Origin of the sequence: Mucilaginibacter sp. (assembly GCF_041663085.1) — a bacterium.
Taxonomy (GTDB): domain Bacteria; phylum Bacteroidota; class Bacteroidia; order Sphingobacteriales; family Sphingobacteriaceae; genus Mucilaginibacter.
Genome location: NZ_JBAZRC010000018.1, coordinates 1 through 43,600 on the forward strand (window position 1 = coordinate 1; position 43,600 = coordinate 43,600).

Genomic DNA, 43,600 nt, shown 5'->3' on the forward strand with positions numbered 1-43,600 from the left:
TTCAATACTAACCCTGTTGCCATAGCCAAACTGTAAAACAACAGACTGATTTGGGTTGCGCGTAATACCGGCTATTGAAAAAGCGCCATTAACGGTAACTGGCAGTGATGGATAACTTTCTTCAATATCTCCGCCATTTTTGATGCCTAAAAAATGCAGGGGCTGCATCATTACTTTTTGTAGCGCCTGCTCAGGGGTAATGGTATTAAGGTCTATCAGTTCTCCGCCCGATTTTAAGGCGATCAGCTTTAAGTTATTATAATCGGCGGTGGCTGATGAATTGATGCAGTAAATGGGTTTATTGGTGATTTTTAAAGTTTTATCGCCAAAGGTCTGGTGGCCGTCGCTCATTAATAAAAATTCGTCGGCATTATATTTCGATAGATCGATTTTGCCAAGATCGGTAGCGCCATCATAAACTATGCTTTTCAAATCGGCCTTTAAAGAGGCCCAGCCGGTTTTTAAGAAATACACCCTGGTTTTTAAAACTTTGTTGCTAAAGGTTATTAGTGTAAGCTCGGCATCGCTATTTTGTTCGGTGTAGTTTGCTAAAAATGAAAGCTCTTTGTTAATATCCCGGTTTGCGCCGCTTAGCGATGCATCCCACAATAAAGCAATACGTTTTGGCAGGGCCTTTTCAATTTGTTTGGCAGTAATACTTGTGTTTACAAAATAGTAGTATTTGTTGCCAAGCTGCTGCAGCATTACCTCGTTTGCATCGGCAGGTTTGGGGATGGAGAATGACAAGGCGTGGTTGGGAACATAGTTTGTTTTTTCTACCGATGCTGTATAGGTGTTTTGATGCGCGTTAAACTTAAGGTCATCCGCATTTTCGGTAAGAGGCACAGCCGCGCTTTGTATTACAGATGCATTCAGTGAAAACTTTTGCACCGTATCTTTTAAATTAAGCGGCAAATTAAATTTAAGCGCCCCGTTATCTGCCATCGGGATATCTTCTTCGTATCCAATAATAATGGTGCGGGTACTATTAGGGTTAAGCGGATAGATGCGGGTGCGGAAGGTATTACCCGCTACTTTCTCCAGCAATCCCGGGTCAACCCGGCGGCGTTCTATCGATTCAAAAACTACGGTGCCCTTGCCCCTGTCTACCGGTACAGCCTCGCGCATTTTGCCGTTAATATCAAGGGCGTACCGGCTAACATTAACCCCATCCTTTAGCGGGAAGGAAAGCGTGCCTTCCAAAACACGCGATGTGGAGTTGTAAAACGTCATTTGCCAGGTTGTGCGGCTTATATTGCCGTACACGGCTACGTCAATTTTTAACTGCTGCAGTTTTACACCGGTATTGCTCTGGCCATCAACCGTAAGTTGCGGCGATTGTGCTTTTGCAATTGGCGAGCTGATAATTAATAATAGCAGGAAACATAATAGTGATCGGGTCTGTGCTTTCATCGTATTGCTGGTTTCCTGTGGGATGCAATACCAAAGCATATTCCATAAATTATTTGTAAAAATAATCCCCGCGTAAGACGGCTTACATTTACACCACTTGCTTAGACTGTTTCTAAATAGTCAATATCATTCCTTTAAGCCGAAACCATTTCTATCTTTTGGTACTTTTGCGTAAATAAATCTGATCAATAATGAGCGAATTTAAACAAACCTTTAACTCATCACTGGGAAAGAAGCTGATCATGGCTTTAACTGGCTTGTTTTTGTGTACTTTCTTAATTGTGCACCTGGGCGGTAACCTTTTGTTATTTAAAGACGACCAAGGCTTTGCATTTAACAGCTACGCAAATTTCTTAACGCATTTTCCTCCTATAGAAGTTATAGCCTACTTGCTGTACCTATCTATAATTGTACATGCTGTTTATGCCCTGGTGTTAACTATTAAAAACCGCAGGGCAAGGCCGGTGGGTTATGCCGTACAGCCAAAGTCTGATGCTTCATGGTCGTCAAAAAACATGGGCTTACTGGGTTCTATCCTACTATTGTTCATCGTGATACACATGGGCGATTTTTGGTTCACCTACAAGTACAACAATATTTTGGGCTTTAAAGAGTACCGCACCAATCTTGCTACAAACGAGACCTCGGTATCTGATTACACCCCCCAGGTTGCCGATTTTGAAAGATCGATCTCTACCGAGAACAATGTAGAGATAGTACGTGTAAAGGACCTGCATGCACGCATTCAAAGCAGCTTTAGCCATTTATGGTATGTTGCATTCTATGTAATAGCAATGGGCGCGGTATCATTCCACCTGCTGCATGGCTTTCAAAGCGCCTTCCGTACACTGGGCTGGGTACATAAAAAGTACACACCTATTGTTTATTTCTTTGGCACCTGGCTGTTTGCGGTTATTATACCGATAGGCTTTGCCTTAATGCCGATTATATATTATATAAAGAGTCTGTAAGTAGAATTAAGATATAAGAGTCAAGACATAAGACAAACGTATCTTAATAAGAGTAAAAGTTAAATAAACGCAAAAGGAAAGAATAGAGTAAACAAACACCCGGATCAATCTTGGTTCTTGTCTCTTGATTCTTGCCTCTTAAAATAAAAGAAATGAGTTTAGATGCTAAAATTCCGCAAGGCCCATTAGCCGAAAAATGGAGCAAGCATAAATTTAATTTAAAGCTGGTTAACCCTTCCAATAAGCGTAAGTACGATGTTATTGTTGTAGGTACAGGTTTAGCCGGCGCATCAGCGGCGGCATCACTGGCCGAGCTTGGTTATAACGTTAAATCATTCTGCTTTCAGGATAGCCCGCGCCGTGCGCACTCTATTGCTGCACAGGGGGGTATTAATGCTGCAAAAAATTATCAAAACGATGGCGATAGCGTTTATCGCCTTTTTTACGATACTATTAAAGGTGGTGATTACCGCGCCCGCGAAGGCAACGTTTACCGCCTTGCAGAGGTATCGGTAAACATCATTGACCAGTGCGTTGCACAAGGCGTTCCGTTTGCCCGCGAATATGGCGGCTTGCTGGATAACCGTTCATTCGGTGGTTCGCAGGTGTCACGTACGTTTTATGCCCGTGGCCAAACAGGGCAGCAATTATTGTTAGGTGCGTATTCGGCATTGAACCGCCAGATCCACCTGGGTAAAGTAAAAATGTACACCCGTACCGAGATGCTTGATGTGGTTGTTATTGACGGCCATGCCAAAGGTATTATTACCCGGAACTTAAAAACAGGGGAGATTGAAACACATACCGGCCACGCTGTGCTATTGGCAACAGGAGGTTATGGTAACGTTTTTTACCTGTCAACAAACGCAATTGGCAGTAATGTAACGGCAGCATGGCGCGCACACAAACGCGGAGCTTACTTTGCTAACCCTTGCTATACGCAAATTCACCCAACCTGTATCCCTGTTACCGGCGACCACCAGAGCAAGCTTACGCTGATGTCTGAATCGTTACGTAACGATGGGCGTGTTTGGGCGCCAAAAACGGTTGAGATAGCACAAAAACTTCAAAAGAAAGAAATAAGTGCTTCTGATGTAAAAGAAGAAGACAGGGATTACTTCCTGGAAAGAAAATATCCATCATTCGGTAACCTTGTTCCGCGCGATGTGGCTTCACGTAACGCCAAAGAAATGTCTGACGAGGGCAAGGGTGTAGGTACAACGGGTTTAGCCGTTTACCTTGATTTTGCTGAGGCCATACAACGTTTAGGCGAAGATACCGTACGTGCCAAATATGGCAACTTATTTGACATGTACCTGCAAATTACGGATGAGAACCCGTACAAGCAGCCAATGCGTATTTACCCTGCCGTACACTATACTATGGGCGGCCTTTGGGTTGATTATAACTTAAGCACAAACGTACCAGGCTTATACGCTATGGGCGAATGTAACTTTAGCGACCACGGTGCAAACCGCCTTGGCGCATCAGCACTGATGCAGGGCTTATCTGACGGTTACTTTGTAATCCCTTACACACTGGGCGATTACCTGGCAACCATAGGGCCAAAACCGGTTGATAAGAACCACCCCGCTTTTGAGAAAACCAAACAGGATGTAATTGCATACAACAACAAGCTGCTTGCCCTTAAAGGCACAAAAACAGTTGTTGAATACCACCGCGAACTTGGCCACATTATGTGGGAGTACTGCGGAATGGCTCGTACCGAAGAGGGTTTGACCAAAGCTAAGGCGATGATAAAAGAGCTGAAAGCCGATTTTTGGAAGAACGCTATTGTAACCGGCGAAAACGAAGAAGTGAATGCTGCCCTTGAAAGAGCAGGCCGCGTTGCTGATTTTATTGAGCTTGGCGAACTGATGGTTACAGACGCGTTAAACCGTCGCGAATCATGCGGTGGACACTTCCGCCTGGAGTCGCAAACTGAAGAAGGCGAAGCCTTGCGTGATGATGACAACTTTGCTTTTGTATCGGCATGGGAATTCACCGGTGAAAACCAGGAAGAAGTGCTGCACAAGGAAGAGCTGATTTTTGAAAATGTTAAGTTAACACAACGTAGTTATAAATAGTACTTAGTAGTTAGTATCAAGTAGCAAGACAAACAGTCTCGATACTTGATACTAACTACTTGATACTCCAATCTCAAACAAAATGAGTGGACACATGAACCTGACGCTGAAAGTATGGCGCCAAAAAAACACACAAACACCGGGCAAGTTTGTGACCTATAAGGCCGAAAACATTTCGCCGGATATGTCGTTTCTGGAAATGCTTGACGTGGTGAACGAGAGCCTTACCCGCAAAAACGAGGAGCCTATCTATTTTGATCATGACTGCCGTGAAGGTATTTGCGGGTCTTGCTCATTATATATTAACGGCCATCCGCACGGGCCTAAAAAAGCTATTACAACCTGTCAGTTACACATGCGTACCTTTAGCGATGGCGAAACCATCACTATTGAGCCATGGCGTTCGGCAGCGTTCCCGATAGTGAAGGATCTGGCGACAGACCGTTCAGCTTTCGACCGCATCCAGCAGGCTGGTGGTTATGTATCGGTAAATACCGGTGGTGTGCCTGATGCTAATATCATCCCAATCCCTAAGGTTATTGCCGATGAGGCTTTTAACTCGGCTACCTGTATTGGTTGCGGTGCCTGTGTTGCTGCGTGTAAAAATGCATCGGCAATGTTGTTCACATCTGCAAAAATTACCCAGTTAGGTTTACTGCCACAAGGCCAAACAGAGCGTTACAGCCGCGTACAAGCCATGGTTGCCCAAATGGACGAAGAAGGTTTTGGTAACTGTACCAATACCGGTGCCTGTGAAGCAGAGTGCCCTAAAGAGATCAGCCTGAACAATATTGCGTTCATGAATAACGATTTCTTCAGTGCCAAACTATTCCGCGAAGAGCACGCGCACGACCATGCCGGCGGCGAGTAATTGATAATACTATTGTACAAAATAAAAGCCCGGCTGCATTTGCAACCGGGCTTTGTTATGAAAGGTAGTTAACCTTATATTTTTTTAATCGCCGTTCCGCACTCGCTCGGCTCCAGCCGAGTGAGCGTTATTACGCGGCCTCCGGCCGCAGTAAGCTAACTGATATTTGACGTTCAGTGAAAATGAAATGGGGGGATGCGGCCGGAGGCCTTATAATGTTAATCACTCGGCTGGAGCCGAGCGATGGCGGTATTTTACAAAATAAAAGCCCGGTTGTTAATACAACCAGGCTTTGTTATAAAAGGCAACTCAGCCTTAAACTTTCTTGATCGCCGTTAACAGGTCGCTCGCTTCAGGTTGTTTTTCAAATGACTGCACCAATTGGCCGTTTTTACCATAAATGGCAACAAACGGTGTATGTTTAAGCTGATAAAAACGCTGTACGGTATAAGTGTAGCCCTCGGTACCTAAAATAAAGTTCGGATAGGCTTTTAAGCCGTAATCGTTCTCAAAGGTCTTCACCATACGGATATCGGTAAAGGTTATCATTATCACCTGTATGTTTTTGAATTTAGCCATTGACGGCTTCATGTCATTGATCAGCTTTTGGCAGTGAGGGCAGTCCGGCGCAAAATAAATGATCATTACCGGTTTGTTCTTTACCAGGTCTGCCGGGGTAAGGTTTTGGTCTTTAGTTGTTAATATTTTATACGGGGGGATAGTAAGCGGTATAGTTTGTGCCTGTGTGCATGCAAAGCCGGCTATTACCGCAAATAGTAGAAATATAAGTCTTTTCATTTGTTTTATCGTCATTTAGAAAGTTAATTAAGCCTCCAGCAGTTCCAGCTGCCAGGCAATATGTTCTTCTGTTACAGGGAATAACGCATTATCGCGAATTGTATGATAAACCGCATTAAATATTTCGTTGTAATCGCCCTTTTGCGAAGGTACAGCTTCGGTACTTTTTTGGTTGTCTACGCCTACTGTTATTAATTGGCCCTCGTTACCGGCAGGCTCAACTCCATAAGCCGGGTCGGTAGGCATCATGCCTTTATCAAGTTGCGCTTCCTGTACGTCGCTGCGGTTTTTGATAAAACTGCCTAAAGTGCCGTTTATCCAGAAACCCGGCGTATCACCGGCAATTTGTAGTCCCGATGTTAAATACACGTTGAGCTGGTTTGGGTATATTAAATGGTAATGGAAGTAATCGGGTACTTCAGAGCCCTCACGGTAGATGCCCGTTGTTTTATGGAACGAAATAGGTTTGCCAAATAACGCGATGGTGTTATCAATTAAATGCGCACCAAGGTCATACACCAAACCACCGGCCGGAACCCCTTTGGTTTCTTTAAATGATTTTACGCCAATGGCGGCTTTATACCTGTCCATCCTAAAAATAACCTCTATTAAACTGCCCAGGCGGCCGCTTTCTATTATTCCTTTAGTTGATAAAAAGCCGCTATCGTACCTGCGGTTTTGGTAAACCATCAGGTGTTTATTTAGCTTGCGGGCGGTATCAAACAGCTCTTTAACCTGTGCCGATGTTGCCGCCGCTGGTTTTTCAAGCAGTACGTGTTTGCCGGCTTTCATGGCCATCATGGCGTGCTCAAAATGCAGGTTGCTTGGGGTGTTTACAATAACAAGTTCTATCTCATCATCATTTAACAACTCATCAATGCTGTTATAGCTAATAACGTCAGGATAAATATCGGCCGCCTTTTTTTGGCTGCGTTCAACTATCGCTTTAAGCTTAAAGCCCGGGTTGGTGCTGATAAATGGGGCATGAAAAATCCTGCCCGACATGCCGTAGGCCATTAAGCCTGTAACTATTGGTGCTGCCATGGTGGTAAATTTATCATATTAACGGGTATCAACATAAATTATATAAAATAAAAAAAGGGGTAGGCTTTACACCTACCCCTTTCTTCTTTATAAATGACCAGCTTATTTCATGCTTTTTTGTATTGCTTCAATTTTAGCCAAGTGCTCTTTAACTGTAGGCAATGTTTTGGTGGCAAAAGCCATCAGGTCGGTATCTTTGCAATTTTTAGAAGCATCTTCTAACATCGATGCTACTTTTTTATGCCCGTCAACCATGGCATCAACATACGCCTTGTCAAAATCTTTACCTGTTTTTGCCGACATATCGGTCAGCATTTTTTGATGGTCAGCATCGGGCGCTACCGGTAAAGTGATATTCTTTTTCTTGGCAATTTCCATCAATTCATCATTTGCCTTGGTATGGTCAGTAACCATCATAGCAGCAAATTCTTTAACCTGTGGGTTCGTCGCTTTTTCTGAAGCCACTTTACCAGCCGCTACTTCGGCCATGCCTGCGTTGGCAGCATCTGTAGCAAATTTTGCATCGTTAGCGTCCACGGCAATACCGGTAGATCCGTTTGTTGTGGTGTCTTTAACAGCGTTTACACTGTCAGCAGTTTCTTTACTGTCTTTTGCGGCATTGTTACATGCCTGGAATGATAAGGCTGCAACAGCCATCATTGCCACTAAACTTAATTTTTTCATTTTAGATAGGTGTTTTTAGTTTTTATATTATTAGTTAACAAAATTTACGCCAATTGGTTTGTTGCCACTACATTAATTATGCAGGTGTTAAAATTGTGCTTGTTGTTGATATCCCTTAAAGTTTTATTATTTTTGAAGACATAAATCAATCAATATGAATTTTCCTGCAGAGTTAAAATACACAAGCGATCACGAGTGGATAAGAGTTGAAGGCGATGAGGCGTACATTGGCATAACCGAGTTTGCCCAGGGCGAATTAGGTGATATTGTTTACATCGATATAAATACTGTTGGCCAGGACGTTACAAAAGAATCTGTTTTTGGAACTGTTGAAGCTGTTAAAACAGTATCAGACCTGTTTATGCCGGTTGACGGAACCATCCTTGAGGTGAACAAAAAACTGGATAGCCAGCCCGAACTGGTTAACTCTGACCCATATGGCGATGGCTGGATGGTAAAGATAAAATTGACTAACCCGGCCGATACAGAAAAACTTTTAGATGCAGATGCTTATAAAGGCGTTATTGGCCAATAAATGAAACAAACGCTAAAATATTACGGGCCTGCAATTTTGTGGGCCCTGTTTATTTTAATTATATGTGCTGTGCCGTTTAGCGCGCCCGGCCCTCCTGATTTGTTTTTCCCCGGGTTTGATAAGCTGGTGCACTGCGGGTTGTTTTTTGTGCTCTCTGTATTATACTGCTATGGCAGCATCCGCAAATGGCAAACACGAAGCATCCGCATAGCAATTGCGATGAAAAACACAGTGGTGTTGATAAGCTATGGTGCTTTGATAGAATATTTGCAAATGCGCGTTTTTACCTGGCGCAGCGGCGATTGGAACGACCTGTTGGCAGATACCATTGGCAGTTGTATGGGTATTTTTGGCGTATTGTTAACCAGTAATGCTATCAATCATGAGAACAATTAAATACCTATGCGCGGCTTTAGTTATCACTATCGCGCTATCATCATGCGGTATCTTTAAAAAAGACTGCAATTGTCCGCACTTTAGTAACACAAAGGCGGTTAAAACTCATACGCACTTGGCGTAGAGATTTTCGCGCAAAGACGCTAAAGCGCTTTTGCGGAAATTATGATCCTTTCTTTGCGTTTCTGTATCTTTGCGAGATTAAAAACCGTCTAAAGAATTATATCGCCATATCCTTATTTGGATTTGTTATAAATAAGCTTACATTTGTAATCTAATTTTACGCAAATGACGCTTGAACAGCTTGGAGTAGGAGAAACAGGGATAGTAAAAGAATTTACTGATCTTGAAATGTCTGTAAAGCTGATGGAAATGGGTTGCCTTCCCGGCGAGTCTATCAGAGTTTCCCGTATTGCACCGCTTGGCGATCCTATCGCTATTCATGTGTCGGGCTATCAGCTAAGTTTGCGCAGGTTTGAAGCATCCACCATAATTTTGCAATAGCACATCTATAACACTTGAAAGCCGATATCAGAGTAGCGCTTGTAGGAAATCCAAATACCGGTAAATCGACACTCTTTAATGCACTAACCGGGTTAAATCAAAAGATAGGAAACTTTCCGGGTGTTACCGTTGATAAAAAAATAGGTTACAGCCAACTTCCTGATGGCCGCCAGGCCGAGATCATCGACCTTCCGGGTACTTACAGCCTTTACCCAAAGAGTAAAGACGAATCTATAGTGTTTTCTGTACTGGCCGAAAAAAATACAGAGCTTACGCCCGACCTGGTTGTTGTGATTATTGATGCCACCAATTTAAAACGAAACCTGTTACTTTATACACAGGTTGCCGATTTAAAGATCCCGGTTATCATCGCCCTTAACATGATGGACCAGGCGAAAAAAGCGAAAATAGAAATTGATGTAGAGCTATTGTCGCAACGCCTGGGGGTACCTATTGTGCCGGTATCAGCCCGTAAGCTGGAAGGGATAGAACAACTAAAAAACATCATATCATACGCCAATAAATTTGCGCTGCAGCAGGATAGTATTGATGTAAAAGCCATAGCACCCCAAATTATAGCCAGCATTAGTAGCGAGTTTAAAACCGATAACCCATACTTTGCCCTGCAGCTGGCGCATCAGCACGAAACCTTAAAATTTTTAACACCCGCCCAAAGCGACCGTATTGAGGAACTTGAAAAGGAACACTCTTTCCACTCGCAAAAAGCACAGGCCAGTGAAACCATAGCGCGCTACAACTACATTAACGATGTATTGTATGATACGGTGCACACGCCCGTAACCGCGCACGATGAATCGGTAAGTAATAAGATTGATAAGGTATTAACTCATAGGGTATTCGGCTTTATTATTTTCATGAGCGTATTGCTGTTCATGTTCCAGTCGATATTTGCCTGGTCGGCGTACCCCATGTCACTGATAGAAGACCTTTTTGTTTGGATAGAAGGCGGCCTGCGCCACGTATTACCCGGCGGCCCGCTTGCCGACCTGCTGATAGACGGCGTTGTTGCCGGCCTGAGCGGCGTAATGGTATTTATCCCACAGATAGCCATCCTGTTTGCTTTTATATCCATACTGGAAGATACGGGCTACATGTCGCGTGTTACGTTTATGATGGATAAGATCATGCGGAAGGTTGGCTTGAACGGCAAATCGGTAGTGCCGCTTATTGGTGGATTTGCCTGCGCGGTGCCGTCCATCATGAGTACCCGCACCATTGAAAACTGGAAGGACAGGATGATCACCATTATGGTAACCCCATTGGTGGCCTGCTCTGCGCGTTTACCGGTTTATACCTTGCTTATATCGCTTGTAGTGCCCCACAAAAACGTTTGGTGGATCTTTAACCTGCAAGGCCTGGCCTTAACAGGCATGTATGTATTAAGCCTGCTATCGGCTGTTATTGTAGCCTATGTAATGAAATTTGTGCTGAAAGCCCGCGAACGTGGTTACTTCATTATGGAGCTACCCGTTTACCGCATGCCAAGGTGGAACAACGTGCTTTTCTCGATGTATGAGCGCTCAAAAACATTTGTTTTACAGGCCGGTAAAGTTATTATTGCCGTATCGGTAATACTGTGGGTGCTGTCATCATATGGCCCGGGCGACAGGTTTAAAAAGATAGAGCAAACCTACAGTCAGCCGCAATACACCAAAACCATGACGCCTGATAGCCTGGCCAGGGTAATTTCCACCGAAAAACTGGAAAACTCATATGCCGGTGTTTTAGGCCATACTATCGAGCCGGTCATCAAACCCTTAGGCTTCGACTGGAAGATAGGGATAGCCCTTATTACCTCCTTTGCCGCGCGCGAGGTATTTGTGGGCACCATGGCGACCATTTACAGTGTTGAGGGCGATGCCGACAAGATAGACTCGGTACAGGATAAAATGCGTAACGCTAAAAACCCCAATACGGGCGGCCCTGTGTTTACCCTTGGGGTAGCTTTTTCTTTGATGATGTTTTACGCTTTTGCCATGCAATGTGCCAGCACCGTAGCCGTAGTATACCGTGAAACAAAAGACTGGCGCTGGCCCGCGGCGCAATTCGCTTACATGACTGTGCTGGCATACGGGGCTGCGTTTTTAGCGTATCATTTGCTTAAGTAGATAAATGCGTAAAGCTAAAGGCTTTTGTCAGCGGAGCTTAAGCTTTCCGCTTTGGCCTTTCACGTTTCCGCCTAAACCGTTATCTTTGATACAGAGGTAGCAATTGGATAAAGTAAAAGTATTAGAAAAGTATCTTCCGCCTGATGCAGCACCACTTATTGGCCGCTGGATAGATTACTTTAAGTGTGAGTTTAAAATATCGCGTAACCGCGGTACCAAGTTTGGCGATTACCGCGCCCCCTATGCCGGCAAAGGGCACCGCATATCTGTAAATTTTGATTTGAACCCTTACGCCTTCCTGGTAACCACCGTACACGAGTTTGCGCACCTGCACACCTGGAACGAGCATAAGCAAAAAGCAAAGCCCCACGGCACCGAGTGGAAGAACAATTTTAAAAAAATGATGCAGCCTTTTTTTGAGAAGGATGTATTTCCGCCGGATGTGAAGCAGGCCATTACCGGCTACCTTAATAACCCCGCGGCATCCAGCTGCTCCGACCTTACCCTGTACCGCTCCCTGCGCAAATACGATGCGCCAAAGGAATCTGTGCACACAGTAGAGAAACTGCCGCTAAAGGCCTTATTTAAGCTAAAGGACGGCCGTATATTCCGCAAGGAAGAGAAATTGCGTAAACGCTATAAATGTATTGAGATAAGCACCCGTAGGATATATTTATTAAGCCCTGTTGCTGAGGTAGAGGTGATAGAGGTAGGGTAATTAAAAACTTAACCTGATGGATTCCAGTTCCAGCTTAATGAAAATAGCGCAAGCCTTGTTTAGGTCGGTGTAGGTTCTTACGGGGATATCATCCGTTTCGGGATAAAAGCCTACCTGGTATTTGCCGTCGTCGGTATCTAAAATGTACCAGCCGGAATCACTTCTTTTATCTGACGAATAAATCAGCCAGCTATCTGCTAATACCGGGTTTGCATTAAGCCCGGATAAAATAGCTTTTACAGTTACCTCATTATAATGATCATTATAGCCGGTTTGGTCAAGCAGGGTTTGTATAGAAACATCACCATATACATTATGGTTTACCGGTAAATGGATGATGTTATTAATAATTTCAGTCATAAAACCATTAACTATTATTAACGGGGGGATAGTGAAGATAGATCGTAATACCCTGCCCCGGGTGCTGTTTGCAATTAAAATTTCAACAATGTTTCCATCGCCTCTTCCAGCCTTGCTTTGGCTAAAAACTGGTCTTCAAGTGCTTTGTTCATGGGGATGGCGGTATCGAGGCTGGCGCAGCGCATTACAGGCCCGTCAAGGTATTTAAAGCAATGTTCGCCTATGTAGGCGGCTATCTCGCCGCCGAAGCCGCTGGTGAGCGTATCTTCATGCAATACCAGCACCTTTGAGGTTTTCTGCACGCTTTTTACAACCGCTTCCTTATCCCATGGCTGCAGGCTGCGCAGGTCAACTATTTCTATAGATTGATCAGGGTGGTTATCGGCATACTCAATCGCCCAATGCACACCAAGCCCAAAGGTAATGATACTGGCTTTGGTGCCTTCGCGTACAACACGGGCTTTGCCAATCTCTACATAATAGTCATCATCGGGTACATTGCCGCTCATGCTGCGGTACAGGGCCTTGTGTTCAAAAAATATTACCGGGTTAGGGTCATCAACGGCCGCCATCAGCAAACCCTTGGCATCATCCGGGAATGCCGGGTAAACCACTTTAAGGCCGGGTGTTTTGGTGAACCAGGCTTCGTTGGTTTGCGAATGGAACGGCCCTGCACCTGTGCCACCACCTGCCGGCATACGGATAACCACATCAACCGTTTGGCCCCAGCGGTAATAGGTTTTGGCCAGGTTGTTCACTATTTGATTAAAACCGCAGCTTACAAAATCGGCAAACTGCATTTCAACAATGGCCTTGTACCCGTTTATGGCAAGCCCCATGGCTGTACCCACAACGCCCGATTCGCAAATAGGTGTATTACGGATGCGGTCTTTACCAAATTCTTCTAAAAAGCCCTGGGTTATTTTAAAGGCACCACCGTATTCGGCAATATCCTGACCCATAATAACCAGGTTATGGTGCATGCGCATGCTTTGCCTTAAGCCATCGCTTATGGCATCAATGTAGCGCTTGTTGGTGCTAATTTCTGATGTGATATGTGTAGCTGCATTGTACAGCCGGTACATAGCTTGTACTTCGGTTTGTAAATGTGGTATAATATCGGGTTCGCTGAAAACCTTTTCAACTTCGGCATCTATCAGCGTAGTAAACTCATTTCTTAAATAGGGTACCCATTCCGGGCGAAGTACGCCTTCATCCAACAGGAATTTTTCAAAGCAATCCAGCGGGTCTTTTTGTTTCCACTCTTCAAACAAATGCTGGGGTACGTACTTGGTGCCCGATGCCTCTTCGTGCCCGCGCATCCTGAAGGTCATACACTCAATGAGTACCGGGCGCGGATTTTCCCTTAGCTCTTCTGCAAGCTCTTTTATGGTATGATAAACCTGTAATATATTGTTGCCATCAATACGGCGGCCTTCTATACCATAGCCTATGGCTTTATCAACCAGTGCTGCGCAACGGTATTGCTCATTGGTGGGGGTAGACAGGCCGTAGCCATTATTCTCTATCAGGAAAATAACGGGCAGGTCCCAAACGGCAGCTATGTTTAGGGCTTCGTGGAAGTCGCCCTCGCTGGTAGCGCCTTCACCGGTATAAACCAGTGTTACTTTTTTATCATTTCTTAGCTTATCGGCAAGGGCAATACCATCGGCCAAAGCCAGCTGTGGGCCAAGGTGCGATATCATACCGATAATTTTAAACTCCTGCGTGCCGAAATGGAAGGAACGGTCGCGGCCTTTTGTAAAGCCCGAAGCCTTACCCTGCCACTGGGCCATCAGGCGTGAAACAGGAATGTTACGAGAGGTAAACACACCCAGGTTACGGTGCATAGGCAGGATATATTCATCGGCATTTAAGGCTAATGTACTGCCTACGGAGATGGCTTCCTGGCCTATTCCCGAGAACCATTTGCCAATACGGCCTTGTCTGAGCAGAATTAACATCTTCTCTTCAACCAGGCGGGGCAATAACAGTTTCTCATAAAACGTTATCAAACCGTCATTATCTATGTTTTTCCGGTCAAAAATCATCGGGTAAAGCTAAGAAGTTTTTAAAACTTTGTATGTTTGAGCAACACATCTTTTCGCTATGAAGCACTTGTACGTTAGAATTCTTATAATGTTTGCATTTTTTGGTTTGGTATCCTTTATTCCCGACCAATTTTTAATGCCCGAAAACTTCTTCCTGCACAAGGGCGATAAGTTTAACCTGCACCTTTTATCGGGCGAAAGCCTGATCAAAGAACGAGAGGTGCCTTACGATGCCAAGCAAACCACCAGGTTTGTGATATACGAGGGCAAGAAAAAAACCGACCTTACTACTATTGTAAAAAATGATGCGTCGCCATTATTGAATTATACGATGGAGAACAGCGGCCTTGCGCTGGTACAAATGAATACCAACGAGCTGAACGATATTGCCCGTGAGGACTTTTTACCTTATTTAACCGAGCAGGGTTATGATGAGATAGCCGATAAACTGAAAAACAGCAACGCGTTAAACTTTACCGAAAAATATAACCGCTATTTAAAAACCCTGATACGGGTTGATAACGAAGGCGGCAGCGAATTTGGCAAAGTGCTGGGCGACGATTTTGAGATCATCCTGAAAAAGAACCCTTATAAATTAAACTATGGTGATGACCTTACTGCAGCCGTATATTTTAAAGGCAAACCGTATGCCGGGTCGGTAGAGCTGTTTATTAAAACACAATCGGGAAATGTATACCCGCAAAAACTAACCAGCGATGCTTCTGGCCAGGTGTATTTTAATATGAGCCGTGAGGGTATTTACCTGATAAGGGCCACTAAGTTCGAAGAATCAAAAAGCAAGGACGCCGATTATCAGTCGTGGGTGGCATCGTTTACCTTCTCATTCAGCAACCATGATGATGCGCCGGATACTTACAAGGAATTTGGCTTTGGTGATAAGCACTAAAATAGGGCTATCCTAAAAACGGGATCCTTTCGGGGTCGAACCAGGGGTTTAGCTCGTACCTAACCTGCAGCAGGCCCGTATCGTAAGTTTTCTGTTCGATAAGGGTTAACGCTACCCTGTCCTTAATATCCTTAAATAAAGGCTTTCCTTCCCCTAAAAGTAACGGATGGATGGCCAACAGCAACTCGCTAACCAAACGTTTATTTATAAATGTGGTTACCAGTTCGGCTCCGCCAAACAACCAAATGTCGCCGCCTTCGCCTTCCATTATAGCGGCAACAGCACTTTCGAAATTAGCAGATGGGATAACACTAAAGTTTTCGCCGGGCTCGGGGACCAGTGTGTCTGTGAATACATAGATGTTTTTAATAGGGAACATGCCGGTATCACCGCGGATCAGCTCAAAACTTTTACGGCCTATAAAGATGGTATCTGTACTGGCAAAAAATGCTTCCATACCATAATCCTGGTCGGCAAGGCACCAATCATATTCGCCGTTAGGGCCTTCAATAAAACCATCAAGGCTCACAGCCAGGTTTAAAACTACTTTACGCATAATGAAATGGTTATTCGGGGCGTTTGCCATCCTTCCACATCTGGCTGAATGATTTTGATGATACCTCGGGCATTTCTTTATATTGCCCCCACGATTTTTTGAAGAATATTTTCATCAAAAAGTTTTTGGTTTTGCCGCTAAAAAAGTCGGTAAGGCTGCGTTTAAGCATTCCTTTTTTCCAGCCGGCCCAGCCCCATTTTTCTTTGGTGGCAACAAGCCCCTCGTTAACAGCGTCGCGGCGGTTAAGCAGCAGCATTTTGTGTATCTCTATTTTTACGGGGCAAACCTCGGTGCATTTACCGCATAGGCTTGATGCATAGCTAAGATGCTTAAACTCTTCCATCCCGCGCATGTGAGGCGCTATAACCGAGCCTATAGGCCCGCCGTAAGTAGTATCATAAGTATGGCCGCCCACATTTTGAAACACCGGGCAAACGTTAAGGCAAGCCCCGCAACGGATGCAGTACAGACCCTGGCGTTGTTCTTTTTGTGCCAACAGGTTAGTGCGGCCATTATCAAGCAATACCACGTACATTTCATCCGGACCGTCCGTTTCATTAGTTTGGCGTGGGCCGCTTAATATGGTGTTGTAAACCGTTAAGTTTTGGCCCGTACCATGTGTGGCCAGCATTGGCCAAAAAGTATCCAGATCTGCTATTGATGGGATCATTTTTTCGATGCCCACCACGGCGATATGTATTTTAGGGAAACTGGTTGTTAAACGCGCGTTACCCTCATTTTCTGTAATGCCTATGCTGCCGGTATCGGCTATCAGGAAGTTTGCCCCGCTAATACCTACATCAGCCTGCAGATATTTTTCGCGCAGCAGTTCGCGGGCTTTTTGGGTAAGCTGCTCGGCGGTACTATCCAGCGGACTGCCAAACTTTTCGTTAAACAGTTTCGCAATATCTTCTATAGATAGATGCATAGCCGGTGTTACCATATGATATGGCTCCTGCCCAAGCAAATGCACAATATATTCGCCAAGGTCGCTTTCTAATGATTCAACGCCGTGTTTCTCCAGGAAAGCATTTAAATGAATCTCCTCGGTTGCCATCGATTTTGATTTGATGACCTTTTTTGCCCCGGCTTTTTGGATGATGTTCAGAATCTCGCGGTTAGCCTCTTCGGCATCGTTTGCCCAGATAACCTTACCCCCACGCTTTTGAAAGTTCGATTCAAACTCGGGCAAAAACTTGTCCAGGTTTTCCATCACCTTCCATTTAATGGTATGGCCTTTCTTTTTGGTGTTCTCAACATTGATCATGCGCGAGATCCCCCTGTCAAAAGCAGTATCGTACTTGCCGATACTGTTGTTGATGATCCTGCGATGATCCATCTCAAATGCCTTTTGCTCTGAGGCTACCAAAAATTCTTCAGCGGTATTTCCCATTTATGCGAAATTAAACAAACCTGTTAAAAGTTTTTGTAATGTGTTAAAAATACAGCTATTAATACTTAAAACTATACCGTAATGTTTGGTATAAACAACAAAAGCGGCCATCAAGCCGCTTTTGTTGTGAAATATTTTATAATTATTTTGTTGGAGCTGGTGATTTAGCATCAACTACAGGGCGGGTATCGCGGTTAGCTAATTCCCATCCGGTATAAAATGCCAGTTGAGCACGTTTTACCAATAACGGGAAGTTGATTTTGCTTACTTCGTCGCCAAGGCCGTGGTAATCGGCGTGTACACCGTTAAAGTAAAATATGATAGGCACGCCGTAACGGGCAAAGTTGTAATGATCTGAACGGTAGTAGAATTGGTTAGGATCGTTAGGGTCATCATACTTGTAATCCAGTTTCATTTTGGTATAAGTTGCGTTTGCGGTTTCGCCAATTTTATGCAAATCGCTACTCAACATAGCCGACCCTATTGAATATACATAGTTAGCAGAATCGGGCTTGCCTATGTACTCTTCACCAACACGGCCAATCATGTCGATGTTCAGATCGGCAATGGTGTTAGCCAATGGATATACAGGATGATCTGTATACCATTCTGAACCCAACAAGCCTTTTTCTTCGCCTACGTTACCCAGGAATAATATGCTGCGGCGCGGGCCTTTTCCATCTTTTTGTGCTTTAGAGAAAGCGCGTGCAATTTCAAGGATGCCTGTTGTACCAGAACCATCATCATCGGCACCGTTGTTTACTTTGTCTTTAGCAGTAGCATCGGGGTTTAAGCCAATATGGTCGTAATGCGCAGAGAACACCAATACTTCACTTTTAAGCTTAGGGTCGTTGCCCGGCATAAAGCCTAAAACATCAACCGCTTTAACGTCTTTTTTCTCGGTTACAAAAGCAATATTAACGGTTGATTTAATAACCTGTGTTTGCTTGGCTGCAATGGTAGCTGTTTTTAGTTCTTCGTAAGTTTTACCTGTAGCTTTCACCAAAGCATTCGCAATAGCAGGGGTAACGTTAAATACAGGAGCGGCTGTGTTTACTTTTTCTTCTTTTTTAAGGCCTAATCTGCCGCCTGCCTGGCTTTTGCCAAAACGTTTAAGTATAGCAGTAAGTTCGGCATTGGCGCCTAATATAAATGCGGGGTTTTTAGCACGGATAGCTTTTAAAATAGCCTGGCGCTGTGGAGTTGCGCGGTAGCTTGTGTTTGTTTTTTTACCTTCTTCGGGCTTGTCTTCGTTAATTAACAATACAATTTTACCGGTAAGGTCTACCCCTTCTAACTCGGCTTCGGTACCGTAACCAACGTAAACAATATCATTAACGGTTACATTTTTATCCGGGAAATTACCCTGCATAAAAAAGTCCTGCCAGTTTTCGAACGATTGACCGTTTACGGCGAATGCTGTAAACTTAAGTTTGTTTTCGGTTAAAGGCACGTCTAAAAAGTAAGAGCCGTTTACAGGTGCCTGCAGGCCTAATCTTTTAAATTCGGCAGCAATGTAGTTAGCTGCTTTTTCGGCGCCCGGCTTACCGGTTTCGCGGCCTTCAAACTCGTCAGACGCAAGAATGCTCAGGTGCTTTTTAGCATCGGTGGTGTTAATAATGTTGCCGTACTTAAGTGCGGTTGGGTTTTGCTGGGCACAGGCAGTTGCTGAGAATGCAAGCCCGGTAATCCATAATGATAATTTCTTCATTTACTTTTAATGTGTTGTAATTATTGTTGGTTAGCAGCCAATTTTGTTAACGCGGTTAGCATGGCGTCCGCCTTCAAATTCTTCGGTCAGGAATATCTCTATTATTTTTTTGGTATCCTCTAATGATACATGGCGCGCAGGGATACAAAGCACATTGGCGTTGTTGTGGGTACGTGCCGGGATGGTAACATCGGGTTTCCAGCACAATGCCGCACGGATGCCCTGATGTTTGTTGGCTGTCATGGCTACACCGTTGGCGCTGCCGCAAAGCAAAAAGCCAAAATCAGCCTCGCCGTTTTCAACAGCGTTGGCAACCAGGTGGGCAAAATCGGGGTAATCGGCAGATTCTGAAGAGTAGGTGCCGTGGTCGGTAAATATAATGTCATTGCCAAACATGCCTAAAATGGCTTGCTTATAATCAAACCCGGCGTGGTCTGCGCCTATGGCTATCTTTAACCCTTTTTTCATCAACTCAAATTTATGATTTTATTGTGTTGCCGAAGGTAAAGATTTTGTTGGAATTGAAGAGGATAGTGTAATGGATTTAGAAGTGCAAATAACATCGAATAATAAATATTGAATGCCCAACATCGAAGGTATACTTCCATTCGATGTTGGGCATTCAGTGTTCGAAATTGCTCTTATAAATTATAGTGCTGCTTCTCTTGCTTTTTTGCGTTTTTCAACCACAGCGGCAACCAGTATGCCCACTTCATATAAAATGAATAGCGGGATGCTTACCACTGTCATCGTCATCATATCGGGTGTTGGGGTAACTACAGCCGCTATGATTAGTATCACAACCACGGCGTAACGCCTGGTCTCGCGCATAAACTTAACGGTAAGAATGCCTAATGACGACAGCACGTATACCAGTATTGGCAATTCAAATACTATCCCGGTTGCCAGTGTTAAAGTGGCTACCGATGACAGGTAAGAATCGACAGAAAACTTATTTTCTATGGTAGGACTAATAGTGTAGCCAGCAAGGAAGTTTATTGACTCGGGCGTAATAACATAATAACCGAATAGCACTCCAATAATAAACAAAAAAGTAGAGTAAACTACAAACCCAGATGCTGCCTTACGTTCTTTTTCGTGCAATGCCGGCCTTATAAAGCGCCATAATTCCCAAAGTAGGTAAGGGAAACCAAGGGTTATACCTATAAGAAGGGCGGAGTTGATCTGCAGGGTAAACTGCCCGGCCATTTCGGTATTAAGCAGGCTGATATTGATCTTATTGATACAAAAGCCGTCGCGGTGCAGATAATCACCAAGCTTACATAACATCCTATAGGTCCAGAAGCTCGGCTTACTTGGGCCCATGATGATGGTATCAAAAATAAAATCGTAAAAGTAAAAAGCACCGCCGGTAAAAATAACAATAGCAATGGCCGCGCGTACCAAGTGCCAGCGTAAGGCTTCCAGGTGATCAAAAAACGACATCTCGGCCTCCATTGTCTGGCCTTTCTCTTTTATTGCTTTTATTATTTTGTTTTCGCTCATTACCTGTTTTCCGCAGTATTAACGCCGGAATGCTATTTACGTTGTATTAACTCGTGAAGATTTATTAAATATTAATATTCGAACGTTTCCATAAATTTGGTGGTGAAGTTACCCGCACGGAAGTTAGGGTCTTGCAGCAGTTTTAAATGGAATGGAATAGTTGTTTTAACACCTTCAATAACAAACTCGCTTAAAGCACGCTCCATGGTTGCCAAAGCTTCATCGCGGGTTTGGGCCATACAGATAACCTTGGCTATCATCGAATCGTAATTTGGCGGGATAACGTAGCCACTGTATACGTGTGTATCTACACGTACGCCATGGCCGCCCGGCGAATGGAAGTTTGTTATTTTACCCGGTGATGGGCGGAAGTTGTTTGCAGGATCTTCGGCGTTGATGCGGCACTCAATGGCATGCATGGTTGGCTCGTAGTTTTTGCCAGATATTGGGATACCCGCTGCAACTTTTATTTGTTCTTTTATTAAGTCGAAGTTGATCACTTCTTCGGTAACCGGGTGTTCTACCTGGATACGGGTGTTCATTTCCATAAAGTAGAAGTTACGGTTCTTATCAACCAAAAACTCTACCGTACCGGCACCTTCATATTTTACCGCTTTGGCGCCCTTAATTGCAGCCTCGCCCATCTTTTTACGCAGCTTTTCTGTCATAAAAGGGGATGGTGCTTCTTCTACCAGTTTCTGGTGGCGGCGTTGTATAGAGCAGTCGCGTTCAGATAAGTGGCAAACTTTGCCGTACTGGTCGCCTACTACCTGTATTTCGATGTGGCGTGGGTCTTCAACATATTTTTCAAGGTACAGGCCGTCGTTACCAAAGGCTGCGCCAGATTCGGCACGGGCACTATCCCAGGCATTTTCAAATTCTTCGTCTTTCCAAACAATACGCATACCACGGCCACCGCCGCCGGCAGTTGCTTTTAGTATTATCGGATAACCTATTTTGTTGGCAATAGAGATGCCTTGTTTAACATCAGTTAATAATCCCTCAGAACCAGGAACGATAGGAACGTCGGCTTTTTTCATGGTTTCTTTAGCCGAAGCTTTATCGCCCATTCTGTTGATCTGATCGGCAGTGGCTCCAATAAATTTGATACCGTATTCGGCACAAATAGCTGAGAATTTTGCGTTCTCAGATAAAAAACCATATCCAGGGTGTATTGCGTCAGCATTTGTTAATTCGGCTGCTGAGATAATGTTAGGGATATTTAAGTATGAATCGCGACTTGGAGGAGGGCCAATACAAACAGCCTCATCTGCAAAACGCACATGCAGGCTATCACGATCAGCGGTTGAGTATACAGCTATGGTTTTAATGCCCATTTCTTTACAGGTGCGAATAATTCGCAGGGCAATTTCACCTCGGTTAGCTATTAATATTTTTTTAAACATGACTTTCGAATGTGTAGATATGAAGATGTGCAAATATGCAGATTAATGTGCATCTCATTTGCACATCTGCATATTTGCACATCAACGAATTTACTTAGGTTCTACTAAAAATAAAGGCTGGTCGTATTCAACCGGCGAAGCATTGTCTACAAGTACTTTTACTATACGGCCCGATACTTCAGATTCGATCTCGTTAAAAAGTTTCATAGCTTCAATAATGCACAATACACTGCCTGTGCTTATTTCGTCGCCTACGTTTACAAATAATGGTTTATCAGGCGATGATGAACGGTAGAATGTACCTATCATCGGCGATTTGATGGTGATCAGGTTTGAAGTGTCAGCAACAGCTACCGCTTCGGCAGCGGGTGCTGCTGATGGCAAGCTTACAGGCTGCGGCGCAGGGGCTGCAGCAAGCGGCTGATGTGTTGGTATCGAAGCGTTTACATAAGTTGGTGCTTCGTTAGTTTTTATAGTGATCTTAAAATTCTCTTGCTCGATCGATACTTCGTTTACGCCAGATTTTGACACAAAGCGTATAAGATCCTGAATCTGTTTAATATCCATAATAAGCGATAATTGGTTTGGATAAAAGTTTAATAACTAAGTTATGTATAAAATATGCAGATGTGCAAATATGCATATGTGCAAATGAATTTTTACTATTTAAAGTAACATTAATTAATTGACAGATGTTTTAATTAAAATGTGCAGAACCTGCACCTTAAAACTTACGCACCTGGTGTATCGTAAGCCCATTTTAAATAAATAGAGCCCCAGGTAAACCCGCCGCCAAAGGCAGCTAAAATAAGGTTATCACCTTTTTTGAATTTGCTTTCCCACTCCCATAGGCACAATGGGATAGTACCGTTTGTGGTATTACCGTAACGTTCAATGTTTACAATAACCCTATCAGATGTTATGCCGGTACGGTTAGCTGTAGCATCAATAATACGTTTGTTGGCCTGGTGTGGTACCAGCCATGCAATATCATCGGCAACTAAATGATTGCGTTCCATTACTTCGGCGGCAACTTCGGCCATGTTGGTTACAGCAAATTTAAATACCGCCTGGCCTTCCTGGTAGGCATAATGCTCTTTATTGGCAACGGTTTCGTGCGTGGCCGGACTAACCGAACCGCCCGATTTTTGGAATAAAAGCTGTGAGCCCGCGCCATCACTTTTTAGTACCGAATCTATAATACCGTAACCTTCTGTGTTGGGCTCAAGCAGGGCACAGCCGCAGCCATCGCCAAAAATGATACAGGTAGCACGGTCTTCGTAGTTGATAATTGACGACATTTTATCGCCACCTACTACCAATACTTTTGTGTGTTTGCCGCTCTCAATAAATTGCGCGCCGGTAGCCAGGCCGAAAATGAAGCCGGAACATGCCGCCTGCAGATCGTATCCCCAGGCATTTTTAGCGCCAATTTTATGTGCAAGAATGTTTGCGGTTGCCGGGAAAGGCAAATCGGGGGTGGTGGTGCAAAATATGATCAGGTCGATCTCTTCGGCAGTGATACCACGCTTTTTCAGCAGGCCTTCAACAGCCGGTACGGCCATATCTGATGTGCCAAGCCCTTCGCCTTTTAATATTCTCCGCTCTTTAATGCCGGTACGACTCGTTATCCACTCGTCGTTGGTTTCCACCATTGTTTCCAGCTCCTGGTTGGTTAATACGTACTCGGGTACGTAACCATTTACAGCGGTAATAGCAGCAGTAATTTTGCTCATTCTATATTTTTTTACTGAAAAGCCAGTTTAATTTTGTCTATAAGGTTGGTCTCAATCATGTTTCTTGACAGCAGCACCATGTTCTTGATAGCTTCAGGACTTGAAATGCCATGGCCAACAACAACAGGCGCATTAACACCAAGTATAGGGCTTCCGCCGTATTGCTCGTAGTTAAAGCGGTCAAAAAATTCGTCTTTAAATCTTTTCTTTTGGGTAATAACGTAAAAAGATTCGGCAAGTTTAAGGATAATGTTCCCTGTAAAACCATCGCAAACAACAACGTCGTTGTTGTCGGCAAAAAGGTCGCGCCCTTCAACGTTACCTACAAAGTTAAACAGTTTGGTATCCTTCATTAAGGGATAGGTGGCCTGTAAAAGCAGGTTGCCTTTCTCCTCTTCTTCGCCAATATTCATCAGCGCTATACGCGGGTTGGGTATCCCGTATATAGATTCGGCAAGCAGGCTGCCTAAAACACCAAACTGCAAAAGCACATCGGGTTTACAATCGGCATTGGCGCCTACATCCAAAATAATACCCAAACCGCCTTTAAGTTTGGGTACAATGGTTGTCATGGCCGGGCGTATTACACCGGGTACGGTTTTTACGCTGAACATGCTGCCCACCAGCATAGCCCCGGTATTCCCTGCCGATGAAAATGCCTGTATAGCGTTTTCTTTCAGCATTTGGAAGCCAACGCTTATACTCGAGTTGGGTTTCTGAACAATAGCCTTAGTGGGGTGTTCGCCCATGCCAATAACTTCGGTTGTATGTACAAACTCAAAGTTATCGGGGCTAAAATTATTTTCCTGAAGTATGCTTAGTGCAATATCCTTGTCGCCAATAAGCACAAGTTTTTGCCCGGCAGATAAAACTTTACAAGCTTCAATTGCCCCTAAAACTGCTGCCTTGGGGGCGAAATCACCGCCCATAATATCTAAGCCAATCTTCATTTTCAGAAAATTAAACTTAAACTGCTACTGCTTTCTCAATAAGGATTTTTCCGTTGAAGTAAACGTTACCGTCAACAGTGTATGCTCTGTGTGGCAAGTGTACTGCACCAGTAGTTTGGCAAGTAGTTAAAGTAGGCGCTTCTGCTTTGTAGTGCGTTCTGCGTTTATCTCTTCTTGATTTTGAAATTTTCCGTTTTGGATGTGCCATAACTTTTAGTTATTATATTATTTTAATTTTTTAAGAGCTTCCCATCTCGGGTCAACACTCTCGGTTTTTTCATCATTTGCTGCAAGCTTATTTAAGTTTGCCAGCATTTCCTCATCACATTGTTTCCCGTCGCCCTCGTTACTGCAATTTGCAATAAACGGCAGCGCAACGCTAACATATTCATATATTAACCCGGCTAAAGCAATCTCGTGATCGTTTTTGCCAAGGGTAATTATCTCGTCATCTTCGCTCATTTCCTCTTCTGTAAACCGGGCTATCTGCTGTTCATGAATATCTATCGGTTGCAGATAATCAGATAAGCATCTATCACAAGTGGCATTTACAGTGCCGGTAATGTCAAAGTTCAGGATAAGCATTGTTTCCTGCTTGTCCAGTTCAACCTTACAAATAAGATTGGCCTTTTTAACTAAAGAGTATTCAAACTCGGCAAAAAAAGCATCGTTTATTTCGTATTCAAAATAATGCTTGCCCAGCTTAAGGCCGGTAAAAGGGATTGAATATGTTTTTAGCGATTTCAATGAGCAACAATTAGCCCGCAAATGTAGGTAAATTTCCGAAAACTGGAAAGTGTTTTTTTTAATTGGTTTTTGGGTTGTTAACAATGGCCATTGAAGGGTGTTAAAACCGGAAAGGCTAAGGGTAAAAGGACGCGGGTGAAAGAGCTTGTGCGGCGGGCATCCCGCGTTTATGTAAGTATGCTTAATGCGTTTGGGAGGCAATGGTTCTTCCGCCTCATCATAACACACGGCTGTCTATTGGTGGGTAACCTCACGTAAGGCTTCCACAATTTTTTTAGCTGTGGCGGCCAATTCATCCTGCGTAGGGCTAAGTTTTGGCCTTGCAAAATTCATATCGTCAACCCTGTTCATAGGTATTAAATGAATATGCGCGTGGGGCACTTCTAAGCCAATAACAGCTACGCCAACCTTCTTACATGTGATAGCTTTTTTTATCCCCGTGGCTACAATTTTGGCAAACATCTGCAAACCCATATAGGTTTCGTCATTCAGGTCAAAAATATAATCAACTTCGGTTTTGGGGATAACCAGCACATGCCCTTCGGCTAATGGGCTAATATCCAAAAAAGCTAAAAACTCATTTGTTTCGGCTACTTTGTGTGCCGGGATTTCGCCTGATATGATCTTTGAAAAGATGCTCATAATTAGTGAGTGGTTGATTGTGTGAGTGGTGAGCAGTTAAGAAATGGGTTGGATGAGCAGTTATGGAACCACTCATCCAATCAACCATTAACTATCTACTAATTTCTAATACCTCAAATTCTATTTTACCCGCGGGTACGGTTATCTCGGTTATCTCACCAACAGATTTACCCAACAAGCCTTTAGCAATAGGTGATGTTACCGATATTTTACCGGCTTTCATATCTGCTTCGCTTTCTGATACCAGCTGGTAGCTCATGGTAGCGCCGCTTTTTATATTTTTAATTTTTACGATAGATAGGGCTAAAACCTTAGATACATCCAGTTTTGACTCGTCAAGTAAACGGGCGTTTGCCAGCGTTTCCTGCATTTGGGCTATTTTGCCCTCGTGCAGGCCTTGTGCTTCTTTTGCTGCATCGTATTCGGCGTTTTCAGAAAGATCGCCCTTATCACGTGCTTCGGCTATTGCAGCGCTGATATTAGCACGGCCTGTAGTTTTTAAGTATTGTAACTCTTCTTTTAATTTTTCTAAACCTTCTTTGGTATAGTATGATACCTCTGCCATAACACAATATAATTAGTAGTTTATTATCAGTTTACGCCAAAAAAAACCGCCCCCCTACTTTTTCGATAGAAGAGCGTGATGGCCTTAAAAACAAACAAGACTACGTGGGCCGGGCCTGCATAGTCTTGTTTAGTGTAAAACGAAGATAGTATAATTAAATTTTAATATCCAAATTTTTTAATTGGATGCTTACACCTATCGGGTGGAATTTCACTAATTTACGCTAATCCCAGTTCACCCAGCTTCCTGGCCATTACCTCACTTATTTTACGGTAACTTTCAAACGTCCATCCACCAACATGCGGGCTTAAAATTACCTTGCCGCTTTGGCGCAATTCGTCAAACCATGCCTGTTCTGCAAGCGATGGAAATTTCTCCACCTCCAATACATCAAGCCCCGCAGCTATTATTTTGCCTTGTTTAATGGCGCTGAGCACTGCGCTGGTTTTAACTATCTTGCCGCGTGCTGTATTAATAAAAAATATAGGCTTTTTAAAATGGTAAAAGTATTCATCGTTCACCATGCCATCAGTTTCTTTGGTTAAGGGGATGTGAAGGCTCAAAACATCACTGTGTTTAACAATCTCTTCCATACTTACCTCGCGCGCATACCGGTCGCTAAAGCCTGTTTTATATTTATCGTAAGCAATTACATTTACATCAAAACCCGATAGTTTTTTGGCAAAGCTGCTGCCCATATGCCCGTAACCAATAATGCCAACGGTGCGTCCTTTCAACTCATATCCGCGGTTTTTCTCGCGGCGCCAATTGCCCGCACGGATCTCGGCATCGGCCGTATTCATGTTATTCATCAATGACAGCAACAAACCTATGGCATGTTCGCCAACGGCATCCATATTACCTTCGGGAGCGTTGATCAGCTTAATGCCTTTTTCTAAAGCATAATCTTCATCAATATTATCCATACCGGCCCCGGCGCGGCAAATAAAACGCAGGTGGGTGGCCTGGTCAATAAACTTTCTGTCTACCTGGAACTTGGAACGGATAACCAACCCATCATAATTATTGATGATGGCATAAGCCTCATCAAGCTTCATATCCGGCTGGTAATTGATGGTGTATCCAAAACCTTCGGCCTGTTCAATAAACGCGGGGTGCAGATCGTCGACAATAAGGATGTTGTTTTTCAATGGCGTAAGAATTTGATGGGCAAAATTACAAAAAAGCCTCACCTAATCCTCTCCTTTGGAGAGGACTTTAAAATATGACATCAAGGCAGTAATAACCCTCTTCTTTGGAGAGAATAGGATAAGGCTCAAAACTGGCACGTAAATAGCATATATCTATTATATAATAAATTCACCGATGATCATTCCATTTAAAAAAGCACGTACAGATATAAAAAAATATGTAGATACGCTATCGCACGATGGCTTCAGGCACATATTTGACAATATAGACCAGCTCGGCATCAAAAAGGGCGTTGATAAGCATGGCCTGGATAAATTCATCAACCAATGTGCGTACATGGCTGCAGGCTCAGGTGCTATTGCAGGCAGCGGCGGCATCATGACCATGCTGGTAGGTATGCCTGTTGATTTTATTAACCTGATAACCCAACAGTTTAGGGTTACTATGGCCATTATGTATTATACTAAAGGCAACTACAGGATAGGTTTTGATGAATTTATGGTACTTGTTGCCACATCTTTTAAAGTAGAAGCGGGCATAGCCGTAACCAAAACCATGATGGAGGGCATTGCCGAAAAACTATTGCTGGCCTTTGGCGTACGCGCTGCCGAGCGTTTAGTGCCGGTTGTAGGTGCTGTAATTGGTGGTACAGCAAATTACCTGTTTGTAAAACGCATGGCCTTAAAGGTTAAAGAAATGAAAGGCGCAGATAAGGTTGTGGTAATACCGATAGATTAATTAACGGGCTTCCGCAATCTCATTGGTCAACTTTACAAAATCGGCTACGCTTAGGCGTTCGGCGCGCAGGTCGAGGGTTTTGTTATCTACCATCTTCTCTTTGTTTATTAAAGATGACACCGCGTTGCGCAATGTTTTACGGCGCTGGTTAAAACCGGCTTTTACAACCTGCCAAAACAGTTTTTCGTCGCAACCAAGGTCGGCAGTGGCGTTGCGGGTTAGCCGGATAACGGCAGAAAGCACCTTTGGCGGCGGATTAAACACACCAGCTTTTACCGTAAATAAGTATTCAACTTTATAATAAGCCTGTAAAAACACGCTCAGGATGCCGTACTCCTTGCTGCCAGGTTTTGATGCACAGCGCTCGGCAACTTCTTTCTGGAACATGCCTACCACTTCGTGTACCTGGTCGCGGTGATCCAATATCTTAAAAAGTATTTGAGAGGAGATATTATAAGGGAAGTTACCAATAACGGCCATCTGGCTTTCAAATTTTGCTTTAAAATCCAGCTCTAAAAAATCGGCATTGATCAGCCTTTCGCCCAGTTTGGGATATTTCTTTTTCAGGAACGTGTACGATTCAGTATCAATATCTATCAAAAAGGTTTCGTACTCGGCTTTTTGCAGCAAAAAATCAGACAGGATACCCATACCCGGGCCAACTTCAAGTACCTGCTTATATCTGCCCTCGGGGCGCAGACTGTCCACAATTTTCGAGGCAATATTTTTATCAGTAAGAAAGTGCTGCCCTAAATGTTTTTTTGCTCTTACTAATGTCATTATCCGTTTTTATTTGAGCAAATTAAGGCATATTTGTGCTTTAATCAGAATTTATAAACTTAAAATCTTTTTATTTGCATGTTGGGCGACGGGCTAAAGGCTTAAAGCACAAAGCAAAATACGTAACCGGCGGTATAAAAAACCACCGGCGAAATCATAATAATCATGAGCGACAAACCTAAAATAGGAATAAGTATTGGCGATGTTAACGGGATAGGGTTAGAGATAATCATCAAAACCCTGGCCGATGCTAAAATATACGATTACTGTACTCCAATTGTTTACGGGCATACCAAAGTAGCTTCATTCCACCGCCGGGCTACCCATATCAACGAGTTTAATTTTAATGTGGTAGATAGTGCCGCCGCTGCGCAGCACCGCAAACCCAACATGATAAACTGCTGGGAAGAAGATGTGAAAATTGAACCCGGCCAGGTAACTGCAGAGGGTGGCAAATACGCCTACATTTCGCTGCAACGCGCAACAGACGACCTGCTTGCCGGTAATATAGATGGCCTGGTAACAGCGCCTATCAATAAAGACAATATCCAAAACGAGGAGTTTAACTTCCCCGGGCATACCGAATACCTGCAGCATCGCGACAGCAAAGATGAATCACTGATGTTTTTGGTGAGCGATACCCTGCGTGTTGGCGTGGTAACCGGCCATATCCCGGTGTCAAAGATCGCGGAAAGCATCACCACTGATAAAATAATACAGAAGTTAAAGCTGATGAACGCCAGCTTGCAGGATGATTTCTGGATCCGCAAACCAAAAATTGCTGTATTGGGCTTAAACCCTCATGCCAGCGATAACGGCCTGATAGGCAGCGAAGAAAAAGATACCATTATACCGGCTATTGAAGAGGCCCGCAATAACGATGTGCTTGCTTTTGGCCCTTACGCTGCTGATGGCTTTTTTGCCAATGGCACATACCTGCAATTTGATGCCGTACTGGCCATGTACCACGACCAGGGACTGATCCCATTCAAACAAATAGCGTTTGAATCGGGCGTGAACTATACCGCCGGTCTAAGCTTTGTGCGTACCTCGCCAGATCATGGCACCGCTTATGACATTGCAGGTAAAAACATGGCTTCGGAAGTTTCCTTCCGCGAGGCCTTATTTACCGCTTTACATATTATAAAACACAGAAGAGAAACTGCCGAGCTAAACGAAAACCCCTTAGTGTTTGCCAAATTAAGTCGCGATAGAGACTAATAAAGCCGTTGCTCAGATACTGTTTTAAATTTATTACCGTTAGATTAAAACATTTATCTATAAAAATCATTTTCCTGTTTAATGAGTAATTTAATTAACCGCATCAGGTCAATTGATGCGTTTCGTGCAGTTACCATGTTCCTGATGATCTTTGTGAATGATCTGGATGGCGTGCCAAATACCCCTCAGTGGCTTAAACATGCAGGAATTAATGCCGATGCTTTAGGACTTGCCGATACCATATTCCCTGCCTTCCTGTTTATAGTAGGCTTATCAATACCGTATGCCTTTAAAAAACGGCTGCATAACGAGAACGCGCATATACCCATGCGCATCATCACACGGTCGTTCGCGCTTATATTTATCGGGTTTTTCCATGCCAACATGGAAACCTATAACGACCCGGCCACCCTTTTGCCGCAACCCGTTTGGGAAAGCCTGGCCACCTTCAGTTTCTTCTTTATATTTTTAGATTACAGCAAAGTACAGTCAAAAACCACGCGATACCTGCTTCAGGGCTTTGGCATCCTGCTACTGGCCACCATGTGCATACTGTATAAAAGCACCGACCCTAACCACCCGTGGCTGCATTTAACCTGGTGGGGCATACTGGGGCTTATAGGCTGGTCGTACCTGGTGTGTGCGTTTATTTATTATTACAGTAACGGGGTGCTTTGGGTGCAGGCTGCCGCCTGGATCTTCTTTATGTTCTTTAATATCGATTTCCATTTTGGAATGCTCAACTTTTTAAGCGGCATCCAAAAATATATGTGGATAGCCGGCAACGGTGCCATGCAGGCCTTTACTATGGCAGGCGTTTTTGTATCGGTGCTTTACATGCGGCTTGCCGCAAATAAGGAAATTAAAATGCTGTGGGTTGCTATGCTGCTGATGGCCGTAATATTGTTTAACCTTGGCTTTATCGTCCGTTATTTTAGCGGTGGGATAAGTAAAGCGCGCGATACCCCTTCATGGGTGCTTATTTGTACCGGTATAAGTTTGGTGGTATATGCTTTCTTTATTTTTCTGGTAGATGTAAAGCACAAATTCCATTGGTTTAAGGTGATAGAACCCGCGGGCACCAACACTTTTACCTGCTACCTGCTGCCTTTTTTGTTTTACCCACTTTACCAAATGACCGATCTTGGCTACCCCGAATACTTTAACCAGGGCACCGGCGGGCTTATTAAATGCGTCATATTTTCGTTTGTAATGGTTTGGTTAACCGGCTTGCTGCAAAAAATTCACATCAGGCTGAAGATATAAGCTTGTTCCATTTTTGAAACGGGACAAACGGGACGGAGTTAACCATCTTAAAATCAGGCACTTAATACTGACACAATCGTGTCAGTAGTTAAACAAAAACTTTTTCATTTCGGCTATAAATCCTCATGTTCAGGAGCTTATTGTTCTGGCTTTTTGTTCCATTTTTTAAAAAAATGAACAAAACGAGACACGGAAAATACCGGTTTTTTTCGCCTTTTTTCGCCCCTGGTTCGGCCTTTTTGGGCCGCATGCCTATGGTAAAAGGAAAATGTTCGTCTTTTTTAAGTTATTGATTATTAATATTTTGAGATTTTATGCATGTTCCATTTATTCTGTAATGGAACAAAATGGGACGCACTGTTTTACAGTTTACCATCGGGTTTATAAGTGCAAACAATAATTTTATATCTTGCCGCAGTAACTTCAATAACCTGCTATGCCCGAAACCGCCCAATACTGGATAGATCACTTAAACCTGCTGCCGCACCCCGAGGGAGGGTACTACAAAGAAGTTTTCCGGTCGGAAAATGAGGTTACCCGGGCCGGGGCTACAACAGTGAAACAGGCCTGCACATCCATTTACTATTTGCTGGAAGGCCTGGACTTTTCGGGTTTCCACCGCCTGGCGTCAGACGAGTTGTGGTACTTTCACAAAGGCGCGCCGCTGCACATCCATGTTATTGACCATGAAGGAACACATACCACCATCGAACTGAGCGACAGCAGCACCGGCAGCCTGCAAGCGGCTATCCCGCCCAATACCTGGTTCGCGGCCCAAATATCATCAGCCACCGGCTTTGCCCTGATGAGCTGTGCCGTTGCCCCCGGTTTTGATTTCGCCGAGTTCGAGATGGCTAAGAAGGATGACCTGCTGGAGCAATACCCGCAGCATGCGGATTTTTTAGAGAGGTTGTGCAGGGAATAAATTACTAGTAAAGGTTCTGTTGTGGGCTTCGGTTCCGGTAGCCCCGTTTTTTGCTCATACGGTACAGGCCTTAGGCGCGATGGCCGGTATCCGCTGCACCCGGGTTTAGGTATTTTCGCCCGTGGTCAATAATTCCCTCCCCCGGGAGGGGTGCGGTTGGCATAGGGTGAAGGCAGGGAGGGGTTTGTACGATTTGTTAACCCCTCCCTGCACCCTCCCGTTGGGAGGGAATCGCACAAAGCCTGTCCTTTATTAGTATCAGCACGAGGAATAGCAGGAAACAGGGCTTTTTATTTTTTTGTCGCCGCAGGCTCTCACACCGTGGACACTGCGATGCTTTGCATATTGGGTTTCGCTGCCTTTACTTCTTTAACAACTCTGCCGACCCTAAAAATGAGTCCTTGTTTTTGGTGACCAGATTAGCAGGTACCCGGCATGACAGCGAATACATTTTGCTTCCAGTTAAAATCATTTGTATAGTCAGCGTGGCTTTTGTGGTGTTTTCAGTGCCGGCAAAGCTATAGGTAGTGTATGTTTTCCATTTGCCTATTGTTATCTCACCGAAGGTATAGTTGGTTTTTTTAGACGCGAACCCCGCCAGCAACTGATCTGCAAACCGCTGGTCGTCCTTCATCGGTGCTAAAGCGGCCGAATCTAGATGGACCACAACATTATAGTCTATCATATTGGCGCTGTAGGCAATACTGTCGGCCTGCTTAAGTGTGTAAATATCAATGCCGTTTTTAGTGTCCTTTAGCGGCTCGGCAGGGAATTTTACTGATATTTTTTCGTCAAGGTTTTTGGTTATCCAGGTGGTTTGAGCATTAGCGGCGGCCGATAAGAACAGCACAAATAGCAGCAGGTAATAATTTTTTTTCATTTGATGTGAACAAGGGTTTGATTGATAGCGCCAAGATAGTATTGTAGCATCAATTTGGTGAAGCTGTTTAGCGATTTATTTTAGTGATAGTACTGTTGCTAATGATGTAGCCAGGCAGAGCCACAAAATAAAAGGAGCAGGCATCGGTAAAATATCAGAAGCTACCGCAGGTAATATAAAGATGGGATGCCAAATTAACCCGGGGATATCATCCGGGCAGGCTATATCTCCATCACCTCTTTTTTCTTTTTAGTACGCAGCCTTTTAGGTACAAAATCAAGTATCTCGTTTTTCAGGGCTTCTATCATCCGGCGCTTTAAAAAGTTGCGGTGCATCACTATGCTTACCTCACGGGCAGGCTCGGGGCTTTTAAAATAGCGTACGCGGTCGCGCTGCTTGTCGCTCATTTCGGCAAGGGCAAGCTCTGGTAAAATGGTAGCGCCGTTATTCATATCAACCATCCGTTTTAGCGTTTCAACGCTGCCGGTATTGTATTCGAAATGCTGAAAGCCTTTGGTGGCTTTGCGCCGCTGGCAAATATTCAGCACCTGTTCGCGCATGCAGTGGCCCTCGTTAAGTACCCATATCTCCTCCATATCAATATCATCGGGGGTAATGGTTTTCTTTTTATAAAGCTTGCTGTTTTTTGAAGCGTAAGCCACAAAGTTCTCGTAAAACACCGGGATCTCCGTAAGGCTGCTTTCATGCAACGGGGTTGATAATATGCCGCAATCAATTGTGCCCAGTTTTAGCTGCTGGATGATCTGCTCGGTGGTTTGCTCCCAAACTATCAGTTTTACGGCCGGGTATTTTTGTATAAAGCCGTTTAATATTTTTGGTAATATATATGGCGATACTGTAGGGATAATACCCACTTTTAATTCGCCGGATAACTCTTTCTGCCTATCGCTGATGATTTCCTTTATCTTTTCACTTTCGGCCAGCAGTACTCTTGCCTGTGCTATAATTTCTTCACCAATTTCGGTAGGGATAACCGGCTGGTGGCTGCGGTCAAAAAGCTTTACCCCAAGCGTGTCTTCCAGTTTTTGTATCTGCATACTAAGGGTGGGCTGCGTTACAAAACATTTGTTGGCCGCGGCTACAAAACTGCGGTAGGTATCAACCGCAATTACATATTCAAGCTGAGTTATAGTCATTATCAATATAATCTATATAAAGATAGTAATTATTGATTTTTTCTATCCATTATTTTTAATCAAGTTTGGAAAAATACAAATCCGAAACGTTATGGTACCCAATAAAAAGCTTACTACTGCATCAGGCAGGCCTTTTGCAGAGAACGAAAATTCTCAGACCATTGGCCCGCGTGGCCCTATCCTGCTTCAGGATTATATACTGCACGAAAAAATGGCTCATTTTAACCGCGAGCGTATCCCCGAGCGTGTAGTACATGCAAAGGGTTCGGGCGCGTATGGTACCCTAACAATTACACATGATATAACTCAATATACCCGTGCAAAAGTATTTAGCCAGATAGGTAAAGAAACCCGCGCGTTTCTGCGGTTCTCTACAGTTGGCGGCGAAAAAGGATCGGCTGATACAGAGCGTGACCCCCGCGGCTTTGCCCTGAAGTTTTATACCGAGGATGGCAACTGGGACCTGGTGGGTAACAACACCCCGGTGTTTTTTATAAAAGACCCTAAAAAGTTCGGCGATTTTATCCATACCCAAAAACGCGACCCATACACCAACTGTAAAAGCCCAACCATGATGTGGGATTTTTGGTCGCTTAACCCCGAGAGCCTGCACCAGGTTACCATTTTGATGAGCGACAGGGGCACACCTTACGGTTACCGCCATATGGATGGATTTGGCAGCCATACTTTCTCGTTCATTAACGCGCAAAACGAACGTTTTTATGTAAAGTTCCATTTTAAAACCCAGCAGGGGATTAAGAACTTTACCGATGAAGAAGCCGGCGAGATGCGTGGTAAAAACCCCGATTTTGCCCAGCATGATCTGTTAACGCATATTGATAACGGCGAGTTCCCGAAATGGGCTGTGAAGATCCAGGTGATGCCGGAAGCCGAAGCCGCAACTTATCATATCAACCCTTTTGACCTGACCAAGGTTTGGCCGCATGCCGATTACCCGCTTATTGATGTGGGTGTTTTAGAGCTTAACGAAAACCCCGATAACTATTTTGCACATGTGGAGCAGGCTGCCTTTGCGCCGGCACACGTTGTAGACGGCATTGGCTACTCGCCAGACAAGATGTTACAGGGGCGCATACTTTCTTACCCCGACGCGCACCGTTACCGCCTTGGGGCTAATTACGAGCAAATACCTGTAAACCGTTGCCCTTTTATGGTGAACAATTACCAACGCGACGGCCAGATGCGTATTGACGGCAATGGCGGTAAAAACCCTAACTACTTCCCAAACAGTTTTGACGATATAGAGGCTGATCAGCATTATAAGGAACCGGCCTGGGATGTAAATGCTCAGGTTGCCGATTGGTATGACCGCAATGCCGAAGACGAGAACGACCACTATACGCAACCGGGGAACCTGTACCGTTTGATGGATGATACCGCTAAGAAAGATCTGATCAAAAACATTGTTAATTCGATGAGTGGAATTGATGGGCCTAAAAAGGACGAGATAACCAACAGGCAGCTTTGCCACTGGTTCCGTGCGGATATTGGGCTGGGTATGGCTATTGCACAAGGCCTGCAGTTAGACCTGAGCGAAGCCATGAAGCAAATGCCGGCTTAAGCGCATTTGGAAATATTACCTACCGGGCCGCCTGCTGATTAGCTGGCGGCTTTTGTTATTTTTTAGGTTTGCGTTTTGTGGCTGTTTTAATGCAGTTGGGCACTTTCTTGCCATTCTTTGTTTTCATTCCCGCTATTTTGTAGCCCGCCCAGCATGGGCCCCTTTTTCCCCGGTTTGCCATAATTTTGGTTTTTTTTGATTGATGTATGGCAAGGATTGTTCCAAAAAACAGATATGGGATTTTAGATAGGAGACGAGAGTCCGGCAAAAAAAATGTGAGATCCGAAACCTTGCGGTCTCAGATCTCACATCTAATATCTCCTCCCGATAACTATCGGGACTGACCTTATTACTCTACCGTTACCGATTTTGCAAGGTTTCGGGGTTGGTCAACATTGCAACCGCGCATTACTGCTATATGGTACGATAACAGCTGCAATGGTATTGTTGCCAGTAATGGCACAAAAGTTTCGCCTGTTAGCGGGATCTCAATTATATAATCGGCCATTGCTTTAACATCGGTATCACCTTCTGATACAATGGCGATAACATGGCCCCCACGGGCTTTTACCTCTTGTATGTTGCTGATAACCTTCTCATACGATGAGTTTTTAGTAGCAATAAATACAACCGGCATATCTGCATCAATTAAAGCGATAGGGCCGTGTTTCATTTCGGCAGCAGGGTAACCTTCTGCGTGTATGTATGATATCTCCTTAAGCTTTAATGCACCTTCAAGCGCAACAGGGAATGAACTGCCACGGCCAAGGAACAGGCAGTTGGTTGAATCTTTAAATCGTTCGGCTATGGCCTTAACCACATCGTTACATTTTAAGGTTTCTTCAACCAGGGCTGGTATCTCATCCAGCTCGGTAAGGTATTCAACAAACTTGCTTTGGGTTATGGTGCCCCTTTGTTGGGCAATGTAAAACGCAATAAGGGTTAGTATGGTAACCTGGGCGGTAAACGCCTTGGTTGATGCAACGCCAATTTCCGGCCCGGCGTGGGTATAAACCCCTGCATGTGTAATACGCGGGATAGATGCGCCTACAACGTTACAAATGCCAAAAATGGTTGCGCCTTTTTCTTTAGCCAGTTCAATGGCTGCCATGGTATCGGCGGTTTCGCCTGATTGCGAAATGGCAATAACCAGGTCTTTTGATGATATGATAGGATTACGATACCTAAACTCTGAAGCATATTCAACCTCAACAGGTACACGTGCATACTCTTCAATTAAATACTCGCCAACCAAACCTGCATGCCATGATGTGCCGCATGCAACGATAATGATACGGTCGATGTTTTTTAGTTTCTCGATATACTCTTTAATACCACCCAGGGTAACAATGCCATGCTCAGGGTCAATACGGCCGCGCAGACAGTCGCGGATAGAGCGGGGTTGCTCGTATATCTCTTTAAGCATAAAGTGGTCGTAGCCGCCTTTTTCAAGCATCTCCAGTTTAAGCTCAAGCTCTTGTATATACGGTGTTTGGATGGTGTTATCGATATGTTTGATCAACAGGTCATCGCGCCTTACATATGCAATCTCGTTATCGTTTAAATAGATAACGTTTTTAGTGTACTCAACAATTGGTGTAGCATCAGATGCAATGAAGTATTCGCCTTTGCCAACGCCTATTACCATAGGGCTGCCTTTGCGTGCAGCTATAAGTTCGTCCGGCTCATCCTCGCTCATAATAACAATGGCGTAAGCACCAACAACGCGGTTTAAAGCAAGCCTTACCGCTTCGCGCAGGCCAAGGCCGGTTACGTCTTTAATCTCTTCAATAAGATGTATCAATACCTCAGTATCGGTATCGCTTTTAAACTCATGTCCTTTTGAGGATAGGGCCTCTTTTAAGATAGCATAGTTTTCAATTATACCGTTATGTATAATAGTGAGTTTACCATCGCCGGAGGTATGCGGATGCGAATTCCGGTCGCTTGGGGCGCCGTGGGTAGCCCAGCGTGTATGGCCCATACCTACAGACCCTGAAACGTCCGCGTCTTTTACATGGTTTTCAAGTTCACTAACTTTTCCGGCCTTTTTAAAAAGTTTTAAGCCATCATTTGCCAGTGCAATACCAGCGCTGTCGTACCCTCTGTACTCAAGCCTGTGAAGTCCTTTTATTACTATTGGATAGGCGTCTCTGAAGCCTATATAACCTACTATGCCGCACATAAATAAATAGAATTTTAATGTAATTAATAGAATTAGATGTGCGACAAAAGTAAGGAGATAAATAGCATTATCAATGCTAAAAACAAGATATAAAAAAAAATACCCCTAATGGGGTATTTTTAAATGCTTTTAAAAAGTTTTATTGGTTTATTTTGGTGTATATAATGTTAAGCTTTACCCGGTAAGGCGAGTTTTTACCTACTATAATTGACCTGTCGGCATAAGTAGATGCGGGGGTAAGGTCAATAGTTGTACCTGTAGGGTTTACAGGTGCAAGGAAAGTACCGTAATCTACAGTTTTGCCGCGTAACAGGTCTTGTAAATAAGCGGTTATTATAAAATGATATTCACCGGTGGCTGCATTATACGCTCCGCCAAAGTTTGATGCCCTTGGGTCGGTTGATGATGCATCTTGTAAGGTAGTGCGCTGGTGTGCAATGTCATACTTGTAAAGCGTTAGCCTTTTGCTTGGTGCAAACGGCGTTGTAGAGCCCGGGTCAACCTTAACGATCAGTTCGGCGCGGTTTAATACAACATTGTCGCTGCCGCCCTCGGATGCAAAGATGCTTTTAACATCGGGTAAGGTTAATTTAGCCCTAAGCCCGGCAAGTCCCTGTAAATAAACAAGCCCTTTAGTTGATGTGTTATCTAATGCAGCCTGCACATTAGCGCTATATGTATGTTTAATTTCGGCAACTTTTCTGCCAAGCGACAAAGAAACTGAAGCGGTATCGGTAGTAGAGCCGTTAATGTTTTTATAATAAATTGTTAACGCCGCCGAATCGAGATTGAAATACATATTACCACCCACACCCGGTGTTTGGTTTTTATCCAGTGAAATATATAAACCATTCATTTGGTTTTCGTAAATCACAGGGTTGCTTAATACTGTTTGAGCAACTAAAAAAAAGTGTTGATTAATAAAACCCGGATCAATAGGGATACGTACCTGTGGTTTAACCTTTATCAGTGTATCGGGGCCACCTTTCACTATGCTTAATATTTTCAGCGTATCATGCGCCCTGGCCAAAAAAGTTTTAGACCCTATTATATCGCTGTAAGATTGAAAATGCTTGGTGTTGTAGTAAGATTTTGTAGCTACAATACGCTCGCTAAGCTGGCGCACATCAATTTTGTAGGTTGATAACAGGGAATCGCCATAGAAACCGTCTGTTGCATAAGGCAGGATCAAACTTGCCGAATCAATGGTGATGGTTCCGGATGGCAAAGTGTAAGCAGTTGCGCCCGGGGTTGACAATATAGCCGCAATGTTAGTTTCGGTTGTGCCAAACTCCGGATCCTTAAAGTAGGATAAAGGCACCCTACTTGATAAGCCGCTGGTTATAACACTGTCTTCTTTAACGGTGGTGGCCAATATGCTGGTATCTGCTATAAGTTTACCGGCAATCGGTGTAGCCGGGTCTAAGCCTATACCATCCTGGGTTTTACAGCTATTCAAAATAAAAAGACTTATTAACAGGGTTAATAAGCCTAATTTGTAAAATTTCATATATAATTTTAAAGCTTATGCAACATCCACCAATTGCTCATTGGTGATTTCTTCGTAAAAATTGTAATAATTTTCGAAATCAGAGGTAGAAACGTATTCTAAAACCGATTTATTGCTGTTTTTAACATTATTTAACACATCTGCATCAATATCGGCGCTGCCCAGTACAATGCCGTCGCTGTAGTGTATAGCACCCGTGTACATTGCTGTGTTGGTGCCATCCTTGTAAACTTCGGTATGTGCTTCGGTCATATCGCCCATTACAGCCTTGCTTGCAAAATCGGCATCCAGCTTCTCTTTAAAATCATTTCCATAAATAGAGTAAACTACTTTTGAATTTTTAAAGGTTGGGTCGTCTTTATATGTTGTTTTTAAATAAGCCGGCACTAAAGCGCTCATCCAGCCATGGCAGTGAATAACATCAGGTGCCCAGCCAAGTTTCTTAACGGTTTCTAAAGCGCCTTTGCAGAAAAATATCATGCGCTCATCATTGTCAGCATAAAATTTACCGTCTTTGTCATTAAACACGTGCTTGCGCTGAAAATACTCTTCATTATCTAAAAAGTAAACCTGCATGCGTGCTGCCGGTATAGAAGCCACCTTAATAATCAGTGGATTATCATTATCGTTAATAATAATGTTCATCCCCGATAAACGGATAACTTCATGTAAACGGTTCCTGCGCTCATTAATGTTCCCGAAACGTGGCATCAAAATGCGAATTTCGAAACCCTTCTCCTGCATGGCTTGCGGAAGCTGGCGGGTTATTTCGGCAATTTTTGTGAGTTCAAGGAAAGGAGACATTTCATGAGTTATGAACAGTAGTTTTGATTTACCCATCACTAATCAGTATTAATAAATGTAAAGAAGTTCAAAAAATTTGAGTGTGCAAATATAAGCATTATTATATGAACTGGCAACCACTTATGCAAGAGGGTTTGGTAGTTTTTAAGTAATTGCACACCTTTACCAAATTTTTGCAACCCTTTTTAGTTTGAAAATATTTACCACACGCCGGCAAATCCGGGAATATCTATCCGCACAAAACCCTGCAACTGTTGGGTTTGTACCTACCATGGGCGCGCTGCATAATGGCCATCTGTCGTTAATTGCGCAGGCAAAGCAGGGCAGCAATATTGTTGTTTGCAGCATTTTTGTTAACCCAACACAGTTTAACGACCCCAAAGACCTGGAAAATTATCCACGCCCCATTGAGGCCGATATAGCCAAGCTGGAGCAGGCCGGTTGTGATGTTTTGTTTAACCCCGCCGTTACAGAAATGTATGACGCAAATGAGCAATGGCATTTAAACATTGGCCCGCTTGAACATCTGCTTGAGGGCGAATTCAGGCCCGGGCATTACCAGGGCGTAACGCAGGTGGTTTACAAACTGCTTGATATTGTTAAGCCCGATACCCTTTACATGGGCCAAAAGGATTACCAGCAAATTATGGTTGTTAACCGCATGATTGAACTGATGGATATGCCCGTAAAAATGGTGATGTGCCCTATTGAGCGGGAGGCCGATGGGCTGGCCATGAGCTCGCGTAATATTCATTTATCGCCTGCCGACAGGCAACACGCGCTTGTGTTGTCAAAAACCCTGAACCGGATAAAAAGCAACTTTGATATTGATAATATACCGCAGCTACAACAGCAGGCAATGGAGATGCTTAAAGCCGAAAATGACGTACAGCCCGAGTATTTTGAAATAGTTGACGGGGAGACCTTATTGCCTGCAGGTAAAGATAGTACAACTATTGTAGCCCTTACTGCCGCCCGTGTTGGCAAAACAAGGCTGATAGATAATGTGTTGATAAAGTAAGCAGTAGATCATGGCACCGTCATGTATATATTACAATGAGGCGATGATGCATAAACTTTACAGATAAAAATATTCCTACCTTTGCACCATGATTATTGAGGTATTAAAATCAAAGCTTCATCGCGTTAAGGTTACACAGGCCGAACTGAACTATGTTGGCAGTATAACCATTGATGAAGACCTTATTGAGGCTGCTAATATCATTCCGAATGAGAAAGTGCAGATTGTTAATAACAACAACGGCGCCCGTTTTGAAACCTATGTTATAAAAGGCGAACGCGGCAGCGGCACTGTATGCCTTAACGGCGCAACCGCAAGGTTGGCGCAGGTTGGCGATATTGTTATCATCATGTCATACGCATATATGGAAGCTGATGAAGCCCGTGCTTATGAGCCCATCCTGATTTTTCCTGACGCAAATAATAAATTAATAAAGTAAATTAGGGGCATCTAAGCCCGTTTGCTAATGCGATCATTTCTTATTGCCGCTTTTTTACTTACATCTTCGGTTTGCTTTGCGCAACGCCAAAACGTTTACTTTTTAAAGGAAGATAACTCCCTTGTAAATAGTAAAGATAGCGCCGATTTTATCCGGATTGTTAGCGAACCCGATTCCGGGACTGTGCTTTTTAATGTAGTGGAATATTATCCTAACGGGAAAAGGAAGCTGATAGGCAAATCAAAAACTATTGACCCTATACGTTTAGAGGGCGCATGCCTTACCTTTTATAATAATGGGAAAAGAAAAGCTACTGGAAACTATGAAGATGGATGGCTTGTTGGTGGCTCTGACGAGTACTATCCAAATGGGCGGTTATTTTTGCATAAAGAGAATGCGATAAAAGAAGTTTTAGACCCGAAGTATAATTTTACGTTTAAAACTGCTTCATTCACTATAGTTGAAGCCTACGATTCATTAGGTACAGTAAAAGTAAAAGAAGGCAACGGTACTTATAGCGGCTATAGCGAAGATGGCATAAACCTGCTTAAGGTAACGGAAGAGGGCCTTATCAATAACGGGAAAAGAACAGGCATTTGGAAAGGTACCGATAAGAATTTTAACGTCACTTTTGAAGAGATTTATGAAGATGGGGAGTTGGTTTCGGGTAAGGCCAGGCATAATGGCATCAGTGCAACTTACGGTAAAACACGTATTGTGTCGCCATTATTTCCCGGCGATGGAGCGGGCTTTAACAAATACCTGGCCCGTACAATAAGATATCCTGCAAAAGAGCGGGAGAATAATATTCAGGGCCGGGTAATAGTATCTTTTATAGTAGAAAAAGATGGGGCATTGACGGGTATAAAGGTTATACGCCCTTTTAGCCCGGGGCTGGATAATGAAGCGATGCACGCTTTAAGGGTGTCTCCTAATTGGATCCCCGGTACTGTTTACGGTTCGGTTGAAAGGATTCCCTACAGTGTACCCATTGCATTTGCTTTAGCGAATGAATAAACAGAGTAGCTAATAATTTGTAACTGATTGTTGTATTTGCCAGGATATCGGAACTTGCTACATTAAATTTAAAAATTTACATTCCAAATCCCTGCAAATTACTATCTTTGCACCCCGACGCTGAGGTCGGGATTTTTCGCCTTTCAGCGCATAGGATTTACGTTAAATGGACTACCCATTTTTAACTTTTGAATTTTAACTTTTTGACTAAAAAAGCCCTATGCCCAGAGACACTTCCATCAA

At 43.8% G+C, this 43,600-nt stretch carries 43 protein-coding genes; 17 read left to right on the forward strand and 26 right to left on the reverse strand.

Annotation, left to right across the window (positions count from 1 at the left end):
• A partial coding sequence (locus WC615_RS06175; protein WP_372977248.1) for a VIT domain-containing protein occupies positions 1-1,413 on the reverse strand: 1,413 nt, incomplete at its 3' end.
• 191 nt (positions 1,414-1,604) lie between these two features.
• Here WC615_RS06175 and WC615_RS06180 point away from each other — a divergent pair.
• The 3 genes from WC615_RS06180 (at position 1,605) to WC615_RS06190 (ending at position 5,342) form a co-directional block, all read left to right on the forward strand.
• Entirely contained in the window at positions 1,605-2,384 is a 780-nt protein-coding gene (locus WC615_RS06180; RefSeq protein ID WP_372977249.1) for a succinate dehydrogenase cytochrome b subunit, read from the forward strand.
• Between the two features lie 152 nt (positions 2,385-2,536).
• Positions 2,537-4,471 carry a fumarate reductase/succinate dehydrogenase flavoprotein subunit gene (locus WC615_RS06185; protein WP_372977250.1) on the forward strand — a complete coding sequence of 645 codons (1,935 nt, stop codon included), beginning with the start codon at positions 2,537-2,539 and terminating at the stop codon, positions 4,469-4,471.
• Between the two features lie 82 nt (positions 4,472-4,553).
• Complete coding sequence (locus WC615_RS06190) at positions 4,554-5,342, forward strand: succinate dehydrogenase/fumarate reductase iron-sulfur subunit (RefSeq protein WP_372977251.1); 789 nt, start codon at positions 4,554-4,556, stop codon at positions 5,340-5,342.
• 315 nt (positions 5,343-5,657) lie between these two features.
• On the opposite strand, the gene WC615_RS06195 is transcribed toward WC615_RS06190, so the two are convergent.
• The 3 genes from WC615_RS06195 to WC615_RS06205 all read right to left on the reverse strand — a co-directional run bounded on the left by WC615_RS06195 (position 5,658) and on the right by WC615_RS06205 (position 7,868).
• Positions 5,658-6,140: a TlpA family protein disulfide reductase gene (locus tag WC615_RS06195; RefSeq protein ID WP_372977252.1), complete on the reverse strand. Its 483-nt coding sequence runs from the start codon at positions 6,138-6,140 to the stop codon at positions 5,658-5,660.
• 27 nt (positions 6,141-6,167) lie between these two features.
• Entirely contained in the window at positions 6,168-7,184 is a 1,017-nt protein-coding gene (locus WC615_RS06200; RefSeq protein WP_372977253.1) for a Gfo/Idh/MocA family oxidoreductase, read from the reverse strand.
• Between the two features lie 102 nt (positions 7,185-7,286).
• Positions 7,287-7,868: a DUF4142 domain-containing protein gene (locus WC615_RS06205; protein ID WP_191175321.1), complete on the reverse strand. Its 582-nt coding sequence runs from the start codon at positions 7,866-7,868 to the stop codon at positions 7,287-7,289.
• A 154-nt stretch (positions 7,869-8,022) separates the two neighbouring features.
• Here WC615_RS06205 and gcvH point away from each other — a divergent pair, with 154 nt between their 5' ends.
• The 5 genes from gcvH (at position 8,023) to WC615_RS06230 (ending at position 12,150) form a co-directional block, all read left to right on the forward strand.
• Entirely contained in the window at positions 8,023-8,403 is a 381-nt protein-coding gene (gcvH, locus tag WC615_RS06210) for a glycine cleavage system protein GcvH (RefSeq protein ID WP_372977254.1), read from the forward strand.
• Positions 8,404-8,799: a VanZ family protein gene (locus WC615_RS06215; RefSeq protein WP_372977255.1), complete on the forward strand. Its 396-nt coding sequence runs from the start codon at positions 8,404-8,406 to the stop codon at positions 8,797-8,799.
• A 288-nt stretch (positions 8,800-9,087) separates the two neighbouring features.
• Entirely contained in the window at positions 9,088-9,303 is a 216-nt protein-coding gene (locus WC615_RS06220) for a ferrous iron transport protein A (RefSeq protein WP_372977256.1), read from the forward strand.
• A gap of 14 nt (positions 9,304-9,317) precedes the next feature.
• Positions 9,318-11,432 (forward strand): ferrous iron transport protein B, encoded by a 2,115-nt coding sequence (gene feoB / locus WC615_RS06225; protein ID WP_372977257.1) that lies wholly within the window; start codon positions 9,318-9,320, stop codon positions 11,430-11,432.
• 103 nt (positions 11,433-11,535) lie between these two features.
• Complete coding sequence (locus WC615_RS06230) at positions 11,536-12,150, forward strand: SprT-like domain-containing protein (RefSeq protein WP_372977258.1); 615 nt, start codon at positions 11,536-11,538, stop codon at positions 12,148-12,150.
• On the opposite strand, the gene WC615_RS06235 is transcribed toward WC615_RS06230, so the two are convergent.
• Positions 12,151-12,510, reverse strand: a complete 360-nt coding sequence (locus WC615_RS06235) for a hypothetical protein (RefSeq protein WP_372977259.1) — start codon at positions 12,508-12,510, stop codon at positions 12,151-12,153.
• 74 nt (positions 12,511-12,584) lie between these two features.
• A complete protein-coding gene (locus tag WC615_RS06240; RefSeq protein ID WP_372977260.1) occupies positions 12,585-14,561 on the reverse strand; it encodes a thiamine pyrophosphate-dependent enzyme in 1,977 nt (658 codons plus the stop codon).
• Between the two features lie 88 nt (positions 14,562-14,649).
• Here WC615_RS06240 and WC615_RS06245 point away from each other — a divergent pair, with 88 nt between their 5' ends.
• Positions 14,650-15,468 (forward strand): DUF4198 domain-containing protein, encoded by an 819-nt coding sequence (locus tag WC615_RS06245; RefSeq protein WP_372977261.1) that lies wholly within the window; start codon positions 14,650-14,652, stop codon positions 15,466-15,468.
• 7 nt (positions 15,469-15,475) lie between these two features.
• On the opposite strand, the gene WC615_RS06250 is transcribed toward WC615_RS06245, so the two are convergent.
• The 14 genes from WC615_RS06250 to WC615_RS06315 form a co-directional block, all read right to left on the reverse strand.
• Positions 15,476-16,024: a dihydrofolate reductase family protein gene (locus WC615_RS06250; RefSeq protein ID WP_372977262.1), complete on the reverse strand. Its 549-nt coding sequence runs from the start codon at positions 16,022-16,024 to the stop codon at positions 15,476-15,478.
• Positions 16,025-16,034: 10 nt separating this feature from the next.
• Positions 16,035-17,417 carry a LutB/LldF family L-lactate oxidation iron-sulfur protein gene (locus WC615_RS06255; RefSeq protein ID WP_372977263.1) on the reverse strand — a complete coding sequence of 461 codons (1,383 nt, stop codon included), beginning with the start codon at positions 17,415-17,417 and terminating at the stop codon, positions 16,035-16,037.
• A gap of 142 nt (positions 17,418-17,559) precedes the next feature.
• Complete coding sequence (locus WC615_RS06260; RefSeq protein ID WP_372977264.1) at positions 17,560-19,128, reverse strand: M28 family peptidase; 1,569 nt, start codon at positions 19,126-19,128, stop codon at positions 17,560-17,562.
• 30 nt (positions 19,129-19,158) lie between these two features.
• A complete protein-coding gene (gene rpiB, locus WC615_RS06265; protein ID WP_372977265.1) occupies positions 19,159-19,596 on the reverse strand; it encodes a ribose 5-phosphate isomerase B in 438 nt (145 codons plus the stop codon).
• 180 nt (positions 19,597-19,776) lie between these two features.
• Positions 19,777-20,634 carry a twin-arginine translocase subunit TatC gene (tatC, locus tag WC615_RS06270; RefSeq protein WP_372977266.1) on the reverse strand — a complete coding sequence of 286 codons (858 nt, stop codon included), beginning with the start codon at positions 20,632-20,634 and terminating at the stop codon, positions 19,777-19,779.
• Positions 20,635-20,705: 71 nt separating this feature from the next.
• Complete coding sequence (gene accC, locus WC615_RS06275; protein ID WP_372977267.1) at positions 20,706-22,040, reverse strand: acetyl-CoA carboxylase biotin carboxylase subunit; 1,335 nt, start codon at positions 22,038-22,040, stop codon at positions 20,706-20,708.
• Between the two features lie 90 nt (positions 22,041-22,130).
• Entirely contained in the window at positions 22,131-22,607 is a 477-nt protein-coding gene (accB, locus tag WC615_RS06280) for an acetyl-CoA carboxylase biotin carboxyl carrier protein (protein WP_372977268.1), read from the reverse strand.
• 164 nt (positions 22,608-22,771) lie between these two features.
• The gene (locus WC615_RS06285) at positions 22,772-23,776 is read right to left on the reverse strand and encodes a beta-ketoacyl-ACP synthase III (RefSeq protein WP_372977269.1); all 1,005 of its coding nucleotides are present in this window, start codon (positions 23,774-23,776) and stop codon (positions 22,772-22,774) included.
• An 11-nt stretch (positions 23,777-23,787) separates the two neighbouring features.
• Positions 23,788-24,726: a phosphate acyltransferase PlsX gene (gene plsX, locus WC615_RS06290; protein ID WP_372977270.1), complete on the reverse strand. Its 939-nt coding sequence runs from the start codon at positions 24,724-24,726 to the stop codon at positions 23,788-23,790.
• Positions 24,727-24,742: 16 nt separating this feature from the next.
• Positions 24,743-24,934 (reverse strand): 50S ribosomal protein L32, encoded by a 192-nt coding sequence (gene rpmF, locus WC615_RS06295; RefSeq protein ID WP_082855913.1) that lies wholly within the window; start codon positions 24,932-24,934, stop codon positions 24,743-24,745.
• Between the two features lie 17 nt (positions 24,935-24,951).
• Positions 24,952-25,473 (reverse strand): DUF177 domain-containing protein, encoded by a 522-nt coding sequence (locus WC615_RS06300; RefSeq protein ID WP_372977271.1) that lies wholly within the window; start codon positions 25,471-25,473, stop codon positions 24,952-24,954.
• A 234-nt stretch (positions 25,474-25,707) separates the two neighbouring features.
• Complete coding sequence (locus WC615_RS06305; RefSeq protein WP_372977286.1) at positions 25,708-26,118, reverse strand: HIT family protein; 411 nt, start codon at positions 26,116-26,118, stop codon at positions 25,708-25,710.
• A gap of 88 nt (positions 26,119-26,206) precedes the next feature.
• Complete coding sequence (greA, locus tag WC615_RS06310; protein ID WP_191175340.1) at positions 26,207-26,680, reverse strand: transcription elongation factor GreA; 474 nt, start codon at positions 26,678-26,680, stop codon at positions 26,207-26,209.
• Between the two features lie 218 nt (positions 26,681-26,898).
• Positions 26,899-27,831, reverse strand: a complete 933-nt coding sequence (locus WC615_RS06315; protein WP_372977272.1) for a 2-hydroxyacid dehydrogenase — start codon at positions 27,829-27,831, stop codon at positions 26,899-26,901.
• A 175-nt stretch (positions 27,832-28,006) separates the two neighbouring features.
• Between WC615_RS06315 and WC615_RS06320 the strand changes: the two genes are divergently transcribed.
• The gene (locus WC615_RS06320) at positions 28,007-28,570 is read left to right on the forward strand and encodes a hypothetical protein (protein WP_372977273.1); all 564 of its coding nucleotides are present in this window, start codon (positions 28,007-28,009) and stop codon (positions 28,568-28,570) included.
• On the opposite strand, the gene rsmA is transcribed toward WC615_RS06320, so the two are convergent.
• A complete protein-coding gene (gene rsmA / locus WC615_RS06325) occupies positions 28,571-29,350 on the reverse strand; it encodes a 16S rRNA (adenine(1518)-N(6)/adenine(1519)-N(6))-dimethyltransferase RsmA (RefSeq protein ID WP_372977274.1) in 780 nt (259 codons plus the stop codon).
• Between the two features lie 165 nt (positions 29,351-29,515).
• On the opposite strand from rsmA, the gene pdxA reads away from it, so the two are divergent.
• From pdxA to WC615_RS06340, 3 genes are all read left to right on the forward strand, one after another.
• Positions 29,516-30,571: a 4-hydroxythreonine-4-phosphate dehydrogenase PdxA gene (pdxA, locus tag WC615_RS06330; RefSeq protein ID WP_372977275.1), complete on the forward strand. Its 1,056-nt coding sequence runs from the start codon at positions 29,516-29,518 to the stop codon at positions 30,569-30,571.
• An 81-nt stretch (positions 30,572-30,652) separates the two neighbouring features.
• Positions 30,653-31,837, forward strand: a complete 1,185-nt coding sequence (locus WC615_RS06335; RefSeq protein ID WP_372977276.1) for a DUF5009 domain-containing protein — start codon at positions 30,653-30,655, stop codon at positions 31,835-31,837.
• A gap of 436 nt (positions 31,838-32,273) precedes the next feature.
• Positions 32,274-32,762: a cupin domain-containing protein gene (locus WC615_RS06340; RefSeq protein WP_372977277.1), complete on the forward strand. Its 489-nt coding sequence runs from the start codon at positions 32,274-32,276 to the stop codon at positions 32,760-32,762.
• A 361-nt stretch (positions 32,763-33,123) separates the two neighbouring features.
• Here WC615_RS06340 and WC615_RS06345 read toward each other — a convergent pair whose 3' ends face one another.
• Positions 33,124-33,642 carry a hypothetical protein gene (locus WC615_RS06345; RefSeq protein WP_372977278.1) on the reverse strand — a complete coding sequence of 173 codons (519 nt, stop codon included), beginning with the start codon at positions 33,640-33,642 and terminating at the stop codon, positions 33,124-33,126.
• A 221-nt stretch (positions 33,643-33,863) separates the two neighbouring features.
• Entirely contained in the window at positions 33,864-34,799 is a 936-nt protein-coding gene (locus WC615_RS06350; protein ID WP_372977279.1) for a LysR substrate-binding domain-containing protein, read from the reverse strand.
• A gap of 91 nt (positions 34,800-34,890) precedes the next feature.
• Between WC615_RS06350 and WC615_RS06355 the strand changes: the two genes are divergently transcribed.
• Positions 34,891-36,381: a catalase gene (locus WC615_RS06355; protein WP_372977280.1), complete on the forward strand. Its 1,491-nt coding sequence runs from the start codon at positions 34,891-34,893 to the stop codon at positions 36,379-36,381.
• A 349-nt stretch (positions 36,382-36,730) separates the two neighbouring features.
• Here the strand turns inward: WC615_RS06355 and glmS are convergent, their stop codons facing one another.
• From glmS to WC615_RS06370, 3 genes are all read right to left on the reverse strand, one after another.
• Positions 36,731-38,566 (reverse strand): glutamine--fructose-6-phosphate transaminase (isomerizing), encoded by a 1,836-nt coding sequence (gene glmS / locus WC615_RS06360; RefSeq protein WP_372977281.1) that lies wholly within the window; start codon positions 38,564-38,566, stop codon positions 36,731-36,733.
• 139 nt (positions 38,567-38,705) lie between these two features.
• Positions 38,706-40,076, reverse strand: a complete 1,371-nt coding sequence (locus WC615_RS06365) for a DUF4270 domain-containing protein (RefSeq protein WP_372977282.1) — start codon at positions 40,074-40,076, stop codon at positions 38,706-38,708.
• A gap of 15 nt (positions 40,077-40,091) precedes the next feature.
• Positions 40,092-40,916 carry a glycogen/starch synthase gene (locus tag WC615_RS06370; RefSeq protein ID WP_372977283.1) on the reverse strand — a complete coding sequence of 275 codons (825 nt, stop codon included), beginning with the start codon at positions 40,914-40,916 and terminating at the stop codon, positions 40,092-40,094.
• A 154-nt stretch (positions 40,917-41,070) separates the two neighbouring features.
• Between WC615_RS06370 and panC the strand changes: the two genes are divergently transcribed.
• From panC to WC615_RS06385, 3 genes are all read left to right on the forward strand, one after another.
• Entirely contained in the window at positions 41,071-41,901 is an 831-nt protein-coding gene (gene panC, locus WC615_RS06375; protein WP_372977284.1) for a pantoate--beta-alanine ligase, read from the forward strand.
• Positions 41,902-41,989: 88 nt separating this feature from the next.
• A complete protein-coding gene (gene panD, locus WC615_RS06380; RefSeq protein ID WP_067059946.1) occupies positions 41,990-42,340 on the forward strand; it encodes an aspartate 1-decarboxylase in 351 nt (116 codons plus the stop codon).
• Positions 42,341-42,367: 27 nt separating this feature from the next.
• Positions 42,368-43,357: a TonB family protein gene (locus WC615_RS06385; protein WP_372977285.1), complete on the forward strand. Its 990-nt coding sequence runs from the start codon at positions 42,368-42,370 to the stop codon at positions 43,355-43,357.
• Positions 43,358-43,600: the final 243 nt, after the last annotated feature.

Bases quoted from the DNA above. Each gene is read 5' to 3' on its own strand.
- WC615_RS06350 (WP_372977279.1), bottom strand. From the start codon at position 34,799: ATGACTATAACTCAGCTTGAATATGTAATTGCGGTTGATACCTACCGC.
- accC (WP_372977267.1), bottom strand. From the start codon at position 22,040: ATGTTTAAAAAAATATTAATAGCTAACCGAGGTGAAATTGCCCTGCGA.
- WC615_RS06355 (WP_372977280.1), top strand. From the start codon at position 34,891: ATGGTACCCAATAAAAAGCTTACTACTGCATCAGGCAGGCCTTTTGCA.
- glmS (WP_372977281.1), bottom strand. From the start codon at position 38,566: ATGTGCGGCATAGTAGGTTATATAGGCTTCAGAGACGCCTATCCAATA.
- panD (WP_067059946.1), top strand. From the start codon at position 41,990: ATGATTATTGAGGTATTAAAATCAAAGCTTCATCGCGTTAAGGTTACA.
- WC615_RS06190 (WP_372977251.1), top strand. From the start codon at position 4,554: ATGAGTGGACACATGAACCTGACGCTGAAAGTATGGCGCCAAAAAAAC.
- WC615_RS06345 (WP_372977278.1), bottom strand. From the start codon at position 33,642: ATGAAAAAAAATTATTACCTGCTGCTATTTGTGCTGTTCTTATCGGCC.
- WC615_RS06285 (WP_372977269.1), bottom strand. From the start codon at position 23,776: ATGAGCAAAATTACTGCTGCTATTACCGCTGTAAATGGTTACGTACCC.
- WC615_RS06215 (WP_372977255.1), top strand. From the start codon at position 8,404: ATGAAACAAACGCTAAAATATTACGGGCCTGCAATTTTGTGGGCCCTG.
- WC615_RS06205 (WP_191175321.1), bottom strand. From the start codon at position 7,868: ATGAAAAAATTAAGTTTAGTGGCAATGATGGCTGTTGCAGCCTTATCA.
- rsmA (WP_372977274.1), bottom strand. From the start codon at position 29,350: ATGACATTAGTAAGAGCAAAAAAACATTTAGGGCAGCACTTTCTTACT.
- greA (WP_191175340.1), bottom strand. From the start codon at position 26,680: ATGGCAGAGGTATCATACTATACCAAAGAAGGTTTAGAAAAATTAAAA.
- WC615_RS06240 (WP_372977260.1), bottom strand. From the start codon at position 14,561: ATGATTTTTGACCGGAAAAACATAGATAATGACGGTTTGATAACGTTT.
- WC615_RS06245 (WP_372977261.1), top strand. From the start codon at position 14,650: ATGTTTGCATTTTTTGGTTTGGTATCCTTTATTCCCGACCAATTTTTA.
- WC615_RS06200 (WP_372977253.1), bottom strand. From the start codon at position 7,184: ATGGCAGCACCAATAGTTACAGGCTTAATGGCCTACGGCATGTCGGGC.
- WC615_RS06335 (WP_372977276.1), top strand. From the start codon at position 30,653: ATGAGTAATTTAATTAACCGCATCAGGTCAATTGATGCGTTTCGTGCA.
- WC615_RS06385 (WP_372977285.1), top strand. From the start codon at position 42,368: ATGCGATCATTTCTTATTGCCGCTTTTTTACTTACATCTTCGGTTTGC.
- WC615_RS06255 (WP_372977263.1), bottom strand. From the start codon at position 17,417: ATGGGAAATACCGCTGAAGAATTTTTGGTAGCCTCAGAGCAAAAGGCA.
- tatC (WP_372977266.1), bottom strand. From the start codon at position 20,634: ATGAGCGAAAACAAAATAATAAAAGCAATAAAAGAGAAAGGCCAGACA.
- accB (WP_372977268.1), bottom strand. From the start codon at position 22,607: ATGGATATTAAACAGATTCAGGATCTTATACGCTTTGTGTCAAAATCT.
- rpmF (WP_082855913.1), bottom strand. From the start codon at position 24,934: ATGGCACATCCAAAACGGAAAATTTCAAAATCAAGAAGAGATAAACGC.
- pdxA (WP_372977275.1), top strand. From the start codon at position 29,516: ATGAGCGACAAACCTAAAATAGGAATAAGTATTGGCGATGTTAACGGG.
- WC615_RS06180 (WP_372977249.1), top strand. From the start codon at position 1,605: ATGAGCGAATTTAAACAAACCTTTAACTCATCACTGGGAAAGAAGCTG.
- gcvH (WP_372977254.1), top strand. From the start codon at position 8,023: ATGAATTTTCCTGCAGAGTTAAAATACACAAGCGATCACGAGTGGATA.
- WC615_RS06195 (WP_372977252.1), bottom strand. From the start codon at position 6,140: ATGAAAAGACTTATATTTCTACTATTTGCGGTAATAGCCGGCTTTGCA.
- plsX (WP_372977270.1), bottom strand. From the start codon at position 24,726: ATGAAGATTGGCTTAGATATTATGGGCGGTGATTTCGCCCCCAAGGCA.
- WC615_RS06340 (WP_372977277.1), top strand. From the start codon at position 32,274: ATGCCCGAAACCGCCCAATACTGGATAGATCACTTAAACCTGCTGCCG.
- WC615_RS06185 (WP_372977250.1), top strand. From the start codon at position 2,537: ATGAGTTTAGATGCTAAAATTCCGCAAGGCCCATTAGCCGAAAAATGG.
- WC615_RS06250 (WP_372977262.1), bottom strand. From the start codon at position 16,024: ATGCGTAAAGTAGTTTTAAACCTGGCTGTGAGCCTTGATGGTTTTATT.
- WC615_RS06220 (WP_372977256.1), top strand. From the start codon at position 9,088: ATGACGCTTGAACAGCTTGGAGTAGGAGAAACAGGGATAGTAAAAGAA.
- rpiB (WP_372977265.1), bottom strand. From the start codon at position 19,596: ATGAAAAAAGGGTTAAAGATAGCCATAGGCGCAGACCACGCCGGGTTT.
- WC615_RS06235 (WP_372977259.1), bottom strand. From the start codon at position 12,510: ATGACTGAAATTATTAATAACATCATCCATTTACCGGTAAACCATAAT.
- WC615_RS06370 (WP_372977283.1), bottom strand. From the start codon at position 40,916: ATGGGTAAATCAAAACTACTGTTCATAACTCATGAAATGTCTCCTTTC.
- WC615_RS06260 (WP_372977264.1), bottom strand. From the start codon at position 19,128: ATGAAGAAATTATCATTATGGATTACCGGGCTTGCATTCTCAGCAACT.
- WC615_RS06320 (WP_372977273.1), top strand. From the start codon at position 28,007: ATGATCATTCCATTTAAAAAAGCACGTACAGATATAAAAAAATATGTA.
- WC615_RS06365 (WP_372977282.1), bottom strand. From the start codon at position 40,076: ATGAAATTTTACAAATTAGGCTTATTAACCCTGTTAATAAGTCTTTTT.